The sequence below is a fragment of the Nonomuraea sp. NPDC049419 genome (assembly GCF_040676995.1).
Lineage (GTDB): Bacteria > Actinomycetota > Actinomycetes > Streptosporangiales > Streptosporangiaceae > Nonomuraea > Nonomuraea salmonea.
This window is the reverse complement of record NZ_JBFAQB010000004.1, coordinates 618351-658931: the sequence shown is the minus strand read 5'-3', so window position 1 is coordinate 658931 and position 40581 is coordinate 618351. Positions and strand designations below refer to the sequence as shown.

Genomic DNA, 40581 nt, shown 5'->3' with positions numbered 1-40581 from the left:
ACGACCCAGCCTTGGCATCCGCCACCGAGGCCGCCTAAGATCCACCCACGGCACCTACCTCGTCGAGCTATTTACACCGCTCCGGGGACGCGACCAGTAGATCATTTGTCGAGGACGCGGGCAAAGCGCCGTGGCCCGTGGGAGCAACGGTGAAAGCCACTCTTACCACCTTCGCCCCTGGTCCTTGGCCCGCTTCCCTGCCGGGTGGGACGATGGCGACGGGACGATCAGACGGGGGAAGGTGACGCGATGGGCAGCACGGGGCGGAAACACGCTCCCTATCCGCCGGGAGCCGAAGAGGCTCTCGCGCGGGTGATCCATCAAGCCTTTCTTGACATCCGCTACATAGTTCGATTCCGCGATCCGCTCTGGTTGGAGGACGCTGCCACGTCGCCCAAAGCGAAGGAGTACCTCCACAAGATCCACCTGCTGTCTGACCTTGGCGACCAGCTTCCGATGTGCCTGGCCAGCATGGTTCGACGACCGATATCGCACGAGAACGTCTCCTGGAGTCTGACCTATACCTGGAGAACTGCGGGGCCAGAGAAACGGCAGTGGTTGCGGGATGCCTTCCGCGAGGTTGGTTACGACCACCGCCATCTCTTCCCTGATCATGGAGATCACGACAAGTACGACCAAGCGACCATGCTCGGTAAGCGCATCCGCAAGGAGTTCCGACCAGCAGCAGAGGCGGCACTGGCTGCGCGGGGGCACGACAAGGAGGCATGGGAAGAGGGTCGATGGCACTTGGTCGAGGAGATCCCTGGTCCACAAGGGCTACGACCGCACGTGATCTTCATCTTCTCGTCCCGGCTCAAGCCGATCCGATGGCGCAAGAAGGCCACGCTGTTCGTGGCGGTGGACACCGAGACGAATCACGCTCAAGTGCTCGATCGGGACCCGGCACTCATGCATGACGATCTCGTCTCACCCTGATCTTGCCGCTGCGCAGACGAGTTGCAGTTTGAGTTGCAGTTCTGATCCGTTCGAGGGATTCCATGCAGGTCGCCCCGCCCCGCTGGTCCACATAGAACGTCCCGGAACTAAGATCATCCGTGCTTTCAATCCGTAGGTTCCGGGTTCGAGCCCCGGGCGCCCTCCTACTCCACACCCTATCTGACCTGGGGTTTCTCGGTTCTCGTACGCCTGATGTGAGGCGAATATGGCCGAGTTCATGCTCGCCCGATGCTCTTCGGCACGGGTGTGGGTGCCAAGAACTCGGCCGCCCTATGCGACCTGCACATATTCGTGGATCAGCCCACCGAGGCGGTCACGCCGGATGACCTTGATATCGTCCTCGACCGGGTCGGGAAGGGCTCGCAGCGGGGCGGCCTGGCCAGGCAGCGATGCGGGCGATGCTCATTGAAGTGGGTCTCGTAGATCGCCAGCACGCGTCGTAAGCGGCGGGCGTTGACGATGAGGATCCGATCGAGGAGTCCTCGGCGCAGGCCGCCGATCCAGCGTTCGGCGAAAGCGTTGGCCCGCGGAGTTCGAGGTGGCGTCTTGAGGATACGGATGCCTGCGCCCATGAAGACGCCGTCGGACATGGTGGTGAACTTCGTATCCCGATCACGGATGAGGAAGGTGAACCCCTCCGCTCTGTCCCCCAGCTCGATCATCGCCCCAACAGCACCAGCCAACCCGCGAGCCGAGCGAAGATCAGATCAAGCAACCGCAACGCCATGAAGAGCGATCATGCCCCGCCAGAACAGAAACGCCGAACCCCAGGTCAACCCCAACGGCCGAGTTTCGGGCACCCACAGGGACCGGCCGGTATCTGTCGACCATCCCCATGGACAGCGGAGCCTCGTGGGCGTCAGCGCGGCGCGCGCCAGTAAGCGAGCTTTCCGCTAGTGCTTTTGATCACGCGCGGTGCCGACTCGTCCTGAGGCCAGATCTGCAGGAGATAACGGTCGATGATCTCGTCGGAACTATCCACCTCCGCGGCCTCGTCCATGTTCTGCGCGTGGTAGCGCAGTCGGTACCAGCCCGGCCCCGCGGGCAGCGTAGGGAGTTCGTGAACGTCCGCGTCGCCCCACTCGTGCAGGGACAGCTCTCCGGCGTCCGAATTGAAGCTGATCTCCACGATGTCCTCGTATCCGTCGGTGTCCGCCCCTGGGTCGTGGCCGGCCACGGTCACCGCGAAACCGACCACTCCCGTGTGCAGGCCCGTGATCAGGAAGGCTCCGCCGTCATCCACCCGTATGATCCCGACGGGATGCTCAGGATGATCGGCGGGTAATCCCTCGGGGCCCATGGCGTCGTCAGTGTCGTCGACGAGGTACGCCTGTCCGTAGTGCACGCCGAGATCGAACGACACGGTGCGAGGATCGGTCATGGCCGGCAGCCTACGATCATGAACTGACATTTTCCTGCCGTTCATGGTCGTGCATGATCCGTAGGTTCCGGTCGGCTCGGAAGGGTGCCTGCCGGTTCAGCGGTCGTCGTCGGCGAAGCCTGTGCGGTAGGCGAAGACCACGGCCTGGACGCGGTCGCGTAGGTCGAGTTTGGTGAGGATCCGGGAGACGTAGGTTCGGACGGTCTCGAAGCTGATGACCAGTTCCGCGGCTATCTCGGCGTTGGAGAGGCCGCGGGCGATCAGCCGCAGTACCTCGCGTTCGCGGGGAGCCAGGACGGCCAGCGGATCCTCGTCGGGGGTGGGGGCGGCCGGGCGGAGGCGGTCGGCGAAGCGGCCTATCAGGGTACGGGTCACGGTGGGGGACAGCAGGGACTCTCCCCGGGCGACGGTGCGGACGCCGTTCACCAGCTCCAGTAGAGGGGCGTCCTTCAGAAGGAAGCCGCTGGCTCCGGCACGCAGGGCTTCGTAGACGTACTTGTCCACGTTGAACGTGGTCACCACCAGTACCTTCGGCGGCGCCACGACACCGGGGCCGGCGATGCGCCTCGTCACCTCGATGCCGTCCATCAGCGGCATGTGGATGTCCATGATCACCACGTCGGGCTTCAGGCTGGTGACCGCCTCGACCGCGGCAGGGCCGTCGGCGGCCACGCCGGCCACCGCCATGTCCGGCTGCGCGTCGAACGCCGTCACGTAGCCGGTACGGACGACCTCCTGGTCCTCGCAGATCACGAGACGGATGGTCATGCGGCACCGCCCACGGGGATCGACGCGGAGACTCGGAAACCGCCGTCCGGCTGCTCGCCTGCGGCCAGCGAGCCGCCCAGCACGCCGATCCGCTCGCGCAGTCCGGCCAGGCCGCGCCCGCCGGAGAGGCTGCTTCTCGCGCCGACGGGGACCGCGGCGGCGGCATTCGTCACCTCGACCTCCACCCGGTCGTCCCGGTAGCCGATGCGAACGGTGGTGGGTCGGCCTTCTGCGTACTTGACGGCGTTCGTCAGGCCCTCCTGCACCACCCGGTACACGGCCAGCCCCACGGCGGCCGGAAGCGACGGCTGGTCGCCGTCCTCCACCAGCTCGATCGGCTGGCCGCCGCTTCGGGTCTGTTCGACCAGGTCTCGCACGCTGCCCACGACGGGTGTGGCCGACTCTCCTGTCGCCTCCAGCACGTCCAGCAGAGCCCGCAGTTCGGCCAGGGCTCGGCGGCCGGCGCCGCCGATCGTGGACAGTGCCGTGACCACCCGCTCCGGCGAGGTGGCCACGAACTGCGTGGCGTCGGCCTGCACGACGATGCCGGTGACGTGGTGGGTCACCACGTCGTGCAGCTCCCGCGCGATGCGCGCCCGCTCCGCGGCGGCCGCGGCCTCGGCGGCGAGCCTGCGTCGCTCGGCCTCCTGGAGCCGCTGCCCGCGTACGAAGGCGCCGACCAGCCAGCACGCGGCGAAAAGCAGGTAGAAGATCAGGAAGTCGCTCTGCAGAAGCGGTGAGCCGAGCAGAACTATGGCCACGCACAGCGCGACGTACGCGGCCGATGCCACGGCGGCGATGACGCGCCGGAATCGCTCCTGGTGCGCGCCCACCGAGTACAGCGCGATGTACACCGTCACGGTGCCGAACTGCATCGGGTAGCCGAGCGTCTCGTGGAGCACGAAAGCCGTGCCACTGATCGCCAGACACGCGGCAGGCCATCGGGTCCGCACGGCCAGAGGCACCGTCTGCGCCAGGATCAGGACGATCTGGAACGCGTCGGCCGGACGTCCTGACCGGTCGCCGAACTCGACGCTCATGATCGACAGCGCCGGCACGAACGCCAGCCCGGTGCACACGACGGCCAGCCACCGGTCCCACACCGTGGCGTCGTAGACGCGCCGCACCTCCCGCAATCTCCGCAACCGGTCGCTGGCACAGGTCCCCGACATAGGTCAGAGCCTAGCGATCCCTGATCCCGATATTGCCGCGCTTGTCCCTCATGTGAGCTACACGCAATGTCCGCAACGCAGTGATTCGGGACAGGGCCGCCCACTCCTACCTTTTCATCAGCGGCCGCAACCACGGTCAACCGCGAAGTCAGATCGCGGCACATCGGCAATTCGGAGGACTGCACCATGGGAAACACCATCCGCGTACGCGTCGCCGCCGCCGGCGCCCTCACCGCGGTCGCGGCAACGGGGGCGGTGATCGGCGGCCAACCGGCCGACGCCAGGGCCGTGCCGACCGCCGGTCACGTCCAGACTTCGATCAAATGGGGTAAGTGCCCGGAACCCGCGCCGGGCGCCAGACGAGACCCCAGGCAAACCTGCGGCACGGTCAAGGTGCCTCTGGACTACCGCCACCCCGGCGGAGAGACCATCACCGTCGCGGTCTCCAGGATCGCCACCGCCAAGCCCGGCAAGAAGCGCGGCGACCTGCTGTTCAACCCGGGTGGTCCGGGACTGCAGGGCCTGGACATGCCCGGCCAGATGGCACTCACGCTCCCGAAAGGGGTGCGGGACTCCTACGATCTGATCGGGTTCGACGTGCGCGGCGTCGGCCACAGCACCCCGATGAGCTGCGGTCTGTCCGGCAGCAGCCTGCTCACCATCTTCCCCTACCCCGGCGCCGGCGGCTCGATCGCGGGCAACGTCACCACCGCGCGCGCCGTCGCCCGGCAGTGCGCCACGATCGGTGGCAAGCTTCGCTTCTTCAACAGCGCGAACACAGCGCGCGACATGGATCGCATCCGCCAAGCGCTCGGGGCGCGGAAGATCTCCTTCTGGGGTCAGTCGTTCGGCACCTACCTCGGCGCGGTCTACGCCTCACTGTTCCCCCGCAACACCGACCGGATGGTGCTGGAGGGCAACGTCGACCCGGCCAAGGTGTGGGCGAAGATGCTGAACACCTGGAACCAGGGCATGAACGACCGGTTCCCTGACGCCGCCCGCGTGGCCGCGGCGAACGACGCCGACCTCGGGCTGGGCGGCACCGCCGGCGAGGTCACCGACACCTTCCTGGCGCTGGCCGACCGTCTCGACCGCGAGCCGGCCACGATGCCGGGCACATCGGTGGCCATCAGCGGTGCGCTGCTACGCGGCGTCACGTACCAGATGTTGCAGCGCAACGAGATGCTCGCCCCGCTCACCCGGTTCTGGAAGGCGGCGGCCGACCTGTCCGCCGGCAAGGCCCCGGCGGACGCGGACGTCGCCGTGCTCCGGCAGGTTCTCGCCGACACCCCGGCAACGAAGGGCGTGCCGGCGGACAACCAGGCCACCATGGTCCTGGCCATGCTCTGCGGCGACACCACCTGGTCGCGCACGGTGGGCTCCTACGCCGACGCCACCGCGGCCGCCCGCGCGAAGTACCCGCTGAGCGCGGGCATGCCCAACAACGTCCTGCCGTGCGCGTTCTGGTCGCGGAAGCCGATCGAGCCGGTGGTCAGGATCACCTCGCGCGGCGCGCGTAACATCCTGATCCTGCAGAACCGCCGCGACAACGCCACACCGTGGGCCGCGGGCCGGGGAATGCGCAGGGCCCTGGGTGACCGCGCCGGCTTCCTCGGCGTCGAGCACGGCGGCCACTTCGTCTACGGCACCGGATCGGCCTGCGCCGACAAGGCCACCGTCGCGTTCCTGATCAAGGGAACCCTGCCGGCCAAGGACGTCTCCTGCGACGGCCCCCGGCCCTGACCGTCATGCCATCAGCGTTGCCATCAACCCCCTAGGCACCTTGAGGTGATTTGGATGCGCATTGGATTGTTCGTAGACGAGAAGGGGCCGTCCCTGGACATGATCGTCGATCAGTCTCGCGCTGCGGCCACGGCGGGCTTCGCCGGAGTGTGGCTGGGCCAGCGCGACGGCAGGGACGCGCTGACCACCCTGGCGGTGGCGGGGCGCCAGGTGCCCGGCATCGAGCTCGGTACGGCGGTGGTGCCGAGCTACCCCCGGCATCCGCTGGCCCTTGCGGCGCAGGCGCTGACGGTCCAGGAGGCGGTTGGCGGCCGGCTCAGCCTGGGGCTCGGTGTCAGCCACCGGCACATCATCAAAGAGCAGTACGGCCTTTCCTCCGACCGCCCTGTTCGTCACCTCCGCGAGTACCTGTCCGCGCTGGTTCCGCTGCTGAAGGGCGAGACCGTGACGTACAAGGGCGAGACGATCCAGGCCGCGGGCGCGGTCGACATCGCGGCAGCGGCGCCGCCGTCCGTGCTCGTCGGCGCACTCGGCCCGGCGATGTTGCGGGTGGCCGGAGAACTGGCCGAGGGAACCATCACGACGTGGGCCAACGCGGTGGCTCTCGCCGACCACATCGTTCCTGCGATCACCCGGGCGGCGGGTCGGCGTACACCACGTGTGGTCGCTTCCACGGTCGTCTGCGTCACCTCGCACGAGGACGATCGCCGGCAGTGGGTCGCCGAGAATTTCGGGATGGTCGGGCAGCTGCCCAGCTACCGCGCCGTGCTCGACCGAGGTCGCGCCGCAGGCCCTCAGGACACGGTCGTCATCGGTGATGAGATCGTCGTCGAGCGGCAGATCCGCCGGCTGTTCGATGCCGGCGCCACGGAACTCGTGGTGATGCTTCTCGGATCAGCGGATGAACAGGCCCGGAGCACCGCGCTCCTGGCCGGCCTTGCGGAGTAGGACCGGCCGGACCAGAACGGCGCAGGTCAGAGGCACACCTCGCTCCGATGTCTCATCTCTCAGCCGCGGAAGACACCGCGGAAACCCCATCGAAAGGACCACGATCGTGGCGTCTCCGGAACACCCGGAAGATACCCTCACGCAAGCCGGCTCCACCACGGGCCGCGGCCGATGGCGCAGGTTCCGGTTCCCCGTCCTGCTGATCGCGTTGTTCGGTGTGATGGTGGTGACGGGCGGGATCACCCAGCTCGTCCTGCCCGTACCGATCCTCGCCCTGCCGGTGGGGGTCGGCCTGGCCATCGCCGCTCTGGCCTGCTACCGCTGGTTGTGCCGGGTCGTCGAGCTCCGCCCGGACATCCCCGAACTCGGCAGGACGGGACGATGGTCCCAGCTGCGGCGCGGGACGCTGATCGGGCTCGGCATGTTCGCCGGGTTGATGGCGCTGATCGCGGTGTTCGGTGGCTGGCAGGAGGTGTCCTGGGGTTCCGTCGGCGGGTTCCTCGGCACCGCCGGCCTGATGGCGACCGTCGCCGTCACCGAAGAACTGCTGTTCCGCGGGGTGCTGTTCCGCATCGTGGAGGAACGTACCGGAACGGTGATCGCCCTCGTCGTATCCGGGCTGCTGTTCGGTGCGATGCACCTGATCAACCCCAACGCCACCCTGTGGGGTGCGTTCGCGATCGCCCTGACGGCCGGAGTCATGCTGGCCGCCGCCTACATCGCGACCCGCTCGCTGTGGCTGCCCATCGGCCTGCACTTCGCCTGGAACTTCACCCAAGGCGGGATCTTCGGTGTCACGGTCTCCGGATCGGGCGTACAGTCCGGGGGCCTGCTGAACGTCACGCTGTCCGGCCCATCCGCACTGACCGGCGGCGCCTTCGGCCCCGAGGCCAGCCTTTTCGCACTGCTGATCTGCATGGTGCCCACGATCCTCCTGCTGCGGCGGGCCGCCCGCACCGGCCGGATCCGGCCTCGCCCGCACCGCGGCAAGCTCTCCGCCTGACCCCAAGGATGCCGGCCGCCGGATCCGGCGGCGGCCGAACAACGTGGGTGCTGAACGTGCACAGGCCGGGGCGTCGGCGGGGAGGAGGGAGGTCGGCTTGCTGGGTTGCTCACCGGGATCTCGGTGCCAGGCCGCACAGATAAGTGGACTCCTCCAGCAACGGTGGCGTCAGCTTGACTCCGGTGAGGTGCTCGGCCAGGGCGAACGCCCGAGGCGAGTCATCAGTAGCTCGGGGGTCAGGTCACGGACGAGAGTGAAGCAGTAGGAGTCCGCCAGGTCGGGGAACCGATCGTCGTTGAACCATAAGTAGTCGGCTGCGTTCGGGGCCATGTCGGCATCCTTTCAGCAGTGAACCGTGCAGTCCCCTACCGGCCGCCGGTGAAGGAGGCGGCGGGGACGAACAGCTCGTGCCCGGTGCCGAAGCGGACCCGTACGCCGTCCGGGGTCCACTGTGTGGACTGCACCGGCTTGCCGGCGATGCCCGGGAGGTCGAGGTCGATGAAGTGGCCGTAGCGCAGTGAGGGATCGCGTCCCGCGTACAGGCGATAGGAGTCCTCCAGCAGCGAGTGATCGCGGATGAGCGCGATCACGTGCGAGGAGTCGTCGTCGTACGCGACCGTGCCCGGCTGCTTGTCGGTGTAGAGGGTCTGCTGGGCGGGCCAGCGCATGCCGATCATCGCGCCCGCGCACAACACGACGCCCACGATCAGGCCGATCATCAGGGGACCGAGCCGTCCCGGCCGGCGCGCGGTGCCGGAGGGCGCGGGGGTGTGGACCGTCATGCTCGCCTCTCTCTCAGGGACGTGACGACCCTTCCAGGCCCGCCTTTCACTCTCCTTTCTCGCCGCTTGAAGGACGCCCCGGCAGGGCAGCGCTCACAACAGACCTCTCCGGTGGAGATTTCCCATGAGGTCACGGATCCCGAAGCTCCAAGGCGCGCAGTCCTCGGCGTGCTGGACGCGGTTGACCAGGGTGCCGAGCGCGGGAGAGCTGATCCGCACCACGTCGCCGGTCTTGTGCGTGAACCCCTCGCCCGGGTGGTCGCGGTCCTGGATGGGGGCGAACATCGTGCCGAGCATGAGGAGCGCGCCGTCGGGATAGTGATGGTGCGGGCCGATCAGCTGCCGTACCAGCGCTTCCGGATCGCGTGAGATCCGCGACATCTCCGAGACCGCCTCAAGGCGGAAGCCGTCCTCGCCTTCGAGGTCCAGCCGGACCGCGAGGCCGCGTACGTGGTCCAGGTCGAACCGCTCGTCGAAGAGCCGGATGAGGGGGCCGAGCGCGCAGGACGCGTTGTTGTCCTTCGCCATGGGCAGCAGGAGCGCGGATCGGCCTTCGACGTCCCGGAGGTTGACGTCGTTGCCGAGCGTCGCCCCCACGATCCGGCCACTCGACTGGACGATGAGTGACACCTCGGGCTCCGGGTTGTTCCATGTCGAGGCGGCGAGCACCCCGACGGGCGTCGCGGTTCCCATGGCGGACAGGATCTGGCCCTTGGTGAAGATCTCGGCATCAGGCCCGATCCCGACCTCCAGGTACTGGCTCCACATGCCTTCGGCGACGAGCAGGGTCTTCAGCCGCGCCGCCTCCTCGGAGCCTGGCGAGATGTCCTGAAGGTCGGCGCCGACGCCGGTGAGCATCCGGCGGCGGATGTCCGCCGCGAGTGCCATGTCGCCGCCGGCCCGTTCTTCGATGACGCGCTCGATCATCGAGACGGCGAAGGTCACCCCGGCGGCCTTGAGCGCCTGGAGGTCGACCGGTGCGAGCAGCCAGGGCCGGGTACGGTCGCGGGCAGGGGACCCGGTGTTGGCGAGCACGTCCTCGAAGGCGCCGACGTGCCGGCCGTTCAGCCCGGAGACCACGGCAGCGGGTTCCGGCAGCTCGCAGATGTCGCGGACCGTCGGGAACTCCGCGCTGATGTCGATGACCTCTCCGTCGCGGACCACCACGGGTGAGGGCCCTTCGACGAGGGGGTCCCAGATCCGGCCGATCAGGACGGCGTCCGCGGCATCGTCCGGCAGCGCGTCCGCGGCCGTCCCGAACCAGTCGGGCTCAGCGGACGATGACAGGCTCATTCGCCGTCTCCCAGGTTGAAGAAGGACCGCTCGTCGGGGGGCCGGATGTCGAAGACGGCGTCATGGAACAACCGCATGGGGTGGGGTGTGAAGGGATGCCGTGCGATCGCCTCGAGGTCGAGCTCGATGCCGAGACCGGGCCCGGTCGGAATGAGGATGTCACCCTCCTCGGTCAGCACGAGCCTCTCGTTGGTGATCTCCGGGCGCCATGGGACGTCGGTGGCCATGATCTCCAGGTAGCGGAAGTTGGGCAGGGCGGCCCCGAGCTGCAGCGTCGCCGCCGTGCTCAGCGGTCCGCTGGGATTGTGCGGGGCGAACCCGACGTAGCCGGTCGCGGCGAGCGTCGAGATGAAGGCCAGCTCGGCGATGCCGCCGGCGTGCGTCACGTCAGGCTGGACGTAGTCGACCGCCTGGCGGGCGAGCGCCGGCGCGAAACCCTGCCGTCCGAACCATCGCTCCCCCGCGGCGATGGGCACCGGCGATGCCCGGCGGATGTCGACGAGGGCGTCGAGGTTGTCCGGAGGGCAGGGCTCCTCGAAGAACACCGGATCGAACTGCGCGATCTCCCGCGCGATCTTGATGGCGTGAGTGACGTCGAACCGGCCGTGGCCCTCGATGAACAGCTCGGCGTCGGGCCCGACGGCGGAGCGGACGGCGTCGATCTGCGCGAGCGCCCGGTCCAGCTGCCGGGAGGTGATGGTGAGGTCGAAGTTCTCGAAGGGATCCCACTTGAGACCGCGAAAGCCGCTGTCGACGGTCCTCCTCGCGGCGGCCGCGTACTCCTCGGGCGTGGCGGCTCCGGAGAACCAGCCGTTGGCGTACGCGCGCACCCGGTCGCGGGTGGCGCCGCCGAGCAGGCGGGAGACCGGGACGCCGAGCTCCCGTGCCGAGATGTCCCACAGCGCCATCTCGAACGAGCTCAGCGCGGTCATGATGACGGGGCCGCCTCGCCAGTACCAGTCCCTGGCCAGCTCGTACAGGATGCCGGAGATGCGCGTGGGGTCCAGCCCGATCACGGCCTCGGCCAGTTCGGTGACGGCACCCTGGACGGCGCGTTCCTTGCCCTCCAGGGTCGCTTCGCCCAGTCCGACGATTCCTTCGTCCGTCGAGACGCGGACGATCACGAGATTGGTGCGGTAGAAGTCGACGACGAGAGTGTCGACTGAGGTGATCTTCACGTGCGGCTCAGCCCTTCACGGCGCCGGCGGTCATGCCGGCGACCACATACTTCTGGACGAACAGGTAGAAGACGACGGCCGGCGCCGTGAACAGGAACGAGACCGCCATGACCGTCTGGATGGGCGTGCCGAGCTCGCCGATGAAGTTGGCGATGCCGACCGATGCCGGCTGCGTCCCGGGAGTGAAGATGAACGTCACGGCGAAGACGTACTCGTTCCAGGCGTGGAAGAACGCGATGACCGCGCTGGCGGCGAGCGAGGGGGCGATCAGCGGCACGTTGATGCGGGTGAGCACGGTGAGCGGTCGTGCTCCGTCGACCCGCGCGGACTCCTCGATCTCACGGGGCAGGCCGTCGAAGGCGCCCTTGAGGATGAGGGCGACGATCGGCAGGACGAAGGCGGAGTTCACCAGGATGAGCCCGCCGAGGGAGTCGAGGAGGTCGAATCGCCGGAAGAGCGCGAACAGCGGCACGACCATGAGCGCTTCGGGAAGCATCTGCGTGAACAGCAGCACGACGGTCATGAGGACCTTGCCCCGGAACGAGAAGCGCGACAGGGCGTAGCCGAGCGGGATGCCGAGACCGATCGAGAGGACCGTCGTGCCCGCGGCGATCACCAGACTGTTGCGCAGCCAGGTCGCCGCCTTGCCTTCGGCCAGCGCGTCGATGAAGACGCCGAACTGGGAGAAGTCGGGGACGAGCCGGGCCTCGGCTGCGAAGAGCTCCGAGTCGCCGGACAGCGCGGTGACGAACATCCAGTACAGCGGGAAGACGGCGATCCCGAGCACGACGAGAACACCGACGATCCGCAGGGTCAGACCGACCTGGGGCAGCCTCATCAGCCGGCCTCCCTTTCAGCGGCGCGGGCGACGAACCGGCTGCCGGCGATGACGATGAGCGAGATGATCACACCGACCATGCCGACCGCCGCCGCCGAGCCGAGTTGCTTGGAGTCGAAGGCCTGCGAGTAGAGGTCGATGACCAGCGTCTCGGTCGCGCCGACCGGTCCGCCCTTCGTCATGAGCCAGATGAGCTCGAATCGCCGCAGCGACCAGATGGTCATGAGGACGGCGAGCAGGCCGACGGTCGGCTTGATGGACTGCCAGGTGACGGTGCGGAAGGTCGCCCATCGTCCCGCGCCGTCCATCATCGCGGCCTCGGTGAGGTGCGACGGGACGGCCTGCAGCGCGGACAGCAGGACCACCGAGGTGAACGGGAACAACTGCCAGATGGTCGTGACGAGGATGGCCGGGAGGGCGTATCGCGGGCTGTCGAGGATCGCGCCGCCGGGGACGCCGAGGCCGACCGCGTCAAGGAAGCGGTTCACGATGCCGTAGTCCGGGTTGAGCATCCAGATCGCGATGAGCGCGACCGCGATGCCGGGCGCCGCCCACGGAATGGTCACCAGTGCCCGCGCCAGCCCCCGGCCGCGGAAGCCCTTGTTGAGAAGCAGGGCTACTGCGAGCCCGGTTCCCACGGCGGCGACGACGCACACGACGACGTAGATGAGGGTGATGAGGAGGGTACGGCGGAACTCCGCATCGCCGAAGATGCGGGTGTAGTTGTCGAGCCCCACCCAGGTGCTGCGTGTGGGGTTCAGCAACGAGGTTCGCGTGAAGCTCAGAAAGACTTCCTGCGCCAGCGGAACGACCTGGAAGACCAGGATGAAGAGGGCTGCGGGGGCCAGGAAGAAGTAGGGCGTCCACTTGCTCCCCAGAGGGCTGCCTCGATGCCGGGTCCCGGTTCGAGGCCCTGGAAGCTGCTGTTGTTCCAGCGCGGTCATCGAATGTGGTCCTTAGAGAATAGGGCGCCGCCGGCGGGAGGGGCTCGCCGGCGGTGTCGTCCGGTCAGCCGACCTGCTGGGTCGCCTGTTGCTGAGCGCGGTCCAGTGCGGTCTTGAGGTCGACCGTGCCCTGAAGCGCCGCGATCACGTTCTGCACGACGATCTTCCGGATGTCCGGCGTCTGCGCCTCGAATCCCTGGACGATCTGCGGCAGGCTCGTCTCGGTGAGGTCGTCGAAGACGGTCAGGAACGGCGTCTCCTTGAGCTGCTCAGGGCTTCGCTTGGTGACCGTCGCCACGCTGCTGGCGCCGAGGATCTCCTGCAGCTTCACCTGGTTCTCCGGCTCAAGCGTCCACTTGATGAAGGTCGCCGCCGCCTCCTTGGCCGGGCTCGCCTCGTTGATCACGATGGGGGCGAGGATCGCGCCCTGCTTGCGGACCGGGAACGGGATGGGCGCGACGTTGAAGTTCAGATCGGCGTTCTGGCCGCGGGTCGCCGTCACGTAGCCGCCGTTGTTGAGCTCCATGCCGACCTTGCCCTCGGCGAACATGCGGCGGAACGTCGCCGCGTCCGTGCCGCGCGGGATCACCTTGGCGTCGTACAGGTCCTTGAACGCCTGCAGGCCCTTGAGGTTCGCGGGCGAGTTGATCGTCAGCTTCTGGCCGTCCGACCACGCGCCGCCGAAGCCGTAGACGTAGTTGAAGATGTCCTGCCACACACCGGCTTCCTCGGCCTCCGTCTGGCGGAACGCCAGGCCGTAGGTGTCGCCCTTGGTCAGCGACTTGGCCGTCTTGACGAACTCCTCATAGGTCGTGGGCGGCTTCTTGATCAGGTCGGCGTTGTAGAACATCGCGTAGTTCGACGCCTCGAAGATGATCCCGTGACGCTGGCCGTCATGGACCATGAACTGGTCAGGCTGCTTGATCAGGTCGTACTTGCTGACGTCGACGAGGTCGTCGAGTGGCGCGATGAGGCCGGCATCCGCGGCGGACTCGAACTCCGGCATGTCGAAGCGGATCAGATCGGGCCCTTTTCCGCTGCCCATCTGGGTCAGGACGGTCTGGCCGAAGGTCGGGTACGGCACCGCAGCGGGAGAGACCTGAATCTTGTTCTGGCTCTTGTTGAACTCTTCGAGCCATTTCGTGAGGAGCGGGCCTCGGCCGGGGTCGCCGAGGGTCGAGGCGGCGAACGTCAGCTTGGTCACGCCGCCTTCGGTGGATCCGCCGTCAGAGCCGCAGCCGGTCAAGAGGGCGGCGGCCATACAGGTGACGCCGGCCGCCGCGACCATGCTCCGGCGAACGCGATGCAGCCTCATTTGTACTCCAGAGTGATGACTCGTTACTTCCTGTCGGAATTGCAACGATCGTAGCGACATGTGCAACGGTGTCAAGTAGCGATTGCGCATGCCATGCGCTACATTGCAACATACGCAACGCAAAGGAGGCGTAGGTGGCGCAAACGATCAGGCGTGCGATCGATCTGATCCGCTTGACCGCGGAGCATCCACTGACCCTCACCGAGGCCGCGGACGTGCTCGGCGTCCACAAATCGACGGCCCTCCGCATCCTCAAGACGCTGGAGGACGCACGGTTCGTGCGTAAGACGGGGGCGGGGACGTACGTGTTCGGCAGCGGGCTCATCGAGCTGTCGGAGATCGCGCTCGGCTCCATGGACCTACGTCAGTTCGCGTCCCCGCACCTGCGCGCGCTTCAGCGGCAGACGGGCCATACCGTGCACCTGGCACAGCTGACCGGCGACGAGATCATCTACGTCGACAAGGTGGACAGCCCCGCGTTCGACGCGGTGAAGCTGCCGTCACGGATCGGCCGCGCCGTCTCGATCTACGCGAGCGCCGTGGGCAAAGCGATCCTCGCCCACCTCTCCCAGGAGGAACGCGATCGCCTGCTCTCGCACGTCACCTTCGAGCGGTACACCAGCACCACCCTCGCCGACCGCGAATCCCTTGAGGCCGAGCTCACCCGCGTCGCCGAACGCGGCTGGGCCATCGACGACGGCGAGCACGACTCCTATGCCAGGTGCGTCGCCGCGCCGATCAGGGACTCGCGCGGACAGGTCATCGCGGCCGTCTCCGTGACCGCGATCGAGGTGATCGCCACTTTGGAGCAGCTGAAGGAGAAACTTCCGCTCCTGCTGGAGACCTCGGCGCTGATCTCTCAGGAACTCGGGTTCACCTCCCAGCCCTCGCCTGCGCCGGCGAGCTGAGACGCGCGGAGTTCGCGGTCACGTACGAAAGGTCATCCGCTCCGAGCGGGTCGGTCGCGCTCAGCGCGTCGCCTGGTCCGAGGCGCGGACGAACGGCTCCAGCAGGCCTCGCGCGGACCCCCGGACGATCCGCAGGTCAGTGCCGTGCGCGTGCATGGCACGGCTCTGCTCGGCGATGGTGTCGCCCGGCACGAGCTCGGCGAGGACGGTGGCCAGCGCGTGCTCGGCCCCGGTGATGAGCTCGAAATCGGTCAGCACATAGGCGAGTACGCGGTCGGCAGGGGTGGCCGCGGCGATGAGATTCGACGCGTCCGCCACGAGAGACGCTGCACATCACGGCATTGACTTTTCGTAAAGACATGCCTACCGTGAGTGATTGACGCGGCAAAGCTCTTTCGAGGGGTGAAGCTCATGCTCAGACGAGTCGAATCCGACCGGTGGCAAGAATCACTCGATGTCAACCCCCTTTACAACGGGCTGGTGCCCGAAGGCGGCGTGCCGCGGTTCAAGATGCCGGCCGGCCCGATGAGTCCCACAGCGGCCCAGGCGCTCATCCGCGACGAACTCCTCCTCGACGGCAACGCCCGGCTCAACCTGGCCACCTTCTGCACGACCTGGATGGAGCCCCAGGCCCGCGAACTCATCGCGGAAACCCTCGACCGCAACCTCGTCGACCACGACCAGTACCCGCAGACGGCCGACATCGAGGCGCGCTGCGTCAACATGCTCGATCACCTGTGGGGCGACCCGAACGGCGCCAGCGTCGGCTGCTCCACGGGCGGCTCCAGCGAGGCGGCCATGCTCGGCGCGCTGGCGATGAAGTTCCAATGGCGCGAGCGGCGCAGGGCGGCCGGACTGCCCACCACCGACCCCAACCTCGTGATGGGCACCGCCGTCCACACCTGCTGGCCGAAGTTCTGCCAGTACTGGGACGTCGAGCCGCGCTGGATACCGATCGAGGAGCCGGCCTTCACCTTGAACCCGGCCCGGCTCGGCGAGTTCTGTGACGACAACACCATCGGCGTCATCGGCGTGCTCGGCTCCACGCAATGCGGCAAGTACGACCCGATCGAGCAGATGTCGGCCGAGTTGGACCGGCTGGAGGCCGAGCGCGGGCTGAGAATACCACTGCACGTGGACGCGGCCGTGGGCGGCTTCATCACCCCGTTCCTGGAGCCCGACATGGTGTGGGACTTCCGGCTTCCCCGGGTACAGTCGATCAACACATCGGGGCACAAGTTCGGCCTGGTCTACCCCGGCGTCGGCTGGATCGTCTGGCAGGAGCCGGACGCCCTGCCGCAGGACCTGGTGCTCTCCTGCGACCTGCTCGGCGGCACCATGGACACCTTCACGCTCAACTTCTCCCGCTCCGGCGCCCCGGTCGTCGCGCAGTACTACAACTTCCTGCGGCTCGGCTTCGAGGGCTACCAGGCCGTCCAGCAGACCTGCCGGGACGTGGCGACCTACCTCGGGCAGGAGATCGCGAAACTCCCCGAGCTCTCGCTCATCGCCGACGGCTCGGAACTCCCGGTGCTCGCCGTACGGACCGCCCCCGGCTTCGACGGTTTCACTGTCTTCGACCTGGCCGCCCGGCTGAGGATGCACGGCTGGCAGGCCCCGACGTACTACCTGCCGCCTGACCTGGAGCACATAGCCGTCATCCGCTTCGTCATCCGCAACGGCTTCAGCCAGGACACCGCCGCCAAATTGCTGGCGAACATCCGCACCGAGGTCGAGTATCTGCGCGGCAATCCGGTTCCGCGCCCTCGCCTCGGCGGCGATGAGGCGGCCGCCGAGCAGCCGGGTGTGCCGACGGGAGGGTGACGTCGATGAACGACTTCGCCGCGTCCGTCACCTTCGACCAGCTCGGCAGTGACCCCTATCCGATCTTCGCCAGGCTGCGCCGCGAAGCGCCGGTCGTCCTGCTGCCGAAGCTCGGCCTGTGGATGGTCACCCGATGGGATGACGTGCGCCAGGTCCTCAGCGCCTACGAGTCGTTCACCAGCGCCTTCCCTTCCCGGGCCACGCAGATATTCGGGGAAGGGTCCGTGCTCAGGGTCGAGGGCGACGCCCACGCCGATCTGCGAGCCGCCGTTGACACGCGATTCGCCCACGAACGCGTCGAACGGGTCGCCACACTCACCCGCGAGGCCGCACGGCCGTACGCCGGCGGGCTCAGTAGCCGGGACGAGCTGATGTCCAGCTACTTCGAGCCCGCCGCGAGCACCGCCCTCTCCCGTTTCCTCGGCCTGCCGGACGTGGACACCGGCACGCTCATACGCTGGGCCCGCCACCTCAGCGCCGGAATGAGCAACTTCATGGCGGATCCGGGCGTACACGAACGGGCGTTGGCCGCCGCCTCCGAGATACGCCAGACGATCGAGCCCTGCGCCCGGAAGGCCGCGGACCGGCCCGACGGCTCGGTCCTGTCACAGCTGCTCCACAGCGGCTGCCCGCGCAACACCGTCCGATCCGCCGACGACGTCATGCCCACCTTCATCGAGATCCTCTCGGCGTTCCTGGAACCGGCGGCCGGCGCCGGGCTCACGCTGCTCGCGCTGCTCCAGCACCCCGCGCAACTGCAGGCCGTACGCGATGACCCGCGCCTGATCCGCGAGGCCGTCCACGAAACGCTGCGCTGGCTGTCACCGAACGGCGCGCTCACCCGCCGCACGACCAGAGACGTGCTCCTCGCCGGACAGATCATCCCCGCCGGAGCGACCGTCATGGCGGTCATCGCCTCGGCAGGCCGGGACGAGAGCATCTTCACCGACCCCGACAGCTTCGACATCAACCGGGACCCCTTCCCCAACCTGGGTCTCGGATACTCCCGCCACGCCTGCCTCGCCGCCCCGGTCGTCGGCGGCATCATCGCGGCCCTGCTGGAGGTGCTGCTCGAGCAACACCCCCGGCTCTCCCTGGACCCCGGACGGCCGCATGACCTGCACGGCTGGAAATTCCGCGTGCTGACGAACCTGCATGTCCGCATCGGCGATCCGGCCGGCTGAGCGCATAAGCGACGGTGGTGACCTGCGACTCCTGATCCGTGGCCGATGGTCTGCGACCGGGTGCTCTGTGCGGGACGGGTCACGCGGTGTCGTTGCGGGGGGTGTCCATGTGGGTGAAGAGGTTGATGCCGCCGTCGACGTTGATCACCTCGCCGGTGACGAAGGGGGTCTTGGTCAGGGCCAGGATCATGGCTGCGATGTCGGAGGGCTGGCCGAGGCGGCCCAGTGGGGTCATCGCCGCGGTGCGGGACGCCCGTTGGGCGAGGCCGGCCGAGGTCAGGCGGGTTTGGAGGGGCCCGGGGGCGATGGCGTTCACGCGGATGTCCGGGCCTACGGCCTTGGCCAGCAGTCTCGTCAGGTGGTCGAGGGCGGCTTTGCTGACGGCGTAGGGGATCGAGCTGCCGAGGGGGCGTGAGCCGCCCACCGAGGTGATGGTGATGATCTGGCTGCCGGGTTCCATCACTTTCACGGCGGCGACGGAGACCTGCCACGTCCCGACGACGTTGACGCCGAGGATCCGGTGCCAGTCGTCGGCGGTGATCGCCTCCAGGTCGGCGTGCGGGACGGGGCGCGAGACGCCGGCGTTGTTCACCAGCAGGTCGAGCCGGCCGTGCCGCTGCACGGCCGTCTCCACCAGGCGCACGGCGTCGGCGGGGTCGGCGACGTCGGCCTGGACGTAGCTCGCTCCCGGGAGCTCTGCCGCGAGCCGCTCACCGGCGTCGACCGAGGTGGCCGAATTCACCACGACGGTGAAGCCGTCGGCCGCGAGCCCGCGGGCGATCCCTTCGCCGATCCCGGAGCTCGAACCTGTCACGATGGCGACGCGCGGCGCGCTCATCGGGCGGCTCCCTCTGCGCGTTTCATCGCGTTCACGATCGCCCGGCTGCCGGCGGCGAGGATCGAGGTGTCGTTGCTGACCACCACATAGTCGTAGCCCCTGGCCAGGGCGGCCCTGGCCTGGTCGCTCGTGGCGGACGCGGTGCCGATGGGGACGCCTGCCGCGGCGGCGGCCTCCAGCGCGGCCGTGACGAGCCGGTCCACCTCGTCGCCGCCCGCCGCGACGCCCATCGACATCGACAGGTCGGCCATCCCGACCAGCGCGGCACCGACGCCGTCGAGGGCCAGGATCTCCCTCGCGTTCTTCATCGCCGGCTCGCTTTCGAGCTGGACGACGCACAGAGCCTGCTCGTCGAGGTAGTCCGCCCGGGGCAGCAGCCCCCAGCGACCGGCGCGGCTGGTGCCGCCGGACCCGCGGTCGCCGCGCGGCGGGAAGCGGGTGGCCCGCACGACCGCCCGGGCCTGCTCCACCGTGTCGACGTGCGGCACGAGCACACCGGCCGCGCCGGCGTCCAGGACCCGCTGGATCACGCTGAGTCCGTGGTCGGGCACCCTGACGAGGGGGTCAACCCCGAGGGCGCGGGCCATCGCGATGTGGGTCGAGGCGGCGCCCAGGTCGAGTGTCGTGTGCTCGAGGTCGATGACCACGAAGTCGAAGCCCGCGTACGCCATGATCTCGACACTTTCGGGGCTGGCGAGCTTGATCCAGGCCCCGAGCGTGCCGCCGTTGATTCCGTCGCGCGTCCGTGTCATCGGCTCAGACCTCGCCGGCGGTCTCGTTGGGGGTGGAGGTCCAGAAGACCAGCCACTTGCCGAGCTGTACGACGACCGCGTGCAGGGCGATGCCGACGGCCGACAGCACGACGATCACCGCGAAGGTCCTGGCCACGTCCAGGGTGAAGTTGGTCGCCTGGATCAGGTAGCCCAGACCTTCCGAGCTGCCCACGAACTCGGCGACCACGGCGCCGGTGACGGACAGGATGACGGCGACCTCCAGTCCCGCGAAGATGTGCGGAAGCGCCGACGGGATCTGCAGGTGCCGCATGACCTGCATGCGGGACGCCCCGAAGGACCTGAGCATCTCGACCTGCTCGTAGGCGGCGGACCGGAATCCCAGGATGGCGTTGATGAGGAGGGGGAAGAACGCGATCAGGGCCACGGTCAGCACCTTCGAGCTGATCCCGATGCCGAACCAGACGATCAGCAGCGGCGCCATGGCGACCTTGGGGATGGTCTGGGTCAGGATGAGCAGGGGGAAGAGCACCCGCTCCACCGTCCTGAACTGGGTGATGAGCACGGCGGAGACCAGCGCGGAGCCGACCGCGATGCCGAACCCGATCAGGATCTCCTTCAGGGTGACGAGCGAGTGGGTGACCAGGCTGCCGTCCTGGAAGCCTTCGACCAGGGAGGCGGCGACGGCCGTGGGCGCGGGGACGAGGATGTTGGAGACGTCGAAGATCTCCACGACGGCCTGCCAGACCACCAGCAGCCCGATGAACACCAGCACGCTGTAGGTGATCTCCGGCATTCGGCGGCGCCGGGCGCGGACCGGGGCGTCCGGGCTCGTGGGCGCCTCCACCGGCGCGGTCTCGCCGTCCGGGGCGGCGAGCGCCTCTCGGCCGGCTGCGTGGCGCTTGGTGTTGGTGGACATCAGTGCTCCTAGTGGGCGCTGTGCTCGGAGTCGAGCAGCTTGCGGATCTTCAGGACGATCTCTCCGAACTCGGGCGTGTTGATGTTCTCGAGCCGCCGTGGCCGAGGGAGCGCGACCTCGACGACGTCCGCCAACCGGCCGGGTCGCGGTGTCATGACCACGACGCGGTCGGCGAGGAGCACCGCCTCCGGGATGCTGTGCGTCACGAACAGCACGGTCTTGCGGTCCTGGTCCCAGATCTTCAGCAGGTCCAGTCCCATCTGGTCGCGGGTCATCGCGTCGAGGGCGCCGAACGGCTCGTCCATGAGCAGGATGCGCGGGTCGTGCATGAGGGCGCGGCCGATCCCGACCCGCTGCTGCATCCCGCCGGACAGCTCGTTGGGGTACCGGTCGCCGAACTCCTCCAGGCCGAGCATCACCAGCAGCTCGTCGGCCTTCGCGTGGGTGCCGGCGTCCCGGCGCTGGTGCAGGTCAGGCGAGGTCAGCAGGTTCTTCCGCACGGTACGCCAGGGCAGCAGCAGCGGCTGCTGGAAGACCATCCCGAGCTGGTTGCGGTGGGTGTCGTCCGACGGCCCGAAGGTGACCTGTCCCGAGGTCTGGCGGGACAGCCCCATGATGATCCGCAGCAGCGTGCTCTTGCCGCAGCCGCTGGGGCCGACGATGGAGATGAACTCACCGGCTCGGACACTGAGGGAGACGTCGTCGAGAGCCTGGACGGTCCCGCCGGACTTCGTCGGGTAGAGCATGGACACCGAGTCCAGGCGGATCACGTAGTCGGTGTCGGTACTGGTCGGCATGTCTGTCATTCCTCACCTGGTTCGAGCGCAGGCTGCCCGCGCCTCGGTCGTCGTGCCGGCGGCGATCAGCCGGCCTCCTCGGGCCACGTGCCGCCCATCTCCTTGGTCAGTCGCTTGCAGACGGCCTTCAACGCCGTGGCCTCCCGGGAGTCCAGCGCCGCCGGCAGCATCCGCTCGGTGCCGACGGCCGCGATCGTGGCGCAGATCCCGGTCGCCGCGAACACCGGCGCCGCGACGACGCAGATGCCGCGGTGGTTGACGTGGCTGCTCATGCCGGCCTGCCGGATCTCCTCGATGCGCCGGCGCGTCTCGGTGCGCTGGGGCTCGGGGAGGCTGCCGGTGAGCCGGTCGGCGTTGAACTGGTCGGGAAGGAAGGCCAGGAAGACCTTGGCCTGCGAGGAGTCCAGCGCGAGCTGCGAGCCCACGCGCACCGTCACCAGGGTGGGGTGCTCGGCCTCCTCCACCAGCGAGACCACCGGCCCTGAGGTGCCCCACAGCGACAGCACGGTGCTGACCTTGATCTCGCGGACCAGCTCGCGCATGTGGGCCGGCGCCATCTGCATGATGCGCTGCCGGCCCAGCGCGAAGCTGCCGAGCTGCAGGATCGACCGTCCTGGACGGACGAGTGCGGAGTCCTCCACCCGCTCCAGCAGGCCGCAGCCGATCATCGAGCTGAAGTAGCGGTGCACCGTGGTCCGGTTGAGGCCGAGCCGGCGGGTGGCCTCCGCGACGGAGAGCTCAGGTGTCTCAGGGCCGAACAGTCCGAGGATCTGCGCGGTCCGGCTCACCGCCTGGATGTCCTGCTCGCGAGCAGTCACCTGTCTGTCGTCCTGGCGCTCCGTCATCGGCCCCCACCCCGTTGCATTGATGTCCGTAGAGAGTTCTCGTGGTTCGCAGTACGGACAGAGGTTATGCACGCCTTCGGGATTGCTGCAAGGTTTTCCAGGTGTTTCGGGTAAGTGTTTCGGTACGCACCCTATTGACAGACCGGATAGCGAACTTTCAGTCTGTGATGCGAACGGTGATGTGAACTTCCGCCGACACCCGGAGACTTCATGACTGACTCCCCCGCCATCATCAAGCTGCTCGACGGCTGCGTCGACCTGCACTGTCATTCCGGCCCGAACCCGTTCCCCCGACGGATCGACCACGCCGAGGCCGGTAAGGACGGCGAGCGGCTCGGCATGCGCGGCGTGCTGGTGAAGTCCCACCACCACAACACGGTCATGGACCTGCTCGCGATGAGCGACCGGCTGTCCACGATCAGGACCCCGGTCTTCGGCGGCATCACCCTGAACAGCATGATCGGCGGCATCAACCCCCAGGCGGTGGCCATGTGCCTGCGCATGGGGGGCAGGGCCGTGTGGTTTCCGACGTTCTCGGCCGGCCGGCACATCGAGTGCCATCCGGAGGGCGTCGGCTTCCCCACGGCCAGCGTCGAGGTGCCGTCGTCCAGGGTCGACATCCACCAGGAGAACGGCGAGCTCATCCCCGAGGTCTACGAGGTGCTCGACCTGGTCAAGGAGACCGGCGCGATGGTGACCGGCGGGCACATGGAGACCGAGTCGATCACCCAGCTGTTCGCCGCGGCCAAGGACAAGGGCGTCACCAGGATGCTGCTCAACCATCCCGACTACGTCATCGGCGCGGACGAGGCGAAGTGCCGCGAGCTCGTCGGCTACGGAGCGTTCGTCGAGCACGAGACCGGCTTCTACGACCCCGAGGGGACCAAGAAGTGGGACCCGAGGCTCCTCCTCGACTGGATCGAGAAGATCGGCCCCGAGCACACCGTGATGGCCTCCGACCTCGGCCAGAAGGACCGGCCGCTGCCGGTGGACTCCTACATCCGCGTCGCGACCGCGCTGCTGGACCTCGGCCTGGACGAGAGGTCGCTGCGGCAGATCTTCTGCGACAACCCGGCCTTCCTGCTCGGCCTGGACGACTGAGCGACCACACCCCTTACGACAGATGAGGACAGACGATGACCACCTTGGCCACCCCACCCGACGTGGAGTTCTCAGACCTCGGTACGGGCGATCCCGACGAGACGACCCCTGCCGGATCGTCGACGTGGTACTTCCGCGGGCACAACTTCGTCCTCGCCTACACGACGCTGGTCGCCGGCGACGTGCTGGATCGCGATGATCAGCCGGACGAGTACGTCGCGATCCTCCCGTACGAGGAGTGCAGCGTCGTCATCCGTGCGGCGCGGGAGTCCGAGTCGGTCTCGGGCAAGGCCGTGGTGATGGTCCCGCCGGGCAGCAGCGCGATCGCCGGCGTCGACGACTGCACCGTCGTACGGCTGTTCAGCTCCCGCTCCGCCGACCTGCTGGACAAGGCGCGCAACCGGGACGCGTACGCCGATCCGCACCCCAACACCAAGCCGTTCGAGCCGTGGCCCGACCCGCCGGAGGGTTACCGCATCCGGGCCTACCGGCTGGCCGACCTGCAGGTGACGCAGGACGCCATCCGCCCGGGCCAGATCGTGCGGTGCAGCACCTTCATGATCAACTTCCTGGCGCCCAGGATCGGCCCGCGCGATCCGGACACCCTCTCGCCGCACGACCACGACGACTTCGAGCAGTGCTCGCTCGCCGTGGAGGGAGAGTACGTCCACCACCTGCGGACCCCGTGGTCCAGGCGGCGCAGCGAGTGGCGCGAGGACCGGCACCTGAAGTGCGGCAGTCCTTCCGTGGCCGTGATCCCGCCGCCCATGATCCACACCAGCGAGGCGGTCGGTCCGGGGACCAACCAGCTGATCGACATCTTCTGCCCGCCGCGTCTGGACTTCTCCCTGACGCCGGGCCGCGTGCTCAACGAAGACACCTACCCCCTCCCCAACCAGTAAGAGGCAGGTTCCATCGTGAAGACCGGACGAGCGGTGAAAGTCGTCAGTGGTGCGGTCGCCGTCTTGTGCGCGGTCGTAACGCTGAGCGCGTGCGGTTCCGGCAGCGGATCCGGGGGCTCGGCCGAGTCCGGCGGCCTGACGCCGGTGACGTTCGCGATGGCGTCCCCGAGCTGGAACGCCGGCTACGCGGTCATGGCCGTCGTCGAGGCCGAGGGCTTCTACGAGCAGGAGGGTCTGAAGGTCACGACCAACCTGTTCCCGTCGGCCACCCAGGCGGCGCAGCAGGTCGCCGGCGGCGGGGCCGACCTCGGCCTCATGACGGTCGAGCCCGTGGCCATCGGCCACGACAAGGACCTGGACCTGGCCTACTTCAGCTCCTACTGGGCGAAGTGGATCTACAGCCTCCAGGTGCCGGACGGTTCGGCCGTGCGGAGCATCGCCGACCTGAAGGGCAAGAAGATCGGCGTCTCCGCGGTCGCGAGCTCCGGCGCGACGTTCGCCCGTACCGCGATGGAGCTCAACGGGCTGGGCCAGAACGGCGCCACGCTGGTGCCGATCGGCGCCGGCGCCCAGCAGATCAACGCCATCAAGAGCGGCCAGGTCGACGCGCTGGCGCTCTGGGACATCCAGTACCAGATCGTCAGGAACGCCGGCGTCACGCTGACGCCGCTTCCCGTCAAGGAAACGGCGGACGCGTGGGGCGGCGGCTTCGCGACGTCCCGCAAGAACCTCGAGGCCAAGAAGGACGTCCTCGAACGGTTCGGCCGTGCGGTGGCGAAGGCGTTCGTCTTCGCCAAGGCCAACCCCGAGGCCGCGATCCGCGACCTGTGGAAGCTCTATCCGGAGACCCGCGGGTCGGAACCGGAGGAGAAGGCGCTGGCCGACGGGGTCAAGGTCCTCGAGGTACGCCTGGACGGGCAGGGCTTCGACGACAAGACGCTGGGCCGGATCGACGAGGCGGCCTTCACCCGTTCGCTCGACTTCATGGCCTCGGCCGGGCTGATCAAGAAGTTCCCGGCGAAGGAGATCTACACCGACGCGATGTTCAAGGCGTTCAACGAGTTCTCCTACGACGAGGTCGTCAAGCAAGCAGAGAGCGCCGGCTGAATGCGGCTGGGGGTCGCGCTCGACCTGAGCTCCCAGGAGCCGGTCCGCCCGCAGGTGGATCGCGCGGTGACGCTGCTCGCCCGCGCGGAGCGGCACGGTTTCGACTCCGCGTGGGTGGGTGAGAGCTATCACGCGGCCGCACAGCCGTTCCACCTTCCGTCCGTCCTGATGGTCCTGGGGCATCTGGCCGGGCGGACGTCCCTGGCGCTGGGGTCGGCGGTGCTGCTCCTGCGCGCGTACAGTCCGGAGAAGCTGGCGTACGAGGCCGCGCTGCTCGACCAGCTGTGCGGCGGGAAACTCACCCTCGGCCTCGGGCTCGGCGGCCCGGAGGTCGCCCACCGGGCCGGGCTGCCCGCCTCAGGCCCGGCCGGCGCGGCCTTCGACGCCACGCTGAAGCTGCTGCGCGACGCCTGGTCCGGCGTCCCGAGTGCCGGCGTGCCGGTGGCGGTCCCGCCTCCGGCGCGGCGCGGCGGGCCGCGGATCCTGGTGGGCGGCAAGGTGGCCGCCTCGGCCCGTCGTGCCGCGACGCTCGCCGACGGCTTCTACGGCGCGACGAACTACTGCGACGACCTGCTGTTCCAGCAGGCGGCCGCCTACTGGTCGGGGCGCGGAGGGACGGCGGGAACGGTCGCCACCACCCGGTTCTGCGTCGTCCACGAGGACGCCGCCACCGCCCGCGAACTCGCCGCGCGCCACCTGAAGGCCGCGACCGGCTACTACACCGAACGGGGCCTGTGGACGGGTGCGGACGGCCCTGCCGAGCTTGAGCTCCCCATGGTGGGCACGCCCGACGACATCGACGCGACGATCGACCGGTACGTACGGGCGGGGGTCACGTCCGTCCAGCTGCGGGTCGCCCCGCTCGGCACGCCGCCGGAGGTCGCCCGCCACACGCTCGACCTCGTCGGGCGGCACGTCCTCCCGCACTGGCACGACACGAACACGAGCTCTGATGGGAAAGACCGACGATGACGAGACGGCTCAAGAGCCTGACCGGCCTGTTCGCAGGAATCCTCATGGTGGCCACGCTGGGCGCATGCGGTGGGGAGGGGGGCGACCCGGCGGGCGGCGCCGGCCTCGACAAAGTCACGTTCGCCCTGAGCGCGCCCAGCTGGAACGCCGGCTACACCACCCTGGTGGTCCCCGAGGCCGAGGGCTACTTCGCGGACGAGGGACTCGACGTCGAGGTCCAGCTGTTCCCCTCCGGCACGCAGTCGGCGCAGCAGCTGGCCGCCGGGGGCGCCGACGTCGCGCTGATGACCGGTGAGCCGGTCGCGATCGGTCACGCCAAGAACCTGGACCTGGCCTACTTCGCGTCGTACTACCCGCACTGGATCTACAGCCTGCAGCTGCCGCAGGGCTCGGCGGTGCGGAGCGTCGCGGACCTGAAGGGCAGGAAGATCGGGGTGACCGCGGTGGCCAGCTCGGGCGGGACGTTCGCCCGTACCGCGATGGAGCTCAACGGGATGGGCGAGAACGCCGCCGGCCTGGTGCCGATCGGCGCCGGCGCCCAGCAGATCAACGCCATCAAGAGCGGCCAGGTCGACGCGCTGGCCCTCTGGGACACCCAGTACGCGATCGTCGAGGACTCCGGGATCCAGCTCACCCCGTTGCCGGTCCCCCAGACCGCCGGCATCTGGGGCGGCGGGTTCGCGGCGACGCGGAAGACGATCGCCGAGCGGAAGGACGTCCTGGAGCGGTTCGGCCGCGCCATCGCGAAGGGCTTCGCCTTCGCCCAGGCCAACCCCGAGGCCGCGATCCGCGACCTGTGGAAGCTCCACCCGGAGACCCGGGGCGGCGGACCGGAGAAGGACGCGATGGCGTCCCAGGTCAAGATCCTCAAGGTACGGCTGGCCGACCAGGGGGTCGAGGACGGCGAGTGGGGCCGGATCGACGCGAAGGCGGCGACCGGGATGGTGGAGTTCATGGCGTCCGCCGGGCTCGTGGACAAGGCGTTCCCTGCCACGGAGATCTACACGACCGACCTGCTCGCCGCCATCAACGACTTCTCCTACGACGACATCCGCAAGCAAGCGAAGGACGCCTCCTGAGATGGGGCAGGAAGTGGAGACGCTCCGATGAGCAGCTCATTCGTGTACGCGTCGGTCAGGACCCCCTTTGGCCGGTTCAACGGAGCCCTGGCCGACACGAGGACCGACGATCTGGCCGCGACCGCGCTGAAGGGACTGCTCGGCCGCTCGCCGGGCCTGGATCCCGGCCTGGTCGGCGACGTGTTCTGGGGCAACGCCAACGGCGCAGGCGAGGACAATCGCAACGTCGGCCGGATGGCCGTGCTGCTGGCCGGCATGCCCGTCTCGGTGACCGCCACCACGGTGAACCGGCTCTGCGGCTCGTCGCTGGACGCCGCCATGATGGCCTCCCGCATGATCGAGGTCGGCGACGCGGAGATCGCGATCGCCGGCGGCGTGGAGTCGATGACACGGGCGCCGTGGGTCCTGCCGAAGCCGTCGCGGCGGTTCCCGGCGGGCGACGTCACCGCCGTCTCCACGACGCTGGGCTGGCGGCTGGTGAACGAGCGCATGCCCGCCGAGTGGACGGTCTCGCTGGGCGAGTGCAACGAGCAGCTGCGGGAGAAGTTCTCGATCTCGCGCGAGCGGCAGGACGAGTTCGGCGCCCGCTCGCACCGCCTCGCGGCGGAGGCGTGGGCGAAGGGCTTCTACGACGACCTCGTGGTGCCCGTCCCCGGCGCCGACCTGACCCAGGACGAGAGCATCCGTCCCGGCACCTCGCTCGAAGCACTGGCGAAGCTGAAGCCGGCGTTCCGGCCCGACGGGACGATCACCGCCGGCAACGCCTCACCGCTGAACGACGGCGCGAGCGCGGTCCTGCTGGGCTCGGCGAGCGCCGCCGCGGCCATCGGCCGTGACCCGGTCGCGCGGATAGCCGGTCGCGGCTGGTCGGCGCTGGAGCCGCAGCAGTTCGGGTACGCCCCCGTCGAGGCCGCCGGCGACGCGCTCGAACGGGCGGGCATCACCTGGGAGGACGTCGGCGCCGTCGAGCTGAACGAGGCGTTCGCCGTCCAGTCGATCGCCTGCGTCGACGCCTGGCTGAAGCTCGGGCTGCGGGACGCCGAGCTCGTCAACGCCAAGGGCGGGGCGATCGCCATCGGGCACCCGCTGGGCGCCTCGGGCGGGCGCATCCTCGGAACCCTCGCGGCGCGGCTCGTGGAGTCCGGCGAACGATGGGGCGTGGCGGCCATCTGCATCGGCGTGGGTCAGGGCCTGGCGGTCGTGCTGGAGAACGTCGCATGACGCTGCTCTGCGCCTCCGCCGACGAGGCGGTCAGCGGCATCGCCGACGGCTCGACGGTGCTGGTCGGCGGCTTCGGCACGGCCGGCCTGCCGGTCGAGCTGATCGACGCGCTGATCCGGCAGGGAGCGCGGGACCTCACCGTCGTGTCGAACAACGCGGGCAACGGGGACACCGGGCTCGCGGCGCTGCTCGCGGCCGGGCGGGTGCGCAAGATCCTGTGCTCGTTCCCCCGGCAGACGGACTCCTGGGTCTTCGACGAGCTGTACCGCGGCGGGAAGATCGAGCTGGAGGTCGTGCCGCAGGGGAACCTGGCCGAGCGCATGCGCGCCGCCGGAGCCGGGATCGGCGGGTTCTACACCCGTACCGGGGTCGGGACCCTCCTCGCGGAGGGCAAGGAGACCCGCGAGATCGACGGCCGGACGTACGTCCTGGAGCTGCCCATCGCCGCCGACGTCGCGCTCATCAGCGCCCACACCGCGGACACCCTCGGGAACCTCGTCTACCGCAAGACGGCGCGCAACTTCGCGCCCGTCATGGCGACGGCCGCGACGACCACCATCGTGCAGGTGAAGCACGTCGTCGAGCCGGGCGCGCTGGACCCTGAGGTCGTGGTCACCCCGGGCATCTACGTCGACCGGATCGTGCGGGTGGCGTCATGATCGCTCAGCACATCGACCGCAGCCCCCTCGGGCGGGACGAGATGGCGCGAGTGCTCGCGCGCGACATCCCCCGCGGGGCGTACGTCAACCTCGGCATCGGCCAGCCCACGACCGTCGGCGACCACCTCCCCCCGGAGTCGGGGGTCATCCTGCACACCGAGAACGGCATGCTCGGCATGGGGCCGGCGGCGACCGGCGACGCGATCGACCCCGACCTGATCAACGCCGGCAAGTTCCCGGTGACCGAGCTGCCCGGCGCCTCGTACTTCCACCACGCCGACTCGTTCGCCATGATGCGAGGCGGCCACCTCGACCTGTGCGTCCTCGGCGCCTACCAGGTCTCGGCAGCAGGCGATCTCGCCAACTGGCACACCGGCGAGCCCGGCGCGATCCCGGCGGTCGGCGGAGCGATGGACCTCGCCGTGGGCGCCAAGCAGGTCTACGTGCTGATGTCGCTGTTCACCAGGGCCGGCGAGCCGAAGCTCGTCAAGGAGTGCACATATCCGCTCACCGCGCTGCGGTGCGTGGACCGGGTCTACACCGACGTCGCCACCTTCGAGATCACCGGGGACGAGGTCCTCGTCCGGGAGACGTGGGGGATCTCGTTCCACGAGCTCCGCTCGCGCCTCGACGTCCCGCTCGCCGCGGCCACACCATGAGGAGGCTGGAGAGTGTCCACTAGGCACCAGTTCTACATCGGGGGCGCGTGGGTCGATCCCGCCGAACCGCGGACCCTGGGCGTCCTCGACCCCGCGACCGAGGAGACGTTCGCGGAGATCAGCCTCGGGACGGCCGAGGACGTCGACCGCGCCGTGGCGGCGGCGCGCGCGGCCTTCGCCACGTACGCGCAGGTCAGCGTGGAGCAACGGCTGGAATACCTCCAGCGGATCATCTCCGGGTTCCGTGCCCGGCTGCCCGAGATCGCCCGGACGATGACGCGCGAGATGGGGGCGCCGATCACGTTCTCGACGGAGCGCCAGGCCACGGTGGCGCTGTTCCACTTCGAGGAGGCGGCCCGCGTGCTCGCGGACTACCGCTTCGAGGAGGAGATGGGCACCGGGATCGTGCGGCGCGAGCCGATCGGCGTCTGCGGCCTCATCACGCCGTGGAACTGGCCGCTCAACCAGGTCGCCTCGAAGGTGGCCCCCGCCCTCGCCACCGGCTGCACCGTGGTCCTCAAGCCGAGCGAGATCGCGCCGCTCAGCGCCATGGTGCTCGCCGAGGTCATCCACGACGCAGGACTGCCGCCCGGCGTGTTCAACCTCGTCAACGGGGACGGCCCCACGGCCGGTGAGGCCATCGCGGCGCACCCCGGCATCGACATGGTCTCGCTCACCGGCTCGACCGGCGCCGGCATCAGGGTCTCCAAGCTCGCGGCCGACACAGTGAAGCGCGTCGCGCTCGAACTCGGCGGCAAGTCGGCCAACATCATCCTGCCCGACGCCGACCTCGCGTCCGCGGTCGTCGCCGGGGTGCACGCGTGCTACACCAACGGCGGCCAGAACTGCCAGTCGCCCACCCGGATGCTCGTGCACCGATCGCAGCGCGACGAGGCGTACGCCGCGGCGCGGCGGGCGGTCGAGGAGGTCCGCCTCGGGGACCCGTTCGATCCTGCCACCACGATGGGGCCCGTGGTGAGCCAGGCCCAGCTGGACAAGATCACCGGGCTCGTGCAGTCGGGGATCGACGAGGGCGCGACGCTCGTGGCCGGCGGCCCGGAGCGTCCCCACGGTCTCGACAAGGGGTTCTACGTCCGCCCGACCGTGTTCGGCGACGTCACGCCGCAGATGCGGATCGCGCGCGAGGAGATCTTCGGGCCCGTGCTGTCGATCCTGCTGTACGAGAGCGAGGACGAGGCCGTCGAGATCGCCAACGACACGCCGTACGGGCTGGCGGGGTTCGTACAGTCGAAGGACCCGGGCCGCGCCCGCAGGGTCGCCAACCGCATCCGCGCGGGCCGCGTCTACCTCAACGGCGCCCCGTTCGACCGCAGCCTGCCGTTCGGCGGCTACAAGCAGTCCGGGAACGGACGCGAGTTCGGGCGGTTCGGCTTCGAGGAGTACCTCGAGGTGAAGGCCGTGCTCGGCTATCCCGAGGGGATGACATGGTGAACGCCGACCGGCCGGCCGGCCTCCTGGACCGCGAGGAGCTCTTCGACCTGGTGCGGCGGGAACGCTTCGCCCGCGACCAGCGGCTCTTCGACGTGATGCGCGACTGCTTCCACGACGACGCCCACGTCAGGACCACCTGGTACGACGGACGCGGCGGCGACGCCTACGTCGAGGCGACGAAGACGTGGATGGCGCGGACCGGCAACAGCAAGCACTGGGTCTTCCCCGCCTACGCGCGAATCGAGGGCGACCGGGCGACCGTCGAGAGCCCGGCCAAGATCTTCAACCGGACCACGGTGGAAGGAGTGGAGGTCGACTTCCACGCCTACTGCCGGTTCTTCTCCCGTGCCGTCCGGGAGGACGGACGGTGGAAGCTGCTGAGCTTCGAGGTCCTGCTGGAACGCGACGAACTGCGGCCCGTCTACGCGGGCGAGCCGCTCCCGGTGGACGCGGCCCAGCTCTCTGGGCTCCGGCCGTCCTACCGGTTCCTCGCCTGGATCCAGTCGACCCGCGGCGTGACGGTCAGCCAGGACCTGCTCGGCGACGACCGTCCGGCCGAACTCGACGCGTTCCACAAGGGCGAGACCGCCTGGCTCCACGGCACGGGATAACGGCCGGCGCCCCGGGCCCCTGGCCGGCTCCAGGGCCCGTGAAGGCACCACTGATCCTGAGGGAACTAGATGTCAGCCTTATGACACCATTCATGCGTGCACCGTACTGACCGGCTCTCCGCGATCCGCGCAGATCCCCGCCGCGCAGATCTCCGCCGCGCAGATCTCCGCCGCGCAGATCTCCGCCGCGCCGGTCCCGGGGGCCGCGTCTCCAGCTGCCGCGATCGTCGCGGTGCGGCGCGCGTTCATGGCCGCGCTTCGCCGGCGTACCGGACCTCGCCATGAGCGCCCGCCACTGGCTCGGCCGGATGGCGGAGGGGTGGAAGAGCGCGAGGAGCCGGCACGGCTGGCTGGATCACACGGCGCGCGCCCTGATCCGCTACGACCAGGTCGACGCCGGCCGGCTGTCGGCCGCTCTCACCTACTACGCCTTCTTCGCCACCTTCGCCCTGGGCCTGCTGGGGTTCGCCATCCTCGGCCGGGTCCTGCACTCGCCCGCGGCGCTGGCCCAGGTGCAGCTCTACCTGAGCGACACCTTCCCGCGCCTGGACGTCCAGGCGCTGCGCGACGCCGGTGACACGGCCGGGCTCGTGGCCTGCGTGGCCCTCCCCCTGACGGGCCTGTTCTGGATGGACACGCTCCGCTCGGCGACCAGGGCGATCTGGCGGCTGGAGGAGTATCCGGGCCGCTTCTTCCTGCGTCAGCTCATCGACCTGGGCATCGTGGCGGGGCTCGGGCTCCTGCTCGCGCTGTCGCTCGCCGTCGCCTTCTCCGCCGAATGGCTGCTGACCTGGGTCGCGGGCCACACCGTGGGCGTGCGGGCCGCCCCTGTCCAGTGGATGCTGCCGGTGGCGGCGTTCGTGCTGGGCATCGGGGTCAACACGGTGCTGGCCATCGCGCTGCTGACCGCGCCGCCACGGCTGCACCTGTCGCCGCGGCGGGTGATCGGGCCTGCGCTGGTCATCACGATCGGCCTGGAGATCCTCAAGACGCTCGGCCAGGCCGTGCTCAACCTCACGGCCGCCAATCCCGCCTACCAGGTGGTCACGGGAGCGGTCGCGATGCTGCTCTTCCTCAAGGTGCTCAACCAGCTCATTCTCTTCGCCACCGCCCTGGTGGCCACCAGCACCACCGGAGACGTCAAGGACCTGGCTGACGGTCGCCGTTCTTGAGCGGCGTCCGGGCGGTGGGCAGGACCTGGGCCAGGTTCATGGCCGCCGGCGATTTCTTTGGCATAGTGTTCGAGGCCGGCTTCGGAGAGTGAGAATCGCACCCACAATGGGCCGTCCCCATACAGTGCGGTCGCGACTCCCAGGCAGATGAGCGGCATCGGCATCCAGTGGAGTAATCGCGTGGCCGTCAGCGCGTGTCTGGCTTCCCACGTCGCCGCGATGAGGCGGATGAGCCAGATCAGGATCAGCGCGGTCCAGGCGAGGAGCATGAAGATGATGGTCTCGGAATACCACTTGGAAACGCTGGTGCCGTAAAAGCTGATCAGTGCCACGGCCGATACCACGGTGAGGAATCTCCAGCCGGGTGGTCTGTCGATTTTCACCCGGTCACCTTAGCTTTTGGGGCGATGAGTTTCCGCCGTACCGGAGGTCTCACTTCACGAACGCTCGGTGAAGGAGAACCGGTGGAAGCGGACGTGTGGGCGATGGTGCATGTCGAGCGGGCGGCGATGATCGATGATCTCGCGCGGCTCGATGATGCGCAGTGGGAGGAGCCGTCCCTTTGTGCGGGGTGGACGGTGCATGATGTGGTCGCTCATCTGGTCGACACGGCTCGGGCGACGCGGCTCGGGTTCGTGGCGGGGCTCGTACGGGCGCGGTTCGATTTTCATCGGCTCAATGCGCTGGGTGTGGAGCGGGAGCGCGGGAGGTCGCCTCGGGAGACGTTGGAGCGGCTGCGGGAGGTGGCGTCACGGCGGTCGACGCCTCCCGCGCCGCTCGACAGCCGGCTCGTCGAAGAGGTCGTCCACGGTGAGGACATCCGCCGGCCGCTCGGGGTCGTGCGGTCCTATCCGCAGGAGGTCGTGGTCAGGTCGATGCGGTTGCAGGCTCGTACGCCGGCGGCCTTCGGCGGGGCCAAGGAACTGGTGGCCGGGGTCCGGCTGACGGCGACGGATGCCGACCTGTCGATCGGGGACGGGCCGGAGGTGCGCGGGAGCGCGCTTTCGCTGCTCCTGGCCATCTCGGGGCGGCGGGTGGCGCTGGGCGATCTTGACGGGCCGGGGACCGCCACGCTGATGAGGGCCGCATGACCCACGCCGTCAGTCGAGCAAGAACTGCAACTATTCGCCGGAAAAGCGCATAAATTACATAAGATCACGCTACTGTGCGGCAGATCATGGCAACCGCACCAGGAGTCACAAGCTTCATGCCCGACGTAGCCACCCCGATCGCCCGTCCGCGCCGTCAGCTCCGGCTCCCGCTCATCTCCGCCGCGGTCGCCGCGTCCGTGGCGGGAGGTGTCCTCGTCGGGGGCGCTCCTGCGACGGCGCAGACCGCCGCCCGGTCGTCCGCTGCGCAGGCCGCCTCGTTCTCTCTGGCGTACGTACGGGTCGCCGGCGCGTCCAGGATCAACCAGGACGGCGTCACGTGTTACTCCGGCCCGGTGAGCTTCGGCATCGCGCTGGAAGGGCCCAAGCCGAAAGCCAAGTTCTCGTACCGGTGGATCGTGGACGGCAAGGTCTTCGAGAAGGGCACCCGGCGCCTGCCGTCGTACGGCAAGGGTGACTACTTCGGCACCAAGAAGCAGGTCACCATGGGCCTCGGCACCACGCACAAGGTCGTCTTCAAACTCACCTCGCCGAAGAAGCTGTCGAAGTCCATCAAATGGGTGATGTGCTGACCCGTCAGAGCCTGCAGCGGCAGCCGGACCAGCTGGCGTACGTCGTAGTCGCGGTAGCCGTTGACCGAGCGCTCAGGCTCGTGGCGGACGGTGGCCCCAGGTGGCCCAGCGCCAGAGCCATTCGAGGGGGCCCTGACGGTGGCGGCGCAGCCAGAGGGCGGAGAACAGCCACTGGGCCGCCAGGATGACGCCCGCCGTCCAGTACGCCGCCGTCAAGGACTCGCCGATCGGCAGGCCGAGGACGCGGGCGGCCGCCAGGACGAGGAGGGTCGCGCCCAGGTAGTGGGTCAGCGCCATCCGACCCAGTGGCGCGAGCACGAACCGCAGCGCCGGTCGCAGCGGCGTCCTGAGCAGGACCAGCAGGCCGCACACGTACACGCCGACGAGCAGCAGGTCGGCGAGGCTGGACATCGAGGTCAGGTACGTCGTGGCGCCGACGGCCCGCATGCTGTCCCGCACCCACAGAACGGCGGCCAGGCCCATGGCGAAGGCCAGACCCACCAGGATCGGCCCTCGGGTGGACCGCTCGATCTTCTCGATCACCTTGTAGCGGACCAGTGCCGAGCCCAGCAGGAACAGCCCGGCGATCAGCAGCGGCCCTCCACCGCCGAGGACGAGCGCCGCCGGGATCAGCACGGCGGCGAGGCCCGCCGTGGCCCAGCGAGGCAGCCAGGTCGAGGGCAGCAGCACCAGCATGCCGACGACGGCGTAGTCGGCCAGGATCTCGCCCGGCCACAGCAGCATGTGCAGGAGGCCGATCACGAGCAGCGCCGCGAGCCGGCGCAGCAGCACCACCCGGGGACGGGCGACGCGGCCCGCGGCGGAGTCCAGCAGCAGCGCGAACCCGATGCCGAACAGCAGGGAGAAGATCGGCAGCCCGAGCCACGGGTCCCAGTCGCCCATGGGCTGCACCGCGACGGCGGAGCCGCCGGTGGCCATGAGCTGGACGTTGGCGAGCAGGATCTCGCACAACGCGAACCCGCGAAGCACGTCGAGCGCGACGATGCGGGGCCGTCCTGAGCCGGGCGCGTGGTGCGGGGGACGCTGAGGAGGCGAGGCCCTGGGGAGATCTTCGGATGACATGGGTCCTCATCCTGCAAGGCCGCCAGATGCCCCGGCACCGACCGAAAGCAGGGTTCCTGTCCCTACTTTCGGCCACATCAAGGGTCACCGCGTCCGCGTGTTCACCTGGCGGAACCGCCATCGGGCTGGATCATGTCCCCGGGACCGGCATGCCCGTTCCGGCCTCCAGGACCGGGCGTCCGTTCAGTGGGCGGCTGAGTCGTACGGTCCCGCCCGGCTCTTCCGTGTCATGTCACGTGGACCACGTCCGACCGCCGCTCAGAGCAGTCGAGCGGGGCGGCGTCTACCCTTCGTGACGCATGAACCGCCTGATGAGGGCGACCCCCGCGAACCAGAAGACCACGTAGACCGCGAGGCGCATCGTCACGTACTCGGCCGTGATCTGCCCCGAGTCCTCCATGACGTCGACGGCGACGTTGAGCAGTGCAGGACCGAAGACGAAACCGCTCCAGCCGAGTACCACGATGCGCCGGTCGGTGAACCACTTCATGCGCTCTCCAGGGGTTCGGATCACCCCCATGATCGCGTACGGCCCAGGCGCCGGGCCAGTTCTCAGACCGAGGACGGCACGGGCTCAGGGAGGTGACCGCCCGCGGGGCGGCGGGTGATGGCGTTCAGGCGGTTGACGGTGTTCATCAGGGCGACGAGGGAGACCAGGGCGGCGAGCTGGTCCTCGTCGTAGTGCTCGGCGGCCTGGGCCCAGGTCTCGTCGGTGACACCAGGGGCGCCGTCGGCGATGCGGGTGCCCTCTTCGGCCAGGCGCAGGGCGGCGCGCTCTGCCTCGGTGAAGATCGTCGCCTCCCGCCAGACGGCGACCATGTGCAGGCGTTCGGGCTTCTCGCCCGCTTGGACGGCGTTCCTGGTGTGGATGTCGACGCAGACGGCGCAGCCGTTGATCTGGCTGATGCGCAGCGCCACGAGCTCCTGGGTGCTCTGCGGCAGGCCGCTCTCGTGCAGGATCTTGCCGGCGGACATGAGGTGCTTCACGAGCTTGCCGGTGGTGGGCTGGCTCATGACGTCGAGACGGGCTTCCATGATGTGCTCCTTGGCGTGGTCAGCAGTCACCTCTAAGACGAGAGCCGACCTCCCCCTGTGACACCTCCGTCATGCCGCCTCGTCCTTGGGGGCCGGGGCGAGGCGGAGGTGGCGGGGGTTCGTTTCTTCGTCGGGGAAGACCCACTTGCGGAACGCCCAGAAGCGGAAGATCATCGCGACCAGGGTGCCGATGAGCTGGGCGCTGGTGAAGTCGGCGATCTCCTGCGTGAGCAGGGTGACGTGCGGGGTCTCCAGGAGGAGGACGTACCTGGAGATCCACAGCGGCACCGAGCTGAGCACCAGACCGACGCCGCTGACCAGGAAGAACAGCGCCGCCTCGTGATGGCGCTCGCGGCCGCCCCGCGTGCGGAACGACCATTCGCGGTTGAGGACGTACGACACGATGGTGGCCACCAGCACGGCGATGACCTTGGCGGTCACCGGCTTGGGCTCCAGGACGGTCAGTTTCAGGCCGTAGAAGACCGCGTTGTCCACCAGGAACGCCGCCCCGCCCACCACCGCGAACTTCAGCATCTCGCGGTATCTCCACACCAGGCCGTGCAGGAACTTCGGCAATATGGCGAATGCGGCTCTTTCGACGCGCCCCGATCTGCTCATGAGGCAGTCATCCTAGACCCGCCACCCCGGAGCTCGCGGCGGATCAGACGCGGATAAGACGGGGATCAGACGGCGAAGAGCAGGGCGGCGCTGATCAGCATGATGACCGCGGTGGCGAAGTGGACGCCGAAGGCCGTGGCCTTGGTGCCGCCGTTGCGCAGCACGATGAGGGTGTCGCCGAGTGGCGCCGCGGTGGCGACCAGCATGAACCAGGCTTCGGCGTGGGCGCCGGCGAAGGCCAGCAGGGCCAGGCCGACCAGTCCGTACGTGCCGTCGCGCACGCCCTTGATCGTCAGGTACGCGCGGTCGGTCGTGGCGGGCACGCCGTAACCGGTGGCGGCCGCGTACGGCTGGAACAGGAAACGGACCCCGATGAGCAGGCAGAGCGCGTTGATGAGGATGGCGAGGCCGTAGGCGACAACGGTGAGCATGGCGTGACTCCCAAAACTAGCAGCGCTAGGAACAAACACGACGCTAGCAGAGCGACGGCAATACTTCTAGCGGTGCTAGATTCGATGTCATGTCGATCCAGAGTCGTAAGGAACGCGAACGCGCCGAGCGGGAGAAGCTGATCATCGCCGCCGCGCGCGAGCTGGCCGAGACCGAAGGCTGGGAGGCGGTCACCACGCGACGGCTGGCCGAGGAGGTCGAATACAGCCAGCCCGTCCTCTACAGCCACTTCAAGGGCAAAGACGCCATCGTCACCGCCGTCGCCCTCGAAGGCATCACCGACCTGGCCGCCGAGCTACGTGCCGCCCGCACCACCGCCCACGACCCCGCCGCCGCACTCGCCGGGCTCAGCACCGCGTACGTGGCCTTCGCCGAGCAGCGGCCCGCCCTCTACGAGGCCATGTTCAGCCGCCGCGTCGACCTGCCCTTCGCCACCCCGGAGGCCCCGCCGGCGCTGAAGGAGGCGTTCGGCGAGTTCGTCGCGGCCGTACGCCCCTACGCCCACGACACCGCCCCCGAGATGCTGGCCGAGATCCTCTGGGCCGCCCTGCACGGCCAGGTCACGCTGATGCGCGGTGGCCGCATCCCCCGCGAGGTCCAGGAGCACAGGCTGGCGGTCCTCCTGGCCAGGTTCACCCAGGAGCCGGCGGGCTCCGGGCGGGCGGGGTGAGGGTGCGCGCGGCCTCACCGTCCCTTCCGCCATGGTGATCGTCCGCCGGGTTCCTAACCTCCGATCCCTTTTGTGGCGTACGCCACCGGCTGCGGATGTCACGCGGCCGGCGGAGCAGGCGTCTTGTGTACGAAGCGGCGCCGAGCAGGCAGAAGCTGACCCACGTCGCCTCCAAGACGACGCCCACCCTCCGACAGCCCCCGCCAGGGAAGGAACACCCATGACCGCGCAGACGACGACCGCGACGACCGGCGGCCGCACCTTCATGAGGATCGCGGTCGCCGTACAGACGGTGGCCATCTTCTTCCAGGCGATCACCGCCGGCGTGCTGCTGGCCTCGTCGCACGGATCGGAGCTGCACCACATCGGCTCGTACGTGGCGTACGGCACGACCGTGCTGTACCTGCTCGCCGCCGTCCTGGCCTGGCGCCCCGGCGGCGGCGGCCCCCGCCCCATCCTGTACGCCGCCGGCTTCCTCGTCCTGGCCTCGGCGCAGGTGGCGTCGGGCATCGCGGGCCTGACCCCGCTCCACGTCCCCTTGGGCGTCCTGATGTTCGCCCTCAGCACCCTGGCCCTGGCCCGCCTGTTTCCCGTCCCGCGGTGAGTCAGGCCGCCTCGACGCCGATGTGGGTGCGGTGGTGGTGAGGAGTGTCGATCTCGTCCAGGAGGGCGACGGCCAGGTCGGCGTAGGAGATGCGGCCGGCCAGGTCGGCGGCCTTGATCGAGTGGCGGCCGGTTCGGGGGCGGTGGGGTCGAAGTCGCCGGCCGGGCTGACGATCAGCCAGTCCAGCTCCGAGGCGCGCAACCCGGCCGCCATCGCGGCGTGGCCCAGGCAGAGGGGGCGGTACTCCGGTGGGAAGCCCGGGGCGTCCATCAGGCGGGTTCCGCCTGCGGTCCGCAGGGTGGCCGCCAGCCCCACGACGATCAGGCGAGACACGCCTGAGCGGCTCAAGCCGTCGATGAGAGCCTTGGCGGCGGCTGGGAAGAACGTCTCGGGTGGGGTGGCGTAGGCGGACATGATGACGGCGTCGTGGCCGGTGGTGACCGCTGGATCCGGAGATGTTCGACCCGGTCTGTCCCTCTGAGCTGATGCCGATCCGCATAGGGGACAAATGGGGCGGGATGATCATTCAGTGCCTTGAGGGAGGTCCGCGGCGGCTCTCCGAGCTGATGGTCCCGCTGCGGACCGTCACCCCCAAGGTCCTCACGAAGTCGCTCCGCGCGCCCTCGTGATCAGGTCAGGTGCGCCCTGAGGGCGGCGGCGCCGGACTCTTCGAGCCAGTCGGTGAAGGTGCGCAGGCCGGGGTGGATGACGCGCAGCGCCTCGATGTCGGCGTGCCAGCGCCGGCCGGCCTCCCAGCTCTTCTTGATCCCGCCGATCTCCGGGCTGAGCGCGGTGGCTTCGGCGTCGGTGAGCTGTTCGTAGCGGACCGGGATGCCGGTGGCCGCGCTGATCGCGGCGGCGGCCTCGACCGGGGTCGGCTGGTCGCCGGCCAGTTCCAGGGTGCGGCCGGCGTAGCGGGCCGGGTCGGCGAAGGCGAGGACGGCGAACTCGGCGATGTCCTCCAGCGCGATGACCTGCATGGGCTCGTGGGGCGGGAAGATGTGGCGGTGGACGCCGTCGCGGATGCCGTCGATCCAGGTCATGACCGTGGCGAGGTAGTTGGTCATGAACCTGACCGGTCGCAGCACCGTGGGGAGCGCGATGTGGTCGCGCAGATAGTCCTCGATCTGCGGCTTG

Annotated in this window: 49 protein-coding genes and 1 pseudogene (1 of these 50 cut by a window edge); 25 read left to right on the top strand and 25 right to left on the bottom strand. The window is 69.1% G+C overall.

All coding sequences use genetic code 11. The features are described 5' to 3' along the window. Positions 1–249 precede the first annotated feature (249 nt). On the top strand, positions 250–936 hold the full coding sequence (locus AB0K12_RS17155; RefSeq protein ID WP_364561402.1) for a hypothetical protein: 687 nt from the start codon (positions 250–252) through the stop codon (positions 934–936). 317 nt (positions 937–1253) lie between these two features. On the opposite strand, the gene AB0K12_RS17150 is transcribed toward AB0K12_RS17155, so the two are convergent. The 4 genes from AB0K12_RS17150 to AB0K12_RS17135 all read right to left on the bottom strand — a co-directional run bounded on the left by AB0K12_RS17150 (position 1254) and on the right by AB0K12_RS17135 (position 4278). After that, positions 1254–1619, bottom strand: coding sequence for an integrase core domain-containing protein (locus AB0K12_RS17150; RefSeq protein ID WP_364561399.1), 366 nt, complete (start codon positions 1617–1619; stop codon positions 1254–1256). 197 nt (positions 1620–1816) lie between these two features. Continuing rightward, positions 1817–2338: a hypothetical protein gene (locus AB0K12_RS17145; RefSeq protein ID WP_364561397.1), complete on the bottom strand. Its 522-nt coding sequence runs from the start codon at positions 2336–2338 to the stop codon at positions 1817–1819. 96 nt (positions 2339–2434) lie between these two features. Beyond that, positions 2435–3106, bottom strand: coding sequence for a response regulator transcription factor (locus tag AB0K12_RS17140; RefSeq protein WP_364561395.1), 672 nt, complete (start codon positions 3104–3106; stop codon positions 2435–2437). Then, entirely contained in the window at positions 3103–4278 is a 1176-nt protein-coding gene (locus tag AB0K12_RS17135) for a histidine kinase (protein ID WP_364561392.1), read from the bottom strand. The genes AB0K12_RS17140 and AB0K12_RS17135 overlap by 4 nt, the downstream gene beginning before the upstream one ends. Before the next feature lie 186 nt (positions 4279–4464). Between AB0K12_RS17135 and AB0K12_RS17130 the strand changes: the two genes are divergently transcribed. From AB0K12_RS17130 to AB0K12_RS17120, 3 genes are all read left to right on the top strand, one after another. Continuing rightward, positions 4465–6021 (top strand): alpha/beta hydrolase, encoded by a 1557-nt coding sequence (locus AB0K12_RS17130; RefSeq protein ID WP_364561390.1) that lies wholly within the window; start codon positions 4465–4467, stop codon positions 6019–6021. Between the two features lie 54 nt (positions 6022–6075). Continuing rightward, positions 6076–6969 (top strand): TIGR03564 family F420-dependent LLM class oxidoreductase, encoded by an 894-nt coding sequence (locus tag AB0K12_RS17125; protein ID WP_364561387.1) that lies wholly within the window; start codon positions 6076–6078, stop codon positions 6967–6969. Positions 6970–7075: 106 nt separating this feature from the next. Further along, positions 7076–7972 (top strand): CPBP family intramembrane glutamic endopeptidase, encoded by an 897-nt coding sequence (locus tag AB0K12_RS17120; protein WP_364561385.1) that lies wholly within the window; start codon positions 7076–7078, stop codon positions 7970–7972. Positions 7973–8081: 109 nt separating this feature from the next. Here the strand turns inward: AB0K12_RS17120 and AB0K12_RS17115 are convergent, their stop codons facing one another. The 8 genes from AB0K12_RS17115 to AB0K12_RS17080 form a co-directional block, all read right to left on the bottom strand. Continuing rightward, positions 8082–8171 (bottom strand): DUF6461 domain-containing protein, encoded by a 90-nt coding sequence (locus AB0K12_RS17115; protein WP_364561437.1) that lies wholly within the window; start codon positions 8169–8171, stop codon positions 8082–8084. Continuing rightward, a complete protein-coding gene (locus AB0K12_RS17110; protein WP_364561382.1) occupies positions 8141–8302 on the bottom strand; it encodes a DUF6461 domain-containing protein in 162 nt (53 codons plus the stop codon). The genes AB0K12_RS17115 and AB0K12_RS17110 overlap by 31 nt, the downstream gene beginning before the upstream one ends. Before the next feature lie 35 nt (positions 8303–8337). Continuing rightward, complete coding sequence (locus tag AB0K12_RS17105; RefSeq protein WP_364561379.1) at positions 8338–8754, bottom strand: hypothetical protein; 417 nt, start codon at positions 8752–8754, stop codon at positions 8338–8340. A gap of 93 nt (positions 8755–8847) precedes the next feature. Then, entirely contained in the window at positions 8848–10047 is a 1200-nt protein-coding gene (locus tag AB0K12_RS17100; protein ID WP_364561376.1) for a fumarylacetoacetate hydrolase family protein, read from the bottom strand. Then, on the bottom strand, positions 10044–11225 hold the full coding sequence (locus AB0K12_RS17095) for a mandelate racemase/muconate lactonizing enzyme family protein (protein WP_364561373.1): 1182 nt from the start codon (positions 11223–11225) through the stop codon (positions 10044–10046). Before AB0K12_RS17095 ends, AB0K12_RS17100 begins: the two co-directional genes overlap by 4 nt. Positions 11226–11232: 7 nt before the next feature. After that, entirely contained in the window at positions 11233–12063 is an 831-nt protein-coding gene (locus AB0K12_RS17090) for a carbohydrate ABC transporter permease (RefSeq protein WP_364561370.1), read from the bottom strand. After that, positions 12063–12827, bottom strand: coding sequence for a sugar ABC transporter permease (locus AB0K12_RS17085; RefSeq protein ID WP_364561367.1), 765 nt, complete (start codon positions 12825–12827; stop codon positions 12063–12065). The genes AB0K12_RS17090 and AB0K12_RS17085 overlap by 1 nt, the downstream gene beginning before the upstream one ends. A 244-nt stretch (positions 12828–13071) precedes the next feature. Next, positions 13072–14322 (bottom strand): sugar ABC transporter substrate-binding protein, encoded by a 1251-nt coding sequence (locus tag AB0K12_RS17080; protein WP_364561363.1) that lies wholly within the window; start codon positions 14320–14322, stop codon positions 13072–13074. A 134-nt stretch (positions 14323–14456) separates the two neighbouring features. Here AB0K12_RS17080 and AB0K12_RS17075 point away from each other — a divergent pair, with 134 nt between their 5' ends. After that, positions 14457–15230 (top strand): IclR family transcriptional regulator, encoded by a 774-nt coding sequence (locus AB0K12_RS17075; RefSeq protein WP_364561360.1) that lies wholly within the window; start codon positions 14457–14459, stop codon positions 15228–15230. Positions 15231–15290: 60 nt separating this feature from the next. Here the strand turns inward: AB0K12_RS17075 and AB0K12_RS17070 are convergent, their stop codons facing one another. Next, entirely contained in the window at positions 15291–15548 is a 258-nt protein-coding gene (locus AB0K12_RS17070) for a hypothetical protein (protein WP_364561358.1), read from the bottom strand. Between the two features lie 93 nt (positions 15549–15641). On the opposite strand from AB0K12_RS17070, the gene AB0K12_RS17065 reads away from it, so the two are divergent. Further along, positions 15642–17054 carry a glutamate decarboxylase gene (locus AB0K12_RS17065; RefSeq protein ID WP_364561356.1) on the top strand — a complete coding sequence of 471 codons (1413 nt, stop codon included), beginning with the start codon at positions 15642–15644 and terminating at the stop codon, positions 17052–17054. A gap of 5 nt (positions 17055–17059) precedes the next feature. Continuing rightward, positions 17060–18238 carry a cytochrome P450 gene (locus tag AB0K12_RS17060; RefSeq protein ID WP_364561354.1) on the top strand — a complete coding sequence of 393 codons (1179 nt, stop codon included), beginning with the start codon at positions 17060–17062 and terminating at the stop codon, positions 18236–18238. Between the two features lie 79 nt (positions 18239–18317). Here the strand turns inward: AB0K12_RS17060 and AB0K12_RS17055 are convergent, their stop codons facing one another. The 5 genes from AB0K12_RS17055 to AB0K12_RS17035 all read right to left on the bottom strand — a co-directional run bounded on the left by AB0K12_RS17055 (position 18318) and on the right by AB0K12_RS17035 (position 22368). Then, positions 18318–19076 carry an SDR family oxidoreductase gene (locus tag AB0K12_RS17055; protein ID WP_364561351.1) on the bottom strand — a complete coding sequence of 253 codons (759 nt, stop codon included), beginning with the start codon at positions 19074–19076 and terminating at the stop codon, positions 18318–18320. Continuing rightward, positions 19073–19828: an aldolase/citrate lyase family protein gene (locus tag AB0K12_RS17050; protein WP_364561349.1), complete on the bottom strand. Its 756-nt coding sequence runs from the start codon at positions 19826–19828 to the stop codon at positions 19073–19075. Before AB0K12_RS17050 ends, AB0K12_RS17055 begins: the two co-directional genes overlap by 4 nt. A gap of 4 nt (positions 19829–19832) precedes the next feature. Continuing rightward, complete coding sequence (locus AB0K12_RS17045) at positions 19833–20726, bottom strand: ABC transporter permease (protein ID WP_364561346.1); 894 nt, start codon at positions 20724–20726, stop codon at positions 19833–19835. Positions 20727–20734: 8 nt separating this feature from the next. After that, positions 20735–21523, bottom strand: coding sequence for an ABC transporter ATP-binding protein (locus tag AB0K12_RS17040; RefSeq protein WP_347642446.1), 789 nt, complete (start codon positions 21521–21523; stop codon positions 20735–20737). Positions 21524–21588: 65 nt separating this feature from the next. Then, on the bottom strand, positions 21589–22368 hold the full coding sequence (locus tag AB0K12_RS17035; protein ID WP_364561342.1) for a helix-turn-helix domain-containing protein: 780 nt from the start codon (positions 22366–22368) through the stop codon (positions 21589–21591). Positions 22369–22578: 210 nt separating this feature from the next. Here AB0K12_RS17035 and AB0K12_RS17030 point away from each other — a divergent pair, with 210 nt between their 5' ends. The 15 genes from AB0K12_RS17030 (at position 22579) to AB0K12_RS16960 (ending at position 34984) form a co-directional block, all read left to right on the top strand. After that, positions 22579–23469 carry a DUF6282 family protein gene (locus AB0K12_RS17030; protein WP_364561340.1) on the top strand — a complete coding sequence of 297 codons (891 nt, stop codon included), beginning with the start codon at positions 22579–22581 and terminating at the stop codon, positions 23467–23469. A gap of 35 nt (positions 23470–23504) precedes the next feature. Beyond that, positions 23505–24371 (top strand): hypothetical protein, encoded by an 867-nt coding sequence (locus AB0K12_RS17025; protein ID WP_364561338.1) that lies wholly within the window; start codon positions 23505–23507, stop codon positions 24369–24371. 15 nt (positions 24372–24386) lie between these two features. Then, complete coding sequence (locus tag AB0K12_RS17020; protein ID WP_364561335.1) at positions 24387–25478, top strand: ABC transporter substrate-binding protein; 1092 nt, start codon at positions 24387–24389, stop codon at positions 25476–25478. Continuing rightward, the gene (locus tag AB0K12_RS17015) at positions 25479–26450 is read left to right on the top strand and encodes an LLM class flavin-dependent oxidoreductase (protein WP_364561333.1); all 972 of its coding nucleotides are present in this window, start codon (positions 25479–25481) and stop codon (positions 26448–26450) included. Beyond that, positions 26447–27529 carry an ABC transporter substrate-binding protein gene (locus tag AB0K12_RS17010; protein WP_364561330.1) on the top strand — a complete coding sequence of 361 codons (1083 nt, stop codon included), beginning with the start codon at positions 26447–26449 and terminating at the stop codon, positions 27527–27529. Before AB0K12_RS17015 ends, AB0K12_RS17010 begins: the two co-directional genes overlap by 4 nt. A gap of 27 nt (positions 27530–27556) precedes the next feature. Further along, on the top strand, positions 27557–28750 hold the full coding sequence (locus AB0K12_RS17005) for a thiolase family protein (protein WP_364561327.1): 1194 nt from the start codon (positions 27557–27559) through the stop codon (positions 28748–28750). Next, positions 28747–29409 (top strand): 3-oxoacid CoA-transferase subunit A, encoded by a 663-nt coding sequence (locus tag AB0K12_RS17000; RefSeq protein ID WP_364561324.1) that lies wholly within the window; start codon positions 28747–28749, stop codon positions 29407–29409. The genes AB0K12_RS17005 and AB0K12_RS17000 overlap by 4 nt, the downstream gene beginning before the upstream one ends. Next, the gene (locus AB0K12_RS16995) at positions 29406–30068 is read left to right on the top strand and encodes a 3-oxoacid CoA-transferase subunit B (RefSeq protein ID WP_364561322.1); all 663 of its coding nucleotides are present in this window, start codon (positions 29406–29408) and stop codon (positions 30066–30068) included. Before AB0K12_RS17000 ends, AB0K12_RS16995 begins: the two co-directional genes overlap by 4 nt. Before the next feature lie 12 nt (positions 30069–30080). Further along, on the top strand, positions 30081–31520 hold the full coding sequence (locus tag AB0K12_RS16990; RefSeq protein WP_364561319.1) for an aldehyde dehydrogenase family protein: 1440 nt from the start codon (positions 30081–30083) through the stop codon (positions 31518–31520). Continuing rightward, a complete protein-coding gene (locus AB0K12_RS16985) occupies positions 31514–32131 on the top strand; it encodes a nuclear transport factor 2 family protein (RefSeq protein WP_364561317.1) in 618 nt (205 codons plus the stop codon). The genes AB0K12_RS16990 and AB0K12_RS16985 overlap by 7 nt, the downstream gene beginning before the upstream one ends. 96 nt (positions 32132–32227) lie before the next feature. Then, on the top strand, positions 32228–32416 hold the full coding sequence (locus AB0K12_RS16980) for a pentapeptide repeat-containing protein (RefSeq protein WP_364561314.1): 189 nt from the start codon (positions 32228–32230) through the stop codon (positions 32414–32416). Next, positions 32413–33303, top strand: coding sequence for a YihY/virulence factor BrkB family protein (locus tag AB0K12_RS16975; RefSeq protein ID WP_364561311.1), 891 nt, complete (start codon positions 32413–32415; stop codon positions 33301–33303). Before AB0K12_RS16980 ends, AB0K12_RS16975 begins: the two co-directional genes overlap by 4 nt. Positions 33304–33450: 147 nt before the next feature. Then, positions 33451–33618: a hypothetical protein gene (locus tag AB0K12_RS16970; RefSeq protein WP_364561308.1), complete on the top strand. Its 168-nt coding sequence runs from the start codon at positions 33451–33453 to the stop codon at positions 33616–33618. A gap of 92 nt (positions 33619–33710) precedes the next feature. Next, positions 33711–34394 (top strand): maleylpyruvate isomerase family mycothiol-dependent enzyme, encoded by a 684-nt coding sequence (locus AB0K12_RS16965; RefSeq protein ID WP_364561305.1) that lies wholly within the window; start codon positions 33711–33713, stop codon positions 34392–34394. 116 nt (positions 34395–34510) lie between these two features. Beyond that, positions 34511–34984, top strand: coding sequence for a hypothetical protein (locus AB0K12_RS16960; RefSeq protein WP_364561302.1), 474 nt, complete (start codon positions 34511–34513; stop codon positions 34982–34984). Between the two features lie 72 nt (positions 34985–35056). On the opposite strand, the gene AB0K12_RS16955 is transcribed toward AB0K12_RS16960, so the two are convergent. From AB0K12_RS16955 to AB0K12_RS16935, 5 genes are all read right to left on the bottom strand, one after another. After that, on the bottom strand, positions 35057–36067 hold the full coding sequence (locus AB0K12_RS16955) for a DUF418 domain-containing protein (RefSeq protein ID WP_364561299.1): 1011 nt from the start codon (positions 36065–36067) through the stop codon (positions 35057–35059). 283 nt (positions 36068–36350) lie between these two features. Further along, a complete protein-coding gene (locus AB0K12_RS16950; RefSeq protein ID WP_364561297.1) occupies positions 36351–36557 on the bottom strand; it encodes a hypothetical protein in 207 nt (68 codons plus the stop codon). Positions 36558–36619: 62 nt separating this feature from the next. Beyond that, complete coding sequence (locus AB0K12_RS16945; RefSeq protein ID WP_364561295.1) at positions 36620–37102, bottom strand: carboxymuconolactone decarboxylase family protein; 483 nt, start codon at positions 37100–37102, stop codon at positions 36620–36622. A 69-nt stretch (positions 37103–37171) separates the two neighbouring features. Continuing rightward, on the bottom strand, positions 37172–37720 hold the full coding sequence (locus tag AB0K12_RS16940; protein ID WP_364561292.1) for a GtrA family protein: 549 nt from the start codon (positions 37718–37720) through the stop codon (positions 37172–37174). A gap of 65 nt (positions 37721–37785) precedes the next feature. After that, the gene (locus AB0K12_RS16935; protein WP_364561289.1) at positions 37786–38151 is read right to left on the bottom strand and encodes a DUF4267 domain-containing protein; all 366 of its coding nucleotides are present in this window, start codon (positions 38149–38151) and stop codon (positions 37786–37788) included. Positions 38152–38240: 89 nt separating this feature from the next. Between AB0K12_RS16935 and AB0K12_RS16930 the strand changes: the two genes are divergently transcribed. Together AB0K12_RS16930 and AB0K12_RS16925 are read left to right on the top strand one after the other, a co-directional pair. Then, positions 38241–38840, top strand: a complete 600-nt coding sequence (locus tag AB0K12_RS16930; RefSeq protein ID WP_364561286.1) for a TetR/AcrR family transcriptional regulator — start codon at positions 38241–38243, stop codon at positions 38838–38840. Between the two features lie 220 nt (positions 38841–39060). Then, positions 39061–39444, top strand: coding sequence for a hypothetical protein (locus AB0K12_RS16925; RefSeq protein ID WP_364561283.1), 384 nt, complete (start codon positions 39061–39063; stop codon positions 39442–39444). A gap of 207 nt (positions 39445–39651) precedes the next feature. Here the strand turns inward: AB0K12_RS16925 and AB0K12_RS16920 are convergent. Then, positions 39652–39858 (bottom strand): annotated as a pseudogene (locus AB0K12_RS16920) (NAD-binding protein); the annotation flags it as partial. A 41-nt stretch (positions 39859–39899) separates the two neighbouring features. Here AB0K12_RS16920 and AB0K12_RS16915 point away from each other — a divergent pair. Then, positions 39900–40073: a winged helix-turn-helix transcriptional regulator gene (locus AB0K12_RS16915; RefSeq protein ID WP_364561280.1), complete on the top strand. Its 174-nt coding sequence runs from the start codon at positions 39900–39902 to the stop codon at positions 40071–40073. On the opposite strand, the gene AB0K12_RS16910 is transcribed toward AB0K12_RS16915, so the two are convergent. Continuing rightward, positions 40074–40581, bottom strand: partial view of an NmrA family NAD(P)-binding protein gene (locus AB0K12_RS16910; RefSeq protein ID WP_364561277.1) — the 3' portion only. Its footprint extends 209 nt past the window's final position; only the last 508 of its 717 coding nucleotides appear in the window; its start codon lies off the right edge, out of view; the stop codon is at positions 40074–40076. It lies immediately after the preceding gene.

Bases quoted from the DNA above. Each gene is read 5' to 3' on its own strand.
- AB0K12_RS17030 (WP_364561340.1), top strand. From the start codon at position 22,579: ATGACTGACTCCCCCGCCATCATCAAGCTGCTCGACGGCTGCGTCGAC.
- AB0K12_RS17040 (WP_347642446.1), bottom strand. From the start codon at position 21,523: ATGCCGACCAGTACCGACACCGACTACGTGATCCGCCTGGACTCGGTG.
- AB0K12_RS17060 (WP_364561354.1), top strand. From the start codon at position 17,060: ATGAACGACTTCGCCGCGTCCGTCACCTTCGACCAGCTCGGCAGTGAC.
- AB0K12_RS17105 (WP_364561379.1), bottom strand. From the start codon at position 8,754: ATGACGGTCCACACCCCCGCGCCCTCCGGCACCGCGCGCCGGCCGGGA.
- AB0K12_RS17130 (WP_364561390.1), top strand. From the start codon at position 4,465: ATGGGAAACACCATCCGCGTACGCGTCGCCGCCGCCGGCGCCCTCACC.
- AB0K12_RS16925 (WP_364561283.1), top strand. From the start codon at position 39,061: ATGACCGCGCAGACGACGACCGCGACGACCGGCGGCCGCACCTTCATG.
- AB0K12_RS17005 (WP_364561327.1), top strand. From the start codon at position 27,557: ATGAGCAGCTCATTCGTGTACGCGTCGGTCAGGACCCCCTTTGGCCGG.
- AB0K12_RS17135 (WP_364561392.1), bottom strand. From the start codon at position 4,278: ATGTCGGGGACCTGTGCCAGCGACCGGTTGCGGAGATTGCGGGAGGTG.
- AB0K12_RS17045 (WP_364561346.1), bottom strand. From the start codon at position 20,726: ATGTCCACCAACACCAAGCGCCACGCAGCCGGCCGAGAGGCGCTCGCC.
- AB0K12_RS17010 (WP_364561330.1), top strand. From the start codon at position 26,447: ATGACGAGACGGCTCAAGAGCCTGACCGGCCTGTTCGCAGGAATCCTC.
- AB0K12_RS16915 (WP_364561280.1), top strand. From the start codon at position 39,900: ATGTTCGACCCGGTCTGTCCCTCTGAGCTGATGCCGATCCGCATAGGG.
- AB0K12_RS16985 (WP_364561317.1), top strand. From the start codon at position 31,514: ATGGTGAACGCCGACCGGCCGGCCGGCCTCCTGGACCGCGAGGAGCTC.
- AB0K12_RS16940 (WP_364561292.1), bottom strand. From the start codon at position 37,720: ATGAGCAGATCGGGGCGCGTCGAAAGAGCCGCATTCGCCATATTGCCG.
- AB0K12_RS17125 (WP_364561387.1), top strand. From the start codon at position 6,076: ATGCGCATTGGATTGTTCGTAGACGAGAAGGGGCCGTCCCTGGACATG.
- AB0K12_RS16995 (WP_364561322.1), top strand. From the start codon at position 29,406: ATGATCGCTCAGCACATCGACCGCAGCCCCCTCGGGCGGGACGAGATG.
- AB0K12_RS16965 (WP_364561305.1), top strand. From the start codon at position 33,711: ATGAGTTTCCGCCGTACCGGAGGTCTCACTTCACGAACGCTCGGTGAA.
- AB0K12_RS17100 (WP_364561376.1), bottom strand. From the start codon at position 10,047: ATGAGCCTGTCATCGTCCGCTGAGCCCGACTGGTTCGGGACGGCCGCG.
- AB0K12_RS17065 (WP_364561356.1), top strand. From the start codon at position 15,642: ATGCTCAGACGAGTCGAATCCGACCGGTGGCAAGAATCACTCGATGTC.
- AB0K12_RS16970 (WP_364561308.1), top strand. From the start codon at position 33,451: ATGAGCGGCATCGGCATCCAGTGGAGTAATCGCGTGGCCGTCAGCGCG.
- AB0K12_RS16945 (WP_364561295.1), bottom strand. From the start codon at position 37,102: ATGGAAGCCCGTCTCGACGTCATGAGCCAGCCCACCACCGGCAAGCTC.
- AB0K12_RS16935 (WP_364561289.1), bottom strand. From the start codon at position 38,151: ATGCTCACCGTTGTCGCCTACGGCCTCGCCATCCTCATCAACGCGCTC.
- AB0K12_RS17150 (WP_364561399.1), bottom strand. From the start codon at position 1,619: ATGATCGAGCTGGGGGACAGAGCGGAGGGGTTCACCTTCCTCATCCGT.
- AB0K12_RS17145 (WP_364561397.1), bottom strand. From the start codon at position 2,338: ATGACCGATCCTCGCACCGTGTCGTTCGATCTCGGCGTGCACTACGGA.
- AB0K12_RS16960 (WP_364561302.1), top strand. From the start codon at position 34,511: ATGCCCGACGTAGCCACCCCGATCGCCCGTCCGCGCCGTCAGCTCCGG.
- AB0K12_RS17025 (WP_364561338.1), top strand. From the start codon at position 23,505: ATGACCACCTTGGCCACCCCACCCGACGTGGAGTTCTCAGACCTCGGT.
- AB0K12_RS16950 (WP_364561297.1), bottom strand. From the start codon at position 36,557: ATGAAGTGGTTCACCGACCGGCGCATCGTGGTACTCGGCTGGAGCGGT.
- AB0K12_RS17110 (WP_364561382.1), bottom strand. From the start codon at position 8,302: ATGGCCCCGAACGCAGCCGACTACTTATGGTTCAACGACGATCGGTTC.
- AB0K12_RS16955 (WP_364561299.1), bottom strand. From the start codon at position 36,067: ATGTCATCCGAAGATCTCCCCAGGGCCTCGCCTCCTCAGCGTCCCCCG.
- AB0K12_RS17035 (WP_364561342.1), bottom strand. From the start codon at position 22,368: ATGACGGAGCGCCAGGACGACAGACAGGTGACTGCTCGCGAGCAGGAC.
- AB0K12_RS17015 (WP_364561333.1), top strand. From the start codon at position 25,479: ATGCGGCTGGGGGTCGCGCTCGACCTGAGCTCCCAGGAGCCGGTCCGC.
- AB0K12_RS17090 (WP_364561370.1), bottom strand. From the start codon at position 12,063: ATGAGGCTGCCCCAGGTCGGTCTGACCCTGCGGATCGTCGGTGTTCTC.
- AB0K12_RS17080 (WP_364561363.1), bottom strand. From the start codon at position 14,322: ATGAGGCTGCATCGCGTTCGCCGGAGCATGGTCGCGGCGGCCGGCGTC.
- AB0K12_RS17140 (WP_364561395.1), bottom strand. From the start codon at position 3,106: ATGACCATCCGTCTCGTGATCTGCGAGGACCAGGAGGTCGTCCGTACC.
- AB0K12_RS16975 (WP_364561311.1), top strand. From the start codon at position 32,413: ATGAGCGCCCGCCACTGGCTCGGCCGGATGGCGGAGGGGTGGAAGAGC.
- AB0K12_RS16930 (WP_364561286.1), top strand. From the start codon at position 38,241: ATGTCGATCCAGAGTCGTAAGGAACGCGAACGCGCCGAGCGGGAGAAG.
- AB0K12_RS17055 (WP_364561351.1), bottom strand. From the start codon at position 19,076: ATGAGCGCGCCGCGCGTCGCCATCGTGACAGGTTCGAGCTCCGGGATC.
- AB0K12_RS17050 (WP_364561349.1), bottom strand. From the start codon at position 19,828: ATGACACGGACGCGCGACGGAATCAACGGCGGCACGCTCGGGGCCTGG.
- AB0K12_RS17000 (WP_364561324.1), top strand. From the start codon at position 28,747: ATGACGCTGCTCTGCGCCTCCGCCGACGAGGCGGTCAGCGGCATCGCC.
- AB0K12_RS17155 (WP_364561402.1), top strand. From the start codon at position 250: ATGGGCAGCACGGGGCGGAAACACGCTCCCTATCCGCCGGGAGCCGAA.